Raw genomic sequence first — 45559 nt, forward strand, 5'->3', positions numbered from 1 at the left:
AACGACCGCTTGGTCAAACGATATCAACCACAGGCAACGGGGGGTTGACTGGCAGATGAAGGTCGATGATGCTCGCTGTAAGCTAGCCTCCGTTTACCCTAAAATTAAGCTTTGACACTGCACTAGGCTACCATGAAATCTATTACGCAAGAGGTCTAATGCCCCAAAAGGTCTATCTGGCCTCGGATTAGCTTTGCATTGGGCTTGCCCATAGGACCTATACGCCTCCTCTCCGCCAACAAGGTTAGTGGGACAGTCACAAGTTTTCCAACTATGCCGACGATGGCAGCCCGAGGCAAGACAGGCTGACCCAGACGAGCCATGTAATCGCAACCGTCCATTCGCCCCAGACCCATCAACATTTCGCCCAAGCAACACAGACCTTGGCAAACCCGAGGCTACAGCAACTGATGCTGAACTAAGCTTTGCCTCGGCTCGTCTTTATAAAGCATTCACCGGTCAAGCCCATGGACGCCAATGGATAAGCAACCTGAGCCCAGAAAACCCACCCACCAGATGGTTCAATCTTTTTTGAAACTTCAAAATAGTAGCTGATATTGAGTCTTCAAGCCTGGGAAAATTTAGAGTGCCTATTAAAAATCCTCTGGAAACTAGTTTTTGCCCCATACAGGGGTATCAACAGAGCAAATAACGTTTAGTAAGTTAGGGGTTATCCGTAGTTTAAACATATTCATGAAATTTTATAAAGCATTGCCGTATCTATCTTGTGAATATATTTAAGTAGCGATGAATAGAGCAGTTAAACACCGAAAAAATGAACCTCGAATTTTAATTGTCTCCGTCCGAGGATTCCGCCTTCACGTAGCTAATTGTGGTATTTACGAATTCGAAGACCTGATCTGCGATTTAGAAAGCGCCAAACTCTACGCCCCTACCCAGGAGTTCGACCTAGCTAGAAAAATATACCGCCTTGCCAAATATGCGACTGGTTCCGACACTATCGCTAGCGCTCTTGCACCGTTCCCAACAGAAGTCGTACTAGAAAACGAATACGACTTGCTGTTCGTCGTTTGCGATAATCCTTGGCAACTACATAGGCTGGGAGCCATCAAAAACTGGCAAGATAAATGCCGACATAAGGCTTGCTATGTTATGGAAACATGGAAGCTAAATTTTAATGACTGGCGTTTAGCCTACGAACCATTTAAGAATTTTGATCATATTTTTGCTGGCACAATCCACTGTGTTGAACCATACTCAAACGTGACAGGATTGCCTTGCAGTTACCTGGCCCCAGGGGTTGATACCCTTAAGTTTTGTCCCTATCCAAACCCACCCCAGAGAATGATTGACGTTTGTGCTATTGGGCGTCGTCCTGCAGAAACTCATCAGTCACTGTTTCAATATTCTCAGCAAAACAATAACTTTTTCTATTATTACGACACGTTTAACAATCCTGGAAAGTTGGAGATTGGCAATCCTCGAGAGCATCGTGCTAAGTTAATCGACGTCTTACAGCGAAGCCGCTACAATATTGCCGCCCATGCCAGGTTTGACGCCACAAGTGAAACAGGTGGGCAGCAAGAGATTGGGTTTCGTTATTTTGAAGGTGTGGCTGCGGGCACGGTATTGGTCGGCATGCCCCCCATGGGTGATGTGTTTCCCCATTATTTTGATTGGGAAGATCCGATCATTAAGGTGAATCTGTTTGAGCAAGATGTGCTTGAGGTCATTCAAGCACTCAATGCACAACCTGAGACGGTTGAACGTATGAGGCGTCGGAATGTGGCGAATTCTTTGCGCAAGCATGATTGGGTCTATCGCTGGCGAGATATTTTAGCCACATTTAATTTAGCACCCAGCCCAGCCGTGATTGAACGGGAGAACCATTTACAGCAGCTGGCTTGCAGGATTGAATCGATTGATATGCCTGTAGCCTGTTAGGAGCAGACGTCACTCACGCCCCCTCACGTCTGGTGTATGGTGGGCATCTGTGGTTTAAGTATGGGTTTATCGCTAGATGGGCGGAGAGGTAATGGATGGTAAACACAGTCACATTTAGCAACGGCGATCAGATGCCCATGTTGGGCTTTGGCACATGGAAATCGGCCCCTGGGGGACTGAAGTATAAGCTTAAGCTTGCGATCGCAACCGGATATCGCCGGTTGGGATTAGGCCCATGGAAAGGTGCCCCTGGGGATGTGTATAGTACGGTGAAGGATGCGATCGCAGCTGGATATCGCCACATTGACTGTGCCCATGTCTATGGCAACGAAGCTAATATTGGTCGTGCCTTGGCTGACTGCTTCAAAGCAGGTATCGTGACCCGAGATCAGATGTGGATTACCTCCAAGCTGTGGAGCGATTGCCATGAGCCAAAGGAGGTGCAACCCGCTGTAGAGAACACCCTCGCCAATCTGCAGCTAGATTATCTAGACCTATACCTGATGCATTGGCCCGTTGCCATCCAAAAGGGAAGTACCTTCCCCGTGACGCCAGAGACCCTGATCTCCCTCAAGGACTTACCCCTTTTAGACACCTGGCGAGCAATGGAATCCCTTGTGGATAAAGGACTGTGTCGCCACATCGGGGTGTCTAATTTTAGCATTGCCAAATTACAAAATCTGTTGGACAATGCCCAACGACCGCCAGAAATGAACCAGATTGAGCTACATCCTTACCTGCAGCAACCATCGATGTTAGATTTCTGCCACAAAAACAATATTCACCTAACGGCCTACTCTCCCCTAGGCTCCGCCGATCGCCCTGCAAGCCTCAAAACAGCAAACGAGCCGATTTTATTAGAAGAGCCCACCATTGCAGCCATTGCCAAAAGCCATGGGGTGACCCCAGCCCAAGTCCTCCTGAGCTGGGCCATGCAGCGGGGCACTGTGGCCATTCCAAAGTCCTTCAACCCGGAACGAATTCGTCAAAATTTAGCCTCTGCCGAGGTGGTGCTGACTGCCAAGGATATGCAAACCATTACAGCGCTCGACTTAAATCGCCGCTATGTGGATGGGGCATTTTGGCAAGTGCCAGGGGGGCCCTATACAGTAGAAAATATTTGGGATCTGTGATGCTGGGATAGGGCCGTCTTGATTAAATCAGGATGGCCTTTCGACAATAAAATGCTTCTGCATATTTATCAGGTGCATTAGATTCAATTCCACGCAGTCTTAAAATTGACGAAAACGTTTCCTCGTCAAACCATTGCTTATTGGACTGGGTTTGAAAGTGTTGCATTAGATATGCAACCTTTCGCTGATAGAGCGATTCATCCAGATGCACAAAAAAATTGGGATTCCCCAAGTCCCCATCATATTTGGGAATCTCATACTCTAAAATCATATGATTACGAAATGCATTCCAAGTCAATTCAGAGATTAGCCGATGATCTTGATGGAGATCATTTCGATAGTGCGTCAGGATTAGGTCAGGAGAAAAGTCTTTACTGAGTTGATCAAAAAACTCTTTGATTTCTATGCCAATATATGGGAAAAAACGCTCTCTAAATTGTTGAATGATAATAGTCTTTTTATGTGCCTTCTCCAGAAAGCTGTTTGCACTGGCTAAAGCTTCCTTTTCTCTATGTCCATCTGCCGAAAAAACCACCCAACAAACCTCAGCATCTTGAAACTGTTCCATCATTTTCAAGATGGTGCCACCACAACCGATTTCAATGTCATCACTATGGGCACCGAGACAAAGGATACGGCGAAATGAATTGCAATCTTGATGGTCACGGATTAGTTTTAGCATAACGAGTTTTGAAGATAACAGAATAGATGATTCGATGGTGGTTTATTTTATAGCAATCATTGTCACTATCCCAGAGAAACCGTTGGCTGAGCAAATTCGTATGCCCCCGTAGCCATGGGCAAGCCCATCTTCAACGGAGTTGCCAACACACCTAGCCAGCATCCCCTATTCCCTACGGGAAGGCGACTCTGCTCGGGGGATGCTTATGCCATCAGCTAAATGCATTTAGCTGATGGCTATAAAATGACTGTTGTTATCTGATTTTTCTCAAATTTCTCAAGATGCTAGAGCATTGGGCACGTTTTGAGAACTGAGTTTTTTTTGCATCTCAGGCTTTAGACTGTTTCCTGATATTTCTGGATGAGATTCCCATATCGCCCAAGGGGTATTTCCCTTGGCATACATTTCGTCAAATAGCATCTTCTCTTTCAAAGTATCCATACATGCCCAAAAGCCAGGATTTTTGTAGGCGACGAGTTGTTTCTGCTGAATCAATCGTTGGAATGGCTCAAGCACTAGTTCTTCACCAGGATGGATGTAATCAAATATTTCTTTCCTAAGAGCAAAGAAGCCCCCATTGATCCATAGATCTGAATGTCCTACAGACTGAATATTTTCTACAACTCCATCTTCATTGTTTACAGCAACAACATGGAATGATTGTGAGGGTTGCACTGCCATGAAGCTAGCAATTTTGTCTTGTTGATGGAAATAATCAAGATATGCATTCAGATCAAGATCGCTGAGGCCATCTGAATAATTTGCTAAAAAGATATCCTCTCCGTCTAAATAAGGCTGAACTGCGACAAGCCGTTCTCCAATATTCCGGTTTCGACCAGTTTCAACGAAGGTGATTTTCCAGTCTTCCATGTCAGTGGTATGTAGCTCAACATCCTTACCACCTTTAGATAGCGTAAAGTTGTTTGACAAACACTCGTCATAGTTAAGAAAATAATTCTTGATATAGTCGCCTTTATAACCCAGACACAGAATGAATTCCTTGTGTCCAAAGTGAGCGTAATACCGCATCAGATGCCAAATAATTGGACGATAGCCAATTTCGACCATTGGCTTGGGAATAGTTTCAGAATATTCTCTTAATCGGGTGCCTAAACCACCACAGAATAGGACAACTTTCATTTTTTTGCTCCTTATGCTTTTCTACATTTATCGTTTTGCATTAATCCAAAATCCAGGAAGAACCTAAATAAGTGGTAGAAACTTAGGTTTTATCTGAACCTCACTCGAGCTTACGTACTGACTGAACTCAAACAAACCTTTAACAAGCCACTATTTGCAAGGGCAAAGGCAGCATTTTTAATAGTCGAAAAATTCAAGTTAGAACGTTCAGCAATATCGAGCAATGTGTGTCCTCCATCGGACAGATTTAACACCCACAACATGGCCATGCGATCCTCAGGCGTTGTTTGTTTACCTCCCATTGTGCTGTAAAGGCCACGCTTACCGAGTTGTGGCTCACATTTGGGATTAGTATTCAAATATGTGTGGTTATTTTCTAAAACATCGATCACAGTCAGGTACGTTTCGAAGGAGTTGACTAAGGCAGATGCTTGCACAAAGTCTAAATTGTCAGCAGAGGTATGATATTCAGGATAGGTGCCAAACGGAGTTCTCGTGAGGCTGCCAACAGGTAAATTGAATCCAGGTGAGCAAAATTGTCGTTCATCATACCCGTACGGTGAGAAATCAGAAATTGTATATTCCTGGGGCAAATTTTTCAGGACATGGCTCACTACCCGATCAATTTCCGCAGTACCACGACGACTTTTTTTGTAGGTTAAATGGCCTGAGTCACCAACATTAGAAACAGTCAAGCCATGCTTAATGGATGAAACGCGATGCTCATTGAGACTCAACCAAGTAATAGAACCAATGGTGCCTGGAATAAAGATAAAACGATATGAGTAGCGTAAAGGCTTTTGACTCAGGTATTTTGCCAGAAAGGTTACGAGGGCTATGCCTGAAAGGTTATCGTTACAGAGCGAGGGGTGGCAGCTATGGCAACACAGTAAAACTTCATCGGTTGTTTCCCCTGGCAAAAGCAATTCACCATAGGTGAGAGAACCTGGCTCTAAGGAAGAGTCAATATAGACTTCATATTCACCTTCTGGAAGCGATTTTAGGATTCGATCTGGCAGACAAAACCCCCAAGTTTCCTTATAGTAAGATGTGCGGTAGGGAATCCAATCAGGTTGATCTGGCATTGAAAAAAGATGTTCTTTTAGCTGAGCAAGAGGCATCTTTTTATGAATTGGAATGCTGTAATTTAGAATGTGCAAATTTGACTCTTGAAAATCAATAATTTTCTTGCCTGTTTCATCCTTGATATAAGCATCACGAATATTCCATTCTTTAGGCACTGTCCAATCAAAAACAGATGTATCTGTAGGAACCTCATGAATCTCTAGAGGGATATGTTTCTGGATAATCTGTAGTGTTTTTCGTACGCCATTGCCAGTTATGCTACGGCAAATTGGATATAGCTCACCTATCAGACTGTACATCTCCAGCCCTAAGCAACTCATATCCATTGATTTCGTATCAAGATCCACAGTCATAATCATGATTCTGGAATACTCTAAGTGTGTTTTATTACAGACCGTATTCAGAAAATATCCAAGGCTAAAAAATCAGCAGGGATGAAGTCCTCATATTCTTGATCTCGTCTTGACATCAAACTAACTGGCTCAGGCCAATCAATATTGAAAATAGTCTCATTCCAACGAATTCCTCGGGCATGTTCTGGGGCATAAGACTCTGATATTTGATAGAAAATCTCGGTGTTATCCTCTAAAGTCTGAAAGCCATGGGCAAAGCCTTTTGGCACATATAAAGTTTTTTGATTGTCAGGCGTTAATTCGGCAAAAGTCCACTGAAGATAAGTTTCAGATGAAGGGCGCAAATCGATGATGACATCATATATTGCGCCCCTCGTACATCTGACCAGTTTTGTTTCGGCAAAGGGAGGCAGCTGGAGATGCATGCCTCGCAAAGTACCCCGCTTAATATTGAAGGAAATACTGCATTGAAATACGTTCGGATCTAATCCATTTATTGAAAACTCTTCCTTACACCAAGTCCTTGCAAAGAAGCCACGCTCATCCTCTAACCTTTCTGGTTCTATGATGTACGCATCTTTTAAGTGGGTAGGAATAAATTTCATTTCTAAGGATAGATTGTTACTTCTGGAATCGGTACGACAAATTTTCCGCCCCATTCACGGATCACAGCCATTTGCTCGATGATTTCGTCCTTAACATTCCAGGGCAAAATCAACACATAATCCGGCTTTGTCTCTGTGATTTTATCGGGATGATAAACGGGAATATGGGTGCCTGGCAGGAATTTCCCATGCTTATAGGGATTTTTATCAACCGTATAGTCAAGGAAATCCGTGCGGATGCCGCAATAATTGAGGAGCGTATTTCCCTTGCCAGGTGCGCCATAGCCAACAATGGTTTTGCCTGCTTGCTTGGTCTTAATTAAAAAGTCTAGAAGCTTACGCTTTGTTTCTCGCACCTGTTCATCAAAATGGGTGTAACGTTCCAGGGATGTAAACCCAGCTGCAGCTTCTCGCTGTCTGAGGTCAATGACGCGATCGCCCACGGGCTTGGACCCATCCTCGGTGTGCCGCGCATAGATGCGTAACGAGCCCCCATGGGTGGGCAATTCCTCCACATCAAAGAGGGTCATGCCATGGGCGGCAAAGATGGTTTCTAGAGTGCTCAGGCTGTGATAGAAAAAATGCTCGTGATAAATGGTATCAAACTGATTCGATTCCATTAGGCGCATCACATGTTGAATCTCTCCGGTGAACACACCCTGGGGCTTCATCAAGATTTTGATGCCCGCAATAAAATCATTGAGATTCGGGACATGGGCTATAACATTATTGGCGGCAATGAGATCGGCAGATTTACCCTGCTGCACCAGTTTCTTCGCACAGTCTTCCCCAAAGAATTCATTCAGGGTGGGAATACCGTTTTCAACGGCTACCTTAGCGATGTTCGTGGCGGGTTCAACGCCTAGAACCGGAATCTTCTTTTCTACAAAATACTGGAGGAGATACCCGTCGTTACTGGCCAGCTCAACAACGTGACTAGTTTCGTTTAGGTTAAACCGCTCAACCACTTGGTCCGCATAGGCTTTACACTGGGTCAGCCAAGTGTCACTGAAGGAGGAAAAATAAGCATATTCAGTAAAAATATCTTCTGGGCTAACGTAGGCCTCTAGCTGTACCAGAAAACAATTGCTGCACACCCGGACGTGGAGGGGATAGAACGGCTCCATTTGGTTGACTTTGTCAGCACTGAGGATGCTTTCACACAGGGGCGACATGCCCAAATCTACTAGAGTATGGGTTAGGGGCGTTCCGCAAAAGAGGCACTGGGGACCGTGCTCAGAAGACGCTTTGGTTATTTCTTTAGGGGCAGTTTGCTGGCTCATATTTGTTTGATTTCCAAGTGGTAGCGCTAATAAAAGAGTTTAAAGGCCTTACATCAATTGAGTAATGGCCGCTTCCGTGACCTGTCGCATATTCGCTCCAGATTGATAGGACTTAGTCCATGTGATGATTTGTTCCAATCCCTGGTCTAGGGAAATTTTCGGGCTCCAGTCTAACTTCAGCCGTGCTTTGGCACAATCTAAGCTGAGGGAATGGGCCTCATGGGGATGGTAGGCTTGGTCCTGTTCCCAGGTTGCACCGTTTTCCCAGAGAGATAACAGTTTATCGACTAACCAACCAACAGGCTTAACATCCGACCCATAGGGGCCAAAGTTCCAAGCCTCAGCGAAGGCAGGGCCTTGGTTATAAAGCTTCTCTGCCAATATTAGGTAGCCATTTAGGGCATCTAATACATGTTGCCAAGGGCGGGTGGCATAGGGATTACGAATTTGGACTGGACGCTGTTCTAATAGGGATTGAACAATATCTGCCACGAGTCCGTTTTGGGTCCAATCACCGCCGGCGATCACATTTCCGGCCCGGGCGGTTGCGATCGCAACGCCATGCTCCGCATAATGACTCGCATTAAAGAACGAATTTCGGTACGACTCCGTCACCAGCTCAGCGCAAGCTTTGCTATTGCTATAGGGGTCATAGCCACCCAACGGATCCACTTCCCGATAGCCCCATACCCATTCTTTATTTTCGTAGCATTTGTCCGAGGTAATATTTACCACGGCCTTAACCCCACCAACTTGTCGAATGGCCTCCAGCAGATGAACCGTGCCCATGACATTGGTCTGGTACGTCGATACGGGATCTGTATAGGATGTATGCACGACAGACTGAGCTGCCATATGAATCACAATTTCTGGCTGAAAGTCAGCAACAACCTGGTGTAATGTTGCACCTTCGCAGATATCACCAATGATGGACGTCATGCCACTTGCGACATGGGCGATCTCAAATAAACTCGGGTTTGTAGGTGGTTGCAGTGCATAGCCGAGGAGATCAGCACCAACGAGTTGCAGCCACAGCGACAGCCAACTTCCCTTAAACCCTGTATGACCTGTAAGTAATACACGCTTTCCTATCCAAAAATCAGGATCCATTGCACCTCTGAGAATGGCTTATTTCCATTAAGTTCTAAGTTCTATTTTTTAAGCAGTAGTGGGGATTTATACGTAGAGACGGCGACGTTTGGATTTTAGTTTCTACCGGCTAAAAATAGTTACACAAATAGTTCCAACTTTTGTAAAACCGCATCAGGTTGTCGGCAGGTGACTCACTTCACTCAAGCGTTTTGTAGAGACTCGACCCTTGGCGCAACACATCGCTCTTCCCCGCAACATATTTCAGGCTGCGGAGAAGGGCGATCCCATTCTCTTTTTCAACTTTTTTAAATCCTCTGATATGCCCCAAACAGGAGGCTTAAATACTCACTTATCCCTTGGCCAATCGCTCACACACAAACTCTTCCATTTCTTCGTAGAGAAACTGAAGTTTGAGACCCGACTCAATATCGGTGGCTTGACCGCTCAGCTCCATCAGTTCCCCCACCCGATTAGCAATCACTTCACTGGAATCGTAGAGGGTGTCAGGCGCGACGCCCCCCCGTCGACCGGCTTCTAGAAAGGTGGCTTCCAGGTCTTCCCGCAAGTAGGCCGGATTGATAATCCCGTTGGGAAAGCTGATCGCCAGGTACGCACGGCATTCTAGCTCCATGCGATCAACGCTGTTACCCAGCAGGATGGAGTAACCTTCCTGATTGACGGTGGTTCCCACCTCGGGGGTATTTTCGGCAGGAATCACCTGGGCCATAGTTGGAGCCACGGTTGGAGCCACGGAGAAAGCTATAGTGCCAAGGGCGGAGAGCAAAAGCAGTTTCATAGGTCAACGGGGGTTTAGGGAAGCATGCCGGATGAGAACCTAACCAGATACTATATCTTTACACTGATGTAACCACGGGTTTTTCCGGGTTTTTAGCTTGTTTTTAGCTTGCCTTAATGGTACCAGCGTTGTTTATGCAGATTACTCCGCCCCAAAGTCCCAACACTCCGATTCATCCCATTTTTGATCGCCCCTGGTATCGCAGGTTTGAAGCCTGGTTAGGGGAGTCATCCCCCTTGGGCAATGTGCCCATTTTTCCGGCGGACACCTTTCCCTGGGCAGCTAACCTGGAAAAAAATTGGGAGGTAATTCGTCAGGAGCTGGATCAGGTGTTGGCGGATGTCAATGCCCTGCCTAGCTTTCAGGACATTATGCCGCGCCAGAATCGGATTAGCCCAGATCACAAGTGGAAAACCTATTATTTTTGTACCTTTGGTTTTAAGGCGACCAAAAACTGTGAGCAATGTCCCCAAACTTGGGCACTGCTGAAAGATATTCCCGGTTTAAAGGTGGCCTTTTTTTCTATTTTGGCACCGGGTAAACATATCCCCGAACATCGAGGCAAACACAAGGGGCTGATCCGCTATCACCTGGGGCTGCGGGTGCCTGAACCCAAGGAGGCCTGCCGGATTCGGGTGGATCACAGCATTGTCCATTGGGAAGAGGGCAAAAGCCTGATTTTTGATGACACTTACTACCACGAGGTGTGGAATGACGCCGACGGCTATCGGGTGGTGCTGTTTTTGGACATTGAACGTCCGTTTAACGCGCCCCTATCTTGGTTGAACGCCGCTGTTTCCCAACTCCTGGCCCTGTCGCCCCAGGTCAAACAGGCGAAGGAAAACTACGAAAATTTTGGCCGGTAGGGGCATTGTATGCCGGTAGGGCGATGTCCTGACCCTACCACCAGCGTACGGCCAGCATGGAGAGTTCAGGCAAGTCGTCTTCAGCGGGCCATGCCATCGGCTTGTAGGTGCCAAAGACGTGGTCCCACCAGTCTACGGCGAGGCCAAAGTTGTGGTGCCACATGCCGTACTTGTGGTGTACATAGTGGACGGGCATTTTCATCCAGAAGCACTTGCGAGGGTTTTCGTGCTGCAGTTGGTGAGCGTAGGCGGAAAACCCAGAGTACACTAGCGCACCGAGGGCCCAGCCCAGGCCGATGGTGAGGGAAAAAATAAAGGGGATGGCCATTGCGATCGCACTGCCCAAAACATAATCCCGAAACTCCCACACCACCCCCTGGCCCTCATTGCGCCGATGGTGATCGCGATGACGCTGACCGACCTTGGGGGAGACATGCATGAGCCGGTGGAGCCAGTACTCAACAAAACTAGCAAACACAAAGGCAGCGACAAAGCTAAGGGCAAACACGAGTGGCTGGGGCATGGGTAACTCCATTAAGGATGCAGGCGAGGGGAAATGCGAGCCCATCAGGGCACGGCTCCATCCTATTATTGTGAAATATTTTACGAACACAAGACAAATTGTAAAGTATCCCTTTGCGTCCTTAGTCCGTAGCCCAGCTTCCCTGACCTATTCCCTAACCTGTGACCCCATCCCTATCCCTATTTTCCATGGCTGCCCAGTGGCAGCAGCGGGCATTTACTCGCCAGTTACCCCAGGTCCAAACCATTCAGGCCAAATTTCTCCAAAAATTACTCAAGGAACAGCAAGGAACGGCCCTGGGCCAGGCCCTCCAGCTCCATCAGGTGAGTACCCTAGAGGAGTTTCGCCAACGGGTGCCCCGCTGGGACTACGATGGCTATGCTCCCTACTTTGAGCGGGCGGCGGCGGGGGAAAGGAATGTGGTATCGCCGCTGCCGGTGCAGGTGTTTAACATGAGCAGTGGCTCCACCGGTAGCCGCAAACTGGTGCCCATTACCCAGCGGGTGAAGCAAACCCGCGCCTATGCCAACCAGGTAGCCATGGGCTATGCCTTTGAACAGGCTCAGGGCCTGGGCCAATCCGTCGGTCAGTTACTGCTCACCACCTGGATTACGCCCCTGGGCCAGACCAATGGCCAGATTACCTATGGTCACGTCAGTGGCAATCAGCTCCGCACCACCCCATCGTTTGTCTTTAACCGGCTGTTTGTCCAACCCTATGACGCCCTGTTAGTGAGCGATACCGCTGCACGTAACTATGTTTGCCTATTGTTTGGCCTGGGGCAGGAGCGCTTGGCTTACGTGGCGGCCAATTTTCCCCTGATTATGCTGCAGCTATGCACCTATCTGGAACGGTTTGGACCAAACCTAGTGGATGATCTGGGCCGGGGGACGATTTCCCAGGACATTGACCTGGCCCCAGACCTACGGCAACGCCTGGAGGCACGGCTTTCCCCCCAACCCCAACGGGCTAAACAGCTGCACCAACTATTGGACCACCAGGGTCGTCTGCTGCCCCGCCATGTGTGGCCCCATTTAGCTTTTTTGATCACGGCTCGGGGGGGACCGTCCGATTTTTACCTGGAGCGGTTTGCCGAATACTTTGGTAACACCCCTGTGTTTGGGGGAACCTATTCGGCCTCAGAAGCGGTATTTGGTAGTTGCTGCCAACTGGATCAAGACGGGGCCATTTTGGCGCTGAAGACCAATTTCTTTGAGTTTATTGCCCCCGACCAGTGGGAACGGGACCATCCCACCACGTTGCTGCCCCACCAGTTAGAAATCGGTGAATATTATCGCGTCTTGGTGACTAACTATTCCGGTTTCTGCCGCTACGACATTGGCGATGTGTTGCAGGTAATCGACATGCGCCAGGGGGTGCCGGTGGTAGTCTTTCGCTATCGCCAGGGGGGCACCCTCTCGGCCATTACAGAGAAGACGACGGAATACCACGTATCCCAGGTGATGGCAGCCCTACAGGGAGACTCGTTCGACTTAGCCATTGAGGATTTTTGTGTCACCCTGTCGGAGTCCCTGGTGGAGCCCTATTACATTCTCAATGTTGAACTGACGGATACGGCACGGTTATCTGACCCTAAAGCCTTTTTGCAAGCCTTTGACCACAAAATGCAACAGGCCAATGAGTCCTATGGGTTGAAGCGTCAGAAAAATGACATTACGGCTCCCCAGCTGAATGTTTTAGCCCCCGGCAGCTTTAAGCAGCTGCGACAACAGCGGTTAAAGCCCGGTGCCTTGGATGATGCCCAGGTGAAACTGGCCCACATTAGTTGCGATCGCACCCTGCTCCAGGATATTCACATCACCCATCAGTTTCGCTAGTATCCGTCCTCGGAGGTTGCCTCCCATCACCCTTGTCATCAAGCTATATGGGGACTATATGGGGACCAGAGGGTTAGAATGGTTACCTCTGGATAGGATAAGCCAACATGGGCAGTGCAGTAGAGTTTATCGATGAATTTGACGTCATCGTCATTGGGGCAGGGCATGCGGGCTGTGAAGCGGCCTTAGCTGCGGCCCGGCTGGGGGCTCGGACGCTGCTGCTCACCCTGAACCTGGATCGCATTGCCTGGCAGCCCTGTAATCCGGCGGTAGGGGGGCCAGCCAAATCCCAGGTCACCCATGAAGTGGATGCCCTCGGCGGCGAGATTGGCAAAATGGCCGATCGCACCTATTTGCAAAAGCGGGTGCTGAATAATTCTCGGGGTCCTGCCGTGTGGGCCTTGCGGGCCCAGACCGACAAGCGGGAATATGCCGCCATCATGAAAACCATCGTAGAAAACCAGGAGAATCTGGTGTTGCGCGAGGGCATGGCAACAGATTTAATCTTGGGCGAAAACGACGATGTAGTAGGGGTGAAAACCTACTTTGGCGTTGCATTTCGCTGTAAGTCAGTGATTCTCACCACGGGCACTTTTCTGGGTGGGGTGATCTGGGTGGGGGACAAGTCCATGGCCGCTGGCCGGGCCGGTGAATTTGCGGCGGTGGGGCTAACGGAAACCTTGAATAAGTTTGGCTTTGAAACCGGGCGGTTAAAAACGGGCACCCCGGCCCGCGTGGACCGCCGCTCGATCAATTTTGATGTGCTGGAGAAGCAGCCCAGCGACCCAGACCCCAACTGGTTTAGCTTTGACCCAGAGGTATGGGTGGAGCGGGAGACCATGGACTGTCATCTCACCCGCACCACGGCAGAAACCCATCGCATTATCCAGGAGAATCTTCATATGTCGCCGATCTACGGTGGCTGGGTAGATTCTAAGGGACCGCGCTACTGTCCTAGCATCGAAGACAAGATTGTTCGCTTTGCGGATAAAGAGAGTCACCAAATCTTTTTAGAGCCCGAAGGCCGCACCATTCCCGAGATTTATGTGCAGGGGTTTTCCACCGGTCTGCCGGAGAGCATTCAACTGGCCATGCTGCGCAGTTTGCCGGGGCTGGAAAACTGCGCCATGCTGCGTCCGGCCTATGCGGTGGAGTATGACTACTTACCCGCCACCCAATGCTTCCCCACCCTAATGACAAAGAAAATTGAGGGGTTGTTCTGTGCTGGACAAATTAACGGCACCACGGGCTATGAAGAAGCGGCGGCCCAGGGTTTGGTGGCGGGGCTGAATGCGGTGCGCCATACCCTGGGGGAGGAGATGGTGATCTTCCCTCGGGAGGGTAGCTACATTGGGACGCTGATTGATGACCTTTGTACTAAGGATTTGCGGGAGCCCTATCGCCTGCTCACGTCCCGGTCGGAGTATCGGCTGATTTTACGTTCAGATAATGCGGACCAGCGGCTCACCCCCTTAGGTCGGGAAATTGGCCTGATCGATGATCGACGTTGGGAGTTATATACCCGCAAGCAGGCAAATATTGCGGCGGAGAAGGAGCGGCTGCACAGCACCCGAGTGAAGGCCCATGACCCCATGGGGCAGCAGATTGTGGCGGATACGGGACAGAAGATTAAGGATGCGATCTCACTGGCCGAGCTGCTTCGCCGTCCCCAGTTCCACTACGGTCAGTTAGAGCACTATGGCCTGGGCAACCCAGACCTGATGCGGGCTGAAAAGGAAGGGGCTGAAATTGACATTAAATACTCGGGCTACATTCAGCGACAGAAAAAACAGATCGAGCAGGTGGCCAAGCAAACCAATCGCAAGTTACCCCAAAACCTGAACTACATGGCCATTGATACCCTATCCATGGAGGCTCGGGAAAAGCTAACCTCCGTACAACCCTTGACGGTGGGACAGGCCACCCGCATCGGTGGGGTGAATCCGGCGGATATTAATGCACTGCTGGTGCATTTAGAAATTAAAGACCGTCAAAGAGAGGCCGTGGCCCCATAGGACTGGGGGGGCCCATCATCACAAAAGCCACGGGCGAGGGGCTTCCCGTGGCTTTTGTGGTGACGAACAGACTATTTAACCTATCTTTTCCAGTAGGTTTGCTTGATCCAACGGCGCATTTCGTCCGCTGAGTCGGTGTGCAGCATTTGACCGGCCTGGGGATTGTAGGCATACCAGCTGGTTTGCCCTTTGGCATTGACCGTTTGCTGAATATGCACCTTAGTCCAATCACTGAGGGTTTCAGCAAACCCCATCCACAAGGACTGTAGCCAATTGTCTACAGACTGCGTCGTGGTGAGGCTGGTGAGTTGCTCGTATTCCCGCTCCAGGGCGGTGACTAACTGCTGATTTTGGCTAGCTTTAGCCACTTCTAATCGGCGGGTTAGTAAAGTTAATAAATTGGCTTGATGGGTGGATTTAACCTGCTGAGGGTCAACTGTTGTAAAAGTCATTGCGATGCGCCTCCTATGGAATTACGACCTTACACCTTATCTTATTCCAAATGGGAAGGAAATTAAAATTTCAGTATATTTCAATACAAAACCAGGATTACTTGACATAAAAAAATATCCCGATGGGGTTGGTTGACCCACCGGGATACGGTCTGCTGTAGTTTGGATCGGAGTTAGTTGTCTAGACCCCTAGTGAGGGACTAGCCAGCTAGAGCCTTTCAGCGGCATGGCCTAACATCCACGGACGGGTACCGCTGCGGGCACTTTGATTGACCGGCTTAGCGGGCTCACCTTTGCGTTGGACTAGGCGGGGTTCTGGGGTGCCTATCTTTTGCATGAGGCTGCCTGACCCTAGGCTGATATTGGGGGCCGTGAAGATGCGGGATGCGATCGCATCACAATCAGGACAGGCCCTGGGCATGCTGGTCTCCGACATCTTGTGCCATACCTCAAACGGCCCACAGTCATCACATTTATAGTCATACAGTGGCATTGGCTCCGCTCCTATGTGGGTAAAATCGGCCGATCAAAGATCGCCGTCGGCAAGGCCAACGTACAACAGGCATTGGGAATATCCACAATGCCACTGACACGACCCTCCACGGGGGCACAGCTCAGCAGCAAATAGGCCTGTTCCCCGGTATAACCAAACTTCTTCAGATACTCAATGGCATTTAAGCAAGCCTGGCGATAGGCAATGTGCACATCCATGTAATACTGCTTGCCCGAAAACTCATCCACCGAGATGCCTTCGAAGACCAAGTATTCTGAATAGTTGGGTTCCACAGGACCGGGCTTAAAGATCGGGTTGACCATGGCATATTTGTCCATGCCGCCCTTAATGATGTCCACATGGATGTCGATAAATCCCGACATCTCAATGGCCCCACAGAAGGAAATCTCACCATCTCCCTGGGAGAAGTGAATATCCCCCATGGATAGCTTTGCGCCCTCCACATAGACCGGGAAGTAAATACGAGTACCGCGAGAAAGGTTTTTAATGTCGCAGTTACCGCCATGCTCCCGAGGGGGTACAGTACGGGCCGCTTCCGCTGCGACGCGTTCGTACTCCGAGGCGGGCAACTGTCCCAAAATGGCATTGGTGGGGTTAGGTAATGCCGCTAGCACGGGCTGATCGCCCGATAGGCCCGCACCATAGGTGCGCAGGTCGGGGGCAGTGGCCACCAACTCGGCTTCCCGCTTATTCCACTTGGCCAATAGCTCATGGGATGGCGCACAGCCAATCAGACCCGGGTGGGTGATGCCAGCAAACTTAACGCCAGGGATATGGCGAGACGACGTGTAAATCCCCTGGAAATCCCAAATCGCTTTGGCGGGCTCAGGGTAGTGATCGGTGAGAAAACCACCGCCATTTTTCTTGTCAAAAATGCCGGTGAAGCCCCACTCATCTCCCTGGAGCGCCCCAATGTCCACCAGATCGACCACCAGAATGTCACCCGGTTCCGCTCCATTCACCCAGATTGGGCCGCTGAGCACGTGGACTACGGTGAGATCAACGTCACGAATATCGTCGGGACTATCGTTGTTCTTGATTTGGCCGTCAGTCCAATCCTTACATTCAATCCGAAAAACATCCCCTGGATTCACGGAGGCAACGGCAGGAATATCAGGGTGCCACCGATTGTGACCGGGCAGTTCCTGCTCCGACATCGGCTTCGTAAGATCAACTTTAAAGAGAGTCTTAGGCATGGCGTCTACTCTTCTAACAACTAAGTTTGCTTGTAGATCAAATATGTGAATGGGACCCTAGAGAACCGCAGTCTCGGTCAGGCGTTCTCTTAAGAATGAACATTCAGACAACCTAGACGATATCTTCAGAGATTTTCCATCAATAAATGGCCTCTGATTGCCTTTGATGGGAAAAGATTAGCTTAAAGCCTGATCTAGAAGAGATCGTTTTTCCTAGGGAATTTACCCGATATGACAGTAACTTTTATTACTTGATGGAGAATGTCGCCATTGCTACAAAATCAGCTTTTATTTATACAATTAACTGTTGAAAATCTTGGCGGAAAACAATCCATTTCCTATTAACTGGCAGGCTGGATTGTTTTTTGCGTAACCCGTGATTATCAAGGGGATTTTGATGTTAGTAAATGGACAAAACATCGAAATTTAATCCCATTAAATAATGTTAAATTCACTAATTGAATCCCATAAAAAAGCAGAGATTCATTCATCTGAATCTCTGCTTTTTTATGGGAGATAGCTAACGAATTAACGGTCCGTTCTGGCTGTGGGGTTTATACCGCCAAATAACGGTGCAGCAGTTCGTCAGTAAGCAGGTCAGTGGTCCCCCGCTCAACAATGGCACCCTTCTCCATGATGAAGAATTTCTGGGCTAACTTACGGGCAAATTCAATTTTTTGCTCGACAACAACGACAGTAATGCCCTTTTCTTTGTTGATTCGGCGCAGAGTATCTTCAATCTCTTGAACGATCGAGGGCTGAATCCCTTCCGTGGGCTCGTCTAGCAGCATAATTTTAGGGTTGCACATGAGGCCTCTTGCGATCGCAAGCTGCTGCTGCTGTCCACCACTCAATAAACCACCCTGACGTTGCAAATGCTCATTGAGCATCGGAAAGAAGTCAAAAATCTCGCTAGGAATCTTATTCCCCTTCTTCCCACTAGCACTAAAGCCCATCTTCAAATTATCCAAGACAGACAGATAGGGAATAATCTCCCGACCTTGGGGAATATAGGCAATGCCCTGGCGCGCACGCTGATAGGTGGGGGTTTTGGTAATATCCTTGCCCCCAAAGGAAATGGTCCCACTGTTGGGGGTATTCAAACCAATGATGCTACGCAACAAAGTGGTCTTACCCACCCCATTACGCCCCAACAGGCACACAATGTCCCCTTCATTCACAGTCATGCTGATATCAAATAGAACAGGCGTTTGGCCATAGCCAGCTACCACCCGATCCATCTCAAGCAAAGACTTGGTTGCAGTTGTCGATCCATTCATCTCAAGCAGCGGCATTGATTGTTTCACGACCTAAATAAACCTCTATCACTTTGGGATTGCTCTGCACTTCTTGCACCGATCCTTCCGCCAAAACACTGCCCTGATGCAACACTACGATGCGTTCGGCAATCTGTTTGACGAATTCCATGTCATGCTCAATTACCACCACAGAGTGGGTCTTGGCGATACTTTGAATGATTTCACCAGTCATGTAGGTTTCATCCGTCGTCATCCCCGCCGTCGGCTCATCCAACAATACGATGGACGGATCCTGGGCCAGAACCATGGAAATCTCAACCCATTGCTTTTGACCATGGGATAAGGACGAAACTTGATCAAAGGCTTGGTCGATCAAGCCCGTACGCTCTAGTACGTCATAGATTTTGCCTTTCTTGGCCGGCGTCAACTTGGAAGTGATGGACGCTAAAATCCCATGGGCCCCCTTCAATGCCAACAAGATGTTGTCAAAGACCGTCAACTCGTTATAGACATTAGGGTTCTGAAACTTACGACCAATCCCCAGGCGAGCGACCTCATGGGGGCTCTTATTGGTGATCTCCTTGCCATGGTAATAAATATGGCCGGAAAACACTGGAGACTTACTCACGATGGCATCCAGAAGCGTGCTTTTGCCAGCTCCATTCGGACCAATGATGGTCACAATCTCACCGTCATAGACATCCAAGTTAACGCCGCTCAGGGCCTTAAAACCTGAAAAAACAACATTTAAATCCTTTACGGACAAGACCGCTTCCATTTAATCAAGCCTCTTCAGCGTTCTGGTAATCATAATCTATCACTTACAGCCTGACTCAGACTGTAATCAAATTGACGCAACCCTTGACCGGCAAAATGTAATTTACTCCCCAAGGGCTAGTTTTTGACCGTAGTAGCAACCGGTGCTATGGGTGTTGGCTTAGATAAGTTAGCCAAGCTAAACTTCTTGGGCAATAGGCTCATCAGACCATTGGGAATAAACAAGACCACAATCAGCAACAAAATACCAATCATCAGCTGCCAGTCCTGGGTAACCTTCTCCGCATAGTTTTGCGCCTGTCCTAGGAGCATCGCCGCCAGCAATGGGCCAATTAACGTGCCCCGACCGCCAATGGCCACCCAAATCACTACCTGGGTACCAAAGGCCACTGCCAAGTAGACAGGGGAAATAAATCTGTTCAGGGGAACGAATAGCCCCCCAGCCACACCCGCCATAGCCGCGGAAAGGGTCCAGATGAAAATTTTATATTGAGCAACGTCGTAGCCTAGAAATGAAATACGATTTTCGTTCTCATTAATCGAGCGCAGAATCAGGCCAAAGTTCGACTGGGTCAGCCACCAGCTCAGGACCAACACAAAAGCGGTGTAGGCCAAAATGATGAAATAAAGCCCCATGGCAGGAATTTCTATCCCAAACAAGGCCAGTTTGCTGACATCCGTAATGCCATTGGTGCCACCGGTATAGGCCTGCTGACTGATGAAAAAGGTGGTCAACGCCGAGGAAAGAGCCAGTGTAATGATGGTGATGTAAACACCACTGACCTTAGATCGAAAAATGAAATAGCCCACGATGTAGGCAAACAGCGCTGGCACGCCAATCATGGCAAGGAAGGCGATTGGAAAATATTTCAGGGGAGCAATAAACCAGGGCAAAACCTCTAGGCCATTCCACACCATAAAGTCAGGCAGCTCACCGCCGTAGTTGTTGTTCGCTGCGGAGAGGTTGAGCTTCAAATAATAGGCTGAAGCATAGCCCCCCAGGGTAAAGAAAATGCCATGGGCAAAGCTTAAAATACCCGTAAATCCCCAGACTAAATCCAAGGAAATAGCCAGAGTCCCAAACAGTAAAAGCTTCGACACCAGAGCGAGTTGAAACTCCCCCATAACGAAGGGAAGGATGATAAATATCAGCAATCCAATACCGCTAATAGCAGCCAGTTTCGTTGGAAACGTTGACTGCTTGTAACCCATCACTACATTTGCCATATCCAACTCCTAACGATGATCTAGACCGCGATGTTAAAGAAATAATACTGATCCCCAAAAAGGGTTTCTGTATGCCCTAAGTCCGTTTTTGAACGGTAAATAATCCTTCGGGGCGATATCGAATCAACACAATCACCGCAGCCAGCACCAAAACCCGAGCGGTTGGGTCATTGATAATAAACGCGATAATGGCATTGGATTCACCAATTAAAAATGAACCTGCCAAAATACCGATTAGTTTGTCCACACCTCCGGTCACTACTACCATCCAGGCATCGACTAAGTAGTCTTGCCCCATGGGAGGTGCAACGGTTTTGAGCGCAGAAATAACAGCTCCAGCAATTCCCGCCAAACCACAACCGTAGGCAAATGTGCCCATGTCCACTAGCTTAGTGTTAACGCCTAGACACTGCGCCATACTACGATTTTGGGTGACGGCCCTAATCTGACGACCCCAAGACGTCCCGTAGAAGAGGTACATTGTTAGGCCTAACAGTGCTAATGCAATCCCGATAATGAACAGACGATAGTAAGAAATAGCAATTAGGGGGGAGCCAGCAGCATCCGTCAGAAAAGTAATGTTACCTGACAAATAAGAAGGAGACTTTACATACTTCAGCTGAGCGGTAAATATCAGTTTGACGACGCCCTGAAGCACAATACTCAATCCCCAAGTTGCCAAGAGCGTTTCTAAGGGACGACCATATAAGCGACGAATAATGGTCAGCTCAACAATCGCTCCAATAATTGCCGTACCTAGAAAGGCAAAGGGAATCGTGAGCAGCAAATCCATCTTGAAGAGGTCTTGCATTAAGAAAGTGATGTAAGCCCCCAGCATAATAAATTCACCATGGGCCAGGTTGATGATCCGCATCACCCCAAAGGTGATGGATAGGCCTAACCCTGTCAGAAGTAGAATGCCTACAATCCCAATCCCATTCAAGGCCTGATTGAGAATAGTGGAAAGCTGAACCCCTCCTTCTGCGGCCTCTTCTTGGGCTAGCAGATAGAGGGGCGATAACATTGAAGACAAGGCAAAGTCCAGCATGGTACTCAGGAATATGGCTTACAAAATCTTGAACTGGATAGACGTCCTAATAATTATTTAGGTCAAATGTCCTAAATAATTTAGGAAAATAGAAATATCGGCGTTACTGATGCTCGGGAGGGTTTAATCTAAAAAATCCTGGCATGACGCCTTCTATAATCAAATAGATTAAGCCACCTAAATCAGCAGCGGCGAAACATCTACAACAATCAGTCGGCAGACCTCCAGAGGAAACTCTGCCAACAGATTGAAGAATTAAACTAGATCTGATTAAAAATCAGTCTTAGAGGAACTGAGGAACTAGATCCTTACCCGTTTCCTTGGTCGGATCGCTGCGATCGTCAGGAGTTGGGTGTACACACTCACGGCCTTTGTAGAGGGCCTGACTCCAAGGAATAGGCTTAACGGCTGAATCAGTGGAAAACACAATTTCGGCCTGGCCGTCTTCCTTCCACTTACCAATCCGAGAATAGAGATAGGTGTGGTAGTTGTCCGGGTCTATTTTCACCTTGCCCTGGGGAGCGTTAAACTCTTGTCCCCTGGTGGCTTCCCGCAGCGTTGCTGTAGTGATTTCGTCGCCTGCTTCTAGGATCTTCTTCATCGCCTGGGCCATAAAGAAGGTTTGCAAGTAGGCGGCTTCCATTACACCGTTAGTCACACGGTCGTCACCAAACATCGCCTTAAACTGCTCAACAAACGCCTTGTTTTCAGGCGTTTCAACAGTTTGGAAGTAGTTGAAACTGGTGAAGTGTCCGGCTGAATATTCAGGACCCATGGCCTGAATCTCTTCCTCTGTGGTGGGGTACGCCATGATGGGAATATCTTCAGCGTTGATGCCCGCATCTTTGTACTGACGATAGAATGCTGGAATACTGTCACCCACCAGGTTACTGAGGACAAAATCAGGCTTGGCGGCCTTGATTTTGTTAATGATAGTAATAAATTCGGTGGTTCCTAGGGCTGCATATTCGTCACCCACAGCGCTACCGCCTGCTTTCTCTAGCTCAGCGATCGCAATCCGGTTACTTTCCTTGGGATAGATGTAGTCAGATCCGATAAAGAAACCCTTGGGGCCAAAGTTTTCGTAGCAATAGGGAATGGAATCCGTAATCTGCTGGTTAGGTGCAGCACCTGTGTAGAAGACGTTGGAGCTACACTCGTTTCCTTCGTAATAAACCGGGTAGTAAAGGATGGAATCCTTCTCTTCAAAAACCGGGAGTACGGATTTACGACTAGCCGAGGTATAACAACCCAGGACACAAACAACCTTATCTTCGGCAATCAGACGCTTCGACATTTGGTTGTAAAGGTCCCAGTTGGAGTCAGGGTTGACCACAATCTTCTCAATGGTTTTACCAGCAATACCGGCACCGTTGGCTTCCCAGGGGCCTGTACCCGTATTGATTTGCTCCAGGGCCAAGAAGGTGGCATCCTGCAAAGACTTTTCAACAATCGCGATGGTGCCCGTAGTGGAGTACATAACCCCCACTTTGATCACGTCCCCACCACCAGCTACTGAGGCGTCGCCACCACCAGCATCGGTAGCAGTGTCGCCACCGCCACCGCCACAAGCTGCTAAAACGCTTGTAGTGGCGGCTAGGGAGCCGTATTGAATAAATTTGCGTCGACTGAGATTGCTTGAACTGCGGGAATTTGTCATAAAAGTTGCCTAACCTCACACATCATAAGAAACGAGCTACAAACCTTGGTTAAACCCTGGGGTCGAACCCTGGGCCTAGGCCAAGAAAACAGCTTAGCGATTTACCCTAGCATGCTATTTGCACTCAGAAGCCTATGGGCTCATTGCCCATCGAGAACACGTATCGCTACACTCACTCATGGTGTTACCAGTGGAGCATCCTACCTACAGCTAGGCAGAACCACTGGATACCCATGAACTTTATATACTAATACAGCTGATTTTTGTCGCCGATGATACAAAAAGGGGATCCCAGGGCTTGGTCTGATGCATTCTTTATGAGCTCTGAATTTTCGTAAATTCAAAGGATGGGAAATGTTAAGGACTTCGTTATCTTGCGATGGGTCTTTAAAAATTAACTATCTTTTAATTTAAGTTCTGTATTGGTTTTTACCAGCCTTTCCTGGCTTGTGAGTCAAGGTTCTGTTGTATCTAAATTTACATTCCCATTAAAAATGAAGTTGTAAATTTATTATCGCTACCTGTTGAGTTGTTGATCAGCGGTTAACTATTTCATTTCGACGATGGCAATAACGTTGTTTTTTAATGTTATGCCTTATTTTCTAATAATTTTCAGTGATTTCCAGCCTCAGTTAAGGGTCTCAATAGCAGCGTAAAAGTTTTAGGAGTCAGAACATGTCTGTTCACGGCGATATTTCTTCGAGTAACGATTCTGTTGGAGTGGCAGTTGTCAACTATAAGATGCCTCGACTGCATACAAAGGATGAGGTGCTTGAAAACTGTCAAAAAATCTCGGACATGATTGACGGGATGAAGGTCGGTTTGCCGGGAATGGATTTGGTTATTTTTCCTGAGTATTCCACCCATGGCATCATGTATGACCCTGGCGAGATGATGGAAAACGCGTCTATCATTCCGGGGTCCGAGACCGATATTTTTGCTGCAGCCTGCATTCGCAACAAGGTGTGGGGTGTCTTTTCCTTAACAGGAGAACGCCATGAAGAGCACCCGAAGAAGGTGCCCTATAACACCTTGATTTTGATGAACGATCAGGGCGAGATTGTTCAAAAATACCGCAAGATTATGCCCTGGACTCCCATTGAGGGCTGGTATCCAGGGAACTGCACCTATGTTTCTGAAGGGCCTAAGGGACTGAAGATTAGTCTGATTATTTGTGACGATGGTAATTACCCTGAAATCTGGCGCGACTGTGTGATGAAGGGGGCTGAGCTAGTGATTCGTTGCCAGGGATATATGTATCCATCGAAGGATCAACAGGTGATTGTATCTAAGGCCATGGCCTGGATGAACAATACCTATGTGGCGGTGGCCAATGCCGCTGGGTTTGATGGGGTTTATAGCTACTTTGGTCATTCTGCCATTATTGGTTTTGATGGTCGGACGTTGGGTGAATGTGGCGAAGAGGAGAATGGCATTCAGTATGCAGCCCTTTCCAAGTTTGCTATCCGAGATTTTCGTGCACATTCCCAGTCCCAAAACCACATCTATAAGCTCTTGCATCGAGGCTATACCGGCATGATTAACTCCGGTGATGGAGATGAGGGTCTGCAGGAATGTCCCTATGAGTTTTACCGCGAGTGGGTGCTGGATCCTCAGAAGACTAAGGAGAAAGTTGAGGCCCTAACGCGCTCTACGGCAGGTACAGCTGAATGTCCCATCGAGGGGATTCCGAATCAAAAGACGGTTGCCTCAGTGCCGATGCCTTCGGTTAAGAAGTCGGAGCCGGTGGTGGTGACTCAGCCGGTGTCCTAGGCCAGTTTGCCAAAACTTTGCCGAAAACATCTAGGTCGATAGAGACAATCTTGGATTGATCCCATGGGTTGTAATTCCAAGGGTTGGCCTGCTGGGCCAACCCTTGGTAGTTTCCTGTGGGTAGGATGCAACGTTTTAACTGATAACCCCATGTATCTGACGCCCAAAGAGTCTGAGCGATTAACCTTATTTACCGCTGCTGAAATTGCCCGTCGCCGCAAGGACCGGGGGATTCAGCTGAATGTGCCAGAAGCGATCGCATTTATCAGCGACTACATCGTGGAAGGTGCCCGAGAAGATAAAACCGTGGCCCAACTGATGGCGGAGGGGGCCACCCTACTGACGACGGCAGATGTGCTGCCCGGTGTACCTGAATTAATTCCACTGATCCAGGTGGAAGGCCATTTTAATGACGGCACTAAACTGGTCAGCGTCCACAATCCCATTCGGCCCCAGGAGGCTTGACCATGGCCAGTGCTGCTAGTGACAACCCCCTAGCTCCGGGGGCTGTGCTCTGTGAGCCGGGTTCCCTAGAACTGAATGCTGGACGGGTGGCTAAAACCCTAGATGTGGCTAATGTGGGCGACCGGCCCATTCAGGTGGGGTCCCACTATCACTTTTTTGAAGTCAACCGCATGCTCCAGTTTGACCGGGCTGAGACCCTGGGGTTTCGCTTAGATATTCCAGCGGGGACGGCGGTGCGGTTTGAACCGGGGGATACCAAAAGCGTTACCCTGGTGGCCCTGGCGGGCGATCGCATCGTGCAAGGGTTAAATGATTTGGTCAATGGGGCCTTGGACGATCCACAGGTTGTGGCCGATGCCCTGGCCAAGGTCAAGGCCCAAGGGTTTAGTTCTAGTGCAGATAGTTAAGTCAGATAGTTAGGACATTCCCAGCAAAGAAGATACCGGTGATCCAGGCCGCCAAATCCCCTTTCTTGAATGCCCCTTGGGCTATTTCTGGGGTTTTTGACGCTATTCCCCCAATGCAGGGAGTCTCCATGATGCCTCGTTGGAACAATAGACCTATATCGATCGAAGGGGGCCTTTCAGGGGGCCTTCAATCGATATAGCTTTCGATATAGCTTTTTCGAGAAAACACCTTAATTACACCCACCCAGAGGAAATCGGAAATCCATGGAAATTAGCCGCGAGCGCTACGCCGAGCTGTTTGGTCCCACCACGGGGGACCGGGTGCGCCTAGGGGATACCTCCCTAGTGATCGAAGTGGAGCGGGACACAACGGTGTACGGCGATGAGTGTGTCTTTGGCGGCGGTAAAACCCTGCGGGATGGGCTGGGCATGGCCCCTGGCATCACCGCTGCGGATGGGGCGTTGGACCTGGTGATTACCAATGTTTTGCTGATGGACCCGGTGCAGGGCATTGTCAAAACTGACATTGGCATTAAGGACGGCAAAATCGTTGGCATCGGTAAAGCTGGCAATCCAGGCATTATGGAGGGCGTCACCCCCAACCTGGTAATCAGCGCCAATACCGACGTGCGGGCGGGGGAAGGATTGATCGCCACCCCCGGCGGTTTAGATGGCCATGTGCATTTTGACAGTGCCGGTCTCTGTGCCGAAGCCCTCTCCAGCGGGTTGACCACCATGTTAGGGGGCGGACTGGGGCCAGTGACCGTGGGGATTTGCACCAGCGGAGCCCACAACATGAGCATTATGCTCAAGGCCTCGGAGGCGTTTCCCATCAACTTTGGGTTCTTGGGGAAAGGCAGTTCTAGCCTGCCCGAGAGTTTAGTGGAGCAGGTGGCCAATGGGGCCATGGGTCTAAAAATCCATGAGGACTGGGGGGCGATGCCCTCGGTGATTGATACCTGTTTAAATGTGGCCGATCAGTATGACTTCCAGGTGAAGATCCACACCGACACATTGAATGAGTCGGGCTATGTGGAAGATACGTTAGCCGCCATTAAGGGAAGAACAATTCACACTTACCACACGGAAGGGGCCGGTGGGGGCCATGCCCCGGACATCATTAAAGTGGCGTCTTTCCAGCACTGTCTCACTTCCTCCACCAATCCCACCAATCCCTACACCATCAATACCTTTGATGAGCATTTGGACATGGTGATGGTGTGCCACCACCTCAACCCCAGGGTGCCAGAGGATGTGGCCTTTGCCGAGTCTCGGATTCGGGCTGAAACTATTGCCGCCGAGGACATTTTGCACGACATGGGGGCGATTAGCATGTTGGGCTCCGACAGCCAAGGCATGGGGCGGATTGGGGAAGTGATTTGTCGCACCTGGCAACTGGCATCGAAGATGAAGGATCAGCGGGGGACGTTGCCGGAGGATAATGAACGCAACGACAACCATCGGGTGCTGAGATATCTGGCGAAATACACCATTAATGTGGCTCGCACCTGCGGCATTGCCGACTACGTGGGTTCCATTGAGCCGGGCAAGATGGCCGACATTGTACTGTGGCGACCGGGATTCTTTGGCATTAAGCCAGAACTGGTGATTAAGTCTGGGTTTATTGCCTGGTCTCCCATGGGGGAATCCAATGCTTCCTTGATGACCTGTGAGCCGATTTTGTATCGGCCCCAGTGGAGTAGTTTTGGCAGTGCTCCGGCGGCCACCTCTGCCTGTTTTGTGACTCAATTGGCGTTGGAGAGAGGTTTGCCGGAGCGGTTGGGGTTGAATAAGGAACTGTTGCCGGTGAAGAACACGCGACAGTTGACTAAGGCGGATATGTTGCACAACGATGTCTGTCCTGAGATTGAGGTGGATCCTGATACCTTCCAGGTGAGGGTGAATGGGGATCTGGCTACCTGTGAGCCGGTGGATAAGGTGCCCTTGGGACGGTTATATATTTTTCGGTAGAAGGGGTGGTGAGTCTATGGCAGCAGCGCGGGTAGGGATTGGGGGACCAGTGGGGAGTGGTAAGACCGCTTTGTTGGAATGTTTGGTGCCTCGGCTGATGGCCAGGGGGATTGAGGTGGCGGTGGTGACGAATGATTTACTCACCCAGGAAGATGCTGAGCGGTTGCGAAAAAAAGACTTTCTGCCAGCTGAGCGGATCATTGGGGTGGAGACTGGTAGCTGTCCCCACACGGCCATTCGGGAAGATCCCACCATGAATCTGTTGGCCATCCAGGATCTAGAGATAAAGTGGCCTCAGTTGGAGCTGATTTTTGTGGAGAGTGGTGGGGACAATTTGGCTTCCACCTTTAGCTATGACCTGATTGACAGCTACATTTTTGTGATTGATGTAGGGGCTGGGGACGATATTCCCCGCAAAAATGGTCCTGGGTTTATGCAGGCGGACTTGGTGGTGATTAATAAAATCGACATTGCTCCCTATGTGGGAGCTGATTTAGCCACGATTCGGCGGGATACCCAACAGCGACGGACAGGGCCAGTGGTCTATACCAATTGCAAAACGGAAGTGGGCCTAGACCAGGTAGAACAATTTATATTAGAAACCGTATTGTTTCGCACCCCTACCCGATCCGGTGTGGCCGTGGGAGGTGACCGATGACCATTACCACGTTGCCCCAGCCAGAACAGGCGGACCCAACGGTCCTAAAGGTAAATCGATCGCCGTCTGGGATGGAGACAAAACAGCACCTATCCCTGCGGGTGAGCTGTGGAGGGGGAGACCGGGGGGCCTCTTTTATTGCTCACCAGTACGCTACCTATCCCTTTCGCCTGTCGGGCAATTTACGTCTGGATCCGACGGACCCCCACCGGGTCTATGCTTACATCATGAATGCTGGCCCTGGCATATTAGCCGGCGATGATCTGCGGTTGGCTTTACAGGTGGGGGAAGGGGCCAGTATTTACCTAACCGATCAATCGGCGACGAAGGTGCACAGTCGTCCCCAAGGTGGTCCCAAAGCAAATCAAACCTGGACCATGGCAGTGGGGGCTAACGCCTATGTGGAATATGTGCCAGAGCCGGTGATTTTATTTGCGGCGGCGGACTTCACCCAAGGGATGAATATTACTTTGCACCCCCAGGGGCGACTGGTGCTGGGGGAAATCATCGTGCCGGGGCGGCTGGCTCGGGGAGAGTTTTATGAGTTTGAGCGGTTTCAAAGTCGGTTACGGGTGGAAACTCCCGACGGACTGCTGTGCTTTGCGGATAATCAGCTGTTGTGGGGCCAGTCGGCGGGCCAGTCGAATCGCTTTAGACACAGTCCCTTTTTGGCAGAGTTGCCGATCATGGGAAATTTTGTGGTGGTGGTGCCTGGGGTGGTGTTGACCCAGCTGACCCAGGTGTTACAAACCTATGAGCTGTCTCCAGGGCTGCGGGTGGGGCATTCGACGTTGCCGGGTTGTAATGGGATTTTGGTGCGTGCGATCGCAACCCAAGTCAGCCTAATCAAACAGTACCAACACCACCTGCTCAACTGCGTGCGTCAGCTCACGGGCCAACCCCCATTACCCGATATTCCCAAATGATGACTCCCGCCACCACCCACCTAGCCCAAACCTATCTGGGCAATCAATTGCAAGACCCACAGCTGGCCCAGCGATTAGAGACGGCTGCCTATCTAGAAGTGGAACTGGCCCCCAGCGACCGAGTCAAGGGACGGATTTTTACCCAAACCATGACGGGGAAACCTGGGGGAGAAACCGTGGGCATTATCAAAGATCGCCATTGGTCTTTGGCTGAGGGGGATGTCTTTCAAACCACGGCGGGACAGCTGTTGTTGATTCATCTCCAGCCCCAGCCCGTGATGGTGTTGCGCGTCACCCAGGCCACCCCCGATCAGGCCCTAACCCTGATCCACCTAGGTCATACCCTGGGCAACCACCACTGGCCCATCCTAGTGGAATCCGACAAAATTTATATTCAGCTGGCGGGCGACCAAACCGTGATTGAAAGCACGTTACAGGCATTTAAAATTCCAGGATTAGAGATTTCTTACGAGTTGCGATCGCCCACCCAATACCTAAACTTTTCGGCCCATCACCACCCATGACCCCATCCTCTACCTGGTCCCAACGTCTGGCCCTGATGCAATTGGCGGACTCCTTCTTCCCGTCTGGATCTTTCACATTTTCCCACGGGCTAGAAACTCTCATCCAGTCGAGACAAGTGAATACGGCAGAAGAGTTTCAGGACTTTTTAGAACTGTTGCTGCACCAAAAAGTAGGCCCCACGGATCTGGTGGCTCTGGGCCATGCCTATCGGGCCAGTGTCCACCAAGACCTAGCCAGCCTTTACCAAATTGACCAGCGGCTCTTTGCCCATACCCTGGTGGAAGATACCCGACAGGCCCAACAAAAGAGTGGACGTGCCCTGTTAATGGTGGCCCGTACCACCTGGCCCCACCCCCAGCTAGAGGCGATTGCCAAAGATATTGGTCAACAGCAATGCCACGGCCTACATCCGATTATCTTTGCGGCAGTGGGTCAGGTGGTTAATCTTTCCCAGGATGATACGGCCCTAGCGTTTCTCCATGGGTTTATGACTGGGTTATGCGGTGCGGCGATCCGTCTGGGGCTGTTTGGGCATTTGCAGGCCCAGCAGGTACTGACGGCCATAGCTCCAACGGTGACGACGGTTCTCCGTGAGGCGAATGTGCTCTCTTTGGAGGAGATGTGGGCCTGCGCTCCGGCCCTGGAGATTGCTCAGATGGGGCATCGGCAGTTGAATTCGCGGCAGTTTACTAACTGATGGCAACACCGAAAGTTGAACCTTACTGCGTTTTCTTTTGGCATGCACTCTGTTCTCAACAACAGGTCTATGAGAGATAAGCTACCCAATAATTATGCTTTGACGCACTACTAGTTTGTTCCAACGTGAGTTCGACAAATTTCAATTGTTGTAAACTCTTGCAGAACAGGGCTTGTAGCATTCAAAGCGAGGTTTGATTTCCGTCGAACTCAGGTTGATACAAGCACCTCAAAGCCCTGCCCCATAAGCGCTCTGCCATCTCAAGCTAAAAGCTCTTTGGGGGATGACTTCATAGACTGAAAGCCTTGAGCTACCGTGCTGGAGAAATCTGGCTTCCACGAAAAATCAAGGATTTGACATAGATGTGCCAGGCAACCAGATCTTATACATCGACAAACTTACAGGTTACTAACATAACCGATAACTGAAGGCGGCATAACGATGGAGTTCAGCGGCGGCGAGTAACTTTGGCACCCTACCAACCATTTTCATTCCGCCGCTGCAACGATTTGTTGGGCGGCTCCAAACTACATTTTCTATTCTCCACAATTCACTTATCGTCTGAGATTAGGTCTCATTGGGTATCCATTCGGAAGGAATCAGCGCATTTCCGTTTCGCCAACGCTCCACGACAGCCTCTTGGTACCAATCTTCTGAAATATCGGCATGCTCAGTAATGATGATTTGAAAGTCAGGATGAAGTTCATTTACAACATCCCGTACAAGTTCAAACATTCGGACAACCGCTGCTCGATCTTCGTCCTCAAGATCTATCAACGAACTTTCAATATTTTGCTCCGCCGGATAATATACTTGCGATGGTTGATCCAAGAACAGAAAATGTGGAACTGGTCTCGACTTCTGTACAAACCACGAATGCAAAGCAAGATGTGCGATAAGATGGCAGCCTACCCAATTGGCTCCACTCCCCATACCATCCATGCGAATCGGGCCATTATTCGTGTCTGCCACTACTTGCAAATATCTGAGGTCTAAGCGAAATGGATTTCCCCGATGTTCTAGCTCAAGTCGTTCCGCCCATTCGGTCAAGTCCCTGGAGATAAAAGAAAGGATTGAGTCTAAACGCTCCTGAATATTTTCGTCACTGAGATCTGCCTCTAATTGCTCGATCTCACGTTGGAGTTCCGAGATCTCAGCTCGCAACTCGGAGTTATCTGCAACTTGCGGTAGGGTTTCGAGAAATAGGCTGATACGCCCAAGAACATAAGCTCGACGAGCAGCACTATCTCGTAATCGAACCAGTCGATCATCTGCGCGTCGCAACGCATCAAGTGCTGTTCGATTTTCTTGCAAAAGTCTTTTCGTTCCGTTGATTCTTTGCTCTTGTTCAAGTATTAACGCTTCTAATCCTGGTGTGTGTCTAGTAACTTGTCCAAGCTGCTCAGACACACGCTGTATCTCCAGTTCCAAAGTTTCGGACGAAGGGAGATTGATAGTAGGTTGATCGCACAATGGGCAGCATGGTTCTTCTGAATTAGCAAAGAGGCGCAAACTAGTTAAGCGGGAGACTTGCTCACGTGTTTCTCGAACAAAACCATTTTCATCAGACAGCAGTGTCCGCATAGCTTCTAGCTCATCTTGATGACGAGTAAGTTGATCTCGCAAAGATGCGTGTTCATTATTGAGCCTCACGAGTTCTGCTTGCTCAGGGTTTTCTTCGTAGCGAATAAGTTGCTCCTCTGGTGAGACATTTACTGCTGCACGTAGTGCTGCAACAGCAGCATCCCAGGACTCTGGAGCTTCATCTTGAGCCAAGAGTCCGGCATCCCGTCCTTCTGTAAGCAAAGATGCCGCATCATTAATGCCACCACTTGCTACTGCTTCGAGTCTAGCTAATGTACGTTCTCGCTCTCGTAACTGACGGCGCAGTTCTCTCAGTCTTGCTTTACCTGCAACGAAGTTATCGTCTACTGCACCTAGAAAATAGGGCAAGGTATCTTTGATAGCCTGAGTGACGAAAGAACCAGCTTGGGGATCACCTTGTCCGTGAAATAAAAATCCTCGCTGGCTAACCTCATTTTGATCTTGAAATGCAAAAGCAAGTGCATGTCGTAGTGTTGTTGTTAAGGCAGGTCGAGTTTGCCCCTCAGAGGGTTCGTGAATACTGAGATCAATACCAACAATACTCTTCAATCGTTCAACAATGCTATCGATATTAGTTGTGACAGAAAGCTCATCTGCGGTAGGAATATTTAATGTTGAACCCACGGCATAATAGGCTCCCGAGCTACTTGTTCGATCAGCATCTGGCGCACGTCGGGCGATAAAATGCTCTGCCGATCCGTCAGTAATCCGTAATGCATACCAACTTACACTATTCCGAATAGCTCCTGCTGGAATTGCACAAGATGAGCTGCCAAGACAATAGTCAACTATGCTAATCAAAGCGGATTTCCCGGTCTTAGAGTCTCCAGTGATTATGTTCACTTCCCCAGGACGCAACGATAGCAAGCGACGATCGCCCTGAAACGAATATAGGATGATATCAAGAATCTGAATACTCAAGGCATTACCCCAAAAAGAGTCATAACAGTTGTGTAATCACCAGAGGATGCAAACCACTTACCTACAAACTTTGCTTTTTTCATGCAATGTTGAACCTCGTCAGAAGACTCTCTCAAAAAACGGCTCATTGAGCGTGGCCTTGGTTCAGCCACAATTTGAGATGAGGATATGTTAAGCATCTGACCATTGGCTCCGAACAGCACGCCTTCTTTTATAAGGGGTACTAGCGCTGTTGCTCGTTCCGCAAAGCGAACATGGACTTGTGGATTCTCTCCAAGCCATGCAGCCAGAGATGTGCGGATAGCCCTAGGTAGGCTCTCCCGCGTGGATTTATGCAAAACTATCGGCATAGCAACGAACGTTAGTGGATAAGGAATTCCCTGTTCATCAATACTGCCATATCCTTCAGCGCAAGACCAAATAAGTGCTGCAAGGAATGCTGGATTAAGAAGTCGAGCTTGCTCAATGGGTCTATCCGACCACGATGAAATGGTCATGAGATCCCCTGCGGTTCAAGAACTTGCTGTAGACGGTTCATAAACTCGGGATGCCATCCGACCTTAAGCCCATCAGCCAAAATGTGAAATGACCCCCGTGTTATACATCGTTCTCGAACTTGGGAGCGAATTGGATAGTTACTATCTTCCATCCAGTTATAAATTCTTTGAGCTACCTCTCTCTTTACCTGCTCAGTTGCATCATCGCCTATTTCATCTGCAACACGAGCAAATTGAAGTTCCCACTCTTCCCGTAAGCGTCGCTCGTACTTGTCAAGATCACCTATTAAAATTAGATCTTCTCTTACCCACCGAGATCGTTGCTGGAATGCACGGTAATAGTCTCGAATTGCAAAGAGAATACGTTGTTCTCCAATACCAGTAAGTCTCACCTGCTGAACAAATACTGAATTGTCATAAAAAGTAGAGTCAACCTCCGCACCCAGGATATCCTCATCCACAGGAAGGGCTTCATCTTTGAATTGCTCCCGAAGGTCATCAACTGAACTTTCAATCTCGTTACTGAGAATTGGCGGTGTATCTGGAGTGCTCAGTTGTCCAAGCACCCGTTTGTACCACCAACCCTCAAGTCTCGTAAGGAAGGATTCAAGGTGGTTACGTCGTACCACGAGGCGAGCCTCAACACGTAAGGCTTCACTAATATCACTAATATTTGGGGCGTTGGGAAGTATCGTAATGGAACTAACTAAAGCTATTTGAGCATCGGGCGAGAGACCTCGGAATAGTCTATAAGCTGGCTCATTTGTTTGGTTTGTAGATGTAGTCGCTGTTGCCTGTAACTTCTTAAGAGCCTCAGTTTCGTTGCGATTTTCAAGCATAAGGTAGCTGGCTGAGGCTTCTCTACCAATACTACTCGTGGTAATTAGGTATAGCCGAGCATCTTCGGGAATGCTGCCATTTGCACGTCCCTCCATCCAGACACGAAAACTTTTCCAGAGATCAGAGCTTGCATCAGTCAGATTCGCTGCGTGATTGCAATGGTGCTTTAGTTGCAATAGCTCAGGAGCAGAACCGTCTTGCTCAAAGACAACGTCATCAAGTGTCTCAAGGTAAACCGCAAAAACTTCATCTTTTGCGAGCCGTTTAAGAGATGACAAAAGAGCTGAACGCACCTGGTATAAATATCCAAGTGCAGAGTCGGTGGCAGAGAAGTTTGAATTTGCAGTCACTAGCCCCCCCCCCCTTGTCTAGAGGTACGTATGGGTATAGCAAACACTCCTATAATTCTCTAGACATCCCATTGCTTACCTCTACTACGCAAATTATTATAGTGCTGTTTGGTATTGCCACACAAGGGAAAATGGGTTGTATCCCTCTCATGCCTCGGGTAAGTGCTGCGCCGTCCAACTTCTTTTTATACGGATTTTTTCCTCAGATCCACCCAGAAACAGGTGGATCGCAAGAAAGTTTCCTCAGATCCACCTGATTTGGGAGAATCGCAGGAAAGTTTCTTGATAATAAGCTGTTCGAGGGGGATCTGAGGAAACTTTCCGCATATCTTCATGAGTGTCAACAGATAGGTTCCAAACTAACGCCCCCATCGATAACTGGTAGTCCTAAAAAGGTAAGGATGGTTGTAATCCTATTTCTGAAAGGGTTTTGACCAATGAAGCTGGCTTCTGAGTGCCGAAGTATCCTGGTTATTCACAGGATTTCAACCCACAATCCACGAGAGAATAGGCATTCCAGCCCCCAGTGAGTACTTATACTTAGCACCTTCGAGAAGGATGTAAATCTTGATATTCCTTGCTGCATCTAAGATTCAGCCATCCTTACCTATGGGGCACTACCCATGATGCTATTCGGCTGAAATATTATTCCTATCGAATGGAAGAAACTGCTGTACTACTTCAGGAACTTACAACCGTAGCTAAGCCAAGGCAAAAACGCGACCTATCCCAAAAAATTGCTGCACTGCTCCAAGAAGTTGAAACTGTAGCCAAGCCAGGGCATGAGTTCAGCCAACTTGAGCGGGTGCTCATAGCATTAATCATCCTGGTCCTGAATGGAGCGCAGCTCTACACCTAGGTTTTCCAGCTGCTCAGACAACTCAATCAGAACCTGAGTTCGACGGAAATCAAACCTCGAAAGCCCTACTGGATAAAAAATTCGAAGATCCAGGCTGCATAAAGCATTGTCAACAATGGGTTTTATTGAGAAAATCGAGTCATATTCTCAACAGTGAGCTTTACTGATTCAGAGTTTTCTGTGCTTTGAATGCTACAAGCCCTGTTCTGCAAAAGTTACAGCAATTGAAATTTGTCGAACTCACGTTTGCTCCAGCATTAAACTCGCTAAGATGGCCTCAGGGATTTTAAAATCTTTGCTATGGGAGCGGGATAGGTTGTGATGGGTAGCTCCGTGGTGTTAACAGGTGAGGGCAAGTGACCATGCTGTGTGTCGAGTCTCTATTGCAAATACCAGAGTTTCAGTCTTTGCCGCGTAAACGGTTGGATTGGATTTGCGATCGCGCCGAATACATCCAACTACCGGCCGGTAAAATCCTCATAAAAGAAGGCGATCTGCCCAGAGGATTCTTTATCCAGCTCAGCGGTCAAATCACCGTCAGCCGTCAGAGCAATGGAACCGATATGCCCATTGGCCGCCACACCAGCCCATCATTTTTTGGCGAGATTCAAGTGCTCACCGAAGACTTAGTGCCGGTGACCCTGACAGCAGACACAGATGTCGATCTCTACCGTCTGCAATGCGTAGATTTTTTAGACGTGCTCCACAGCTGCCGAGAATTTGAACGAGATATTTTTCGCACCGTAGGTCAACGACTACGGGGATTGGAGTCCTTTATCCAGAGCCGGGAAAAAATGGCCGCCCTGGGCACCCTATCGGCGGGGTTGGCCCATGAACTGAATAACCCTGCGGCAGCGCTGGTGAGATCCCTAAAAGACTTGCAACCTGCCATGCTGGAACTACAGCGCATGAACCTGGTATATGGCCAGCGCCAAGTGGATGATGACCATACCCAGGAGTGGTTAGAACTACGCGATCGCGGTTTTGAAGCCATTGCTCACCCCGACAATGACCCACTGGCCCAGGGCGATCGGGAAGATGCCCTGACGGACTGGCTAGAAGAGTATGGTGTGGAAGATGCCTGGAAGATAGCAGGACCGTTGGCGGCTGGCAAAATGGAACCGGCTAAGTTGGACGAAATGACGGGTCGCTGGCGGGATGACTCCACCGAGCTGCGGGATATGGGCCTCCGCTGGTTGGCTTTGTCCTTTGAGGTAATGGGCATGCTCCACAGTGGTTTGGATGGTGCCAATCGCATCTCCACCCTGGTGCAATCCATGAAGTCCTATTCCTATATGGACCGGGCCGCCCAGCAACAGATCAATATCCATGACGGGATTGAAGACACGCTGCGGTTATTTGCCTTTAAGTTTAAACATGGCATTACAGTGGAACGCCATTACAATCAAAACCTGCCAAAGATTATGGCCTTTGGCAGTGAACTGAACCAGGTGTGGACCAACCTGATCGACAATGCTGTAGATGCGCTGAATGAGCATTTTGTTGGAGACTCCCCCAAAATTATTATTCGTACCTGCGAAAAGAACGGCTATCTTCGGGTGGAGGTGGAAGACAATGGCCCAGGCATTCCAGCGGAAATAAAGGGTCGATTAACAGAGCCCTTTTTTACCACCAAGCCCATGGGGCAGGGTACTGGCCTAGGACTCGATGTGGTGCAGCGCATTGTTGAAAAACGCCATGGGGGGAGTCTTTTCTATGAGTCGGTACCTGGGCGTACCTCTTTCACTGTGCTACTGCCCCTGTAGAAGACGATAGTTTAGTTATGCTTTCATGACACCCCAGACGATCCAGACCAGGTTTGTGGACATTGCCCAAGGGTTGAGTGGGGAGTTGGCGGTTGCGATCGCAAACTCCCCACCCCTCCAACTGATCCCCCGCCAAGATTCCCCATTCCCAGAACGTCTATGCCGGGCCGTCGCCGGACAACAACTCTCAGTTAAAGCCGCCGCATCGATTTGGGCACGGGTAGTGGAAAGTGCCGCCGAACAACCCCTGGTGGACTACTTGGCCACGGTTTCTCCCGATACATTACGGAGCTGTGGTTTATCGGGAGCGAAAGCAAAAGCCATGGGGGCAATTGCCATGGCAACCCGAGCCAATCAGCTCAATGAAAGTCTGTTGTGTGAACTGGATCACGATGATCGCACCCGTTGCCTGACGGAGATTTGGGGGGTGGGCCAATGGACCGCCGATATGATGGGGATCTTTTACTTTGGGGATCCAGACATATGGCCTGATGGAGACACCACCGCGCGAAAAAATCTTGAACGATTAACCAGCCGTCGTCGCAAAACCGTACGCACCGCTGCTCGGTTTGCTCCCTATCGATCCTATCTGGCATTGTACATGTGGCACCAGGCCGATACGCCCACTGTTTGATGCACCTAGTCTAATGAGACTATTGGGGGAAACCTGCGGCATTGAAACAATGCCATAAAAAACGAGTGGTTCAGTGAACCACTCGCATTACAAGACTAACCAGATTTGAATTTAGTTAGCGATCGCAACGTTAGAAAGAACTGCGGCTACGGCCGCCACCGCCACCGCGACTGCCGCCGGCAGACTCAGTACGGGGCTTAGCTTCATTTACTTTCATATTACGACCCATCCATTCAGCGCCGTCCAGCGCTTCAATGGCTTTTGCTTCATCATCTTTGGCAGCCATCTCGACGAACGCAAATCCGCGAGGACGACCGGTTTCACGATCCGTTGGCAAACTAACGCGACTAACGCGACCATACTCAGCAAAGACAGCTTCTACGTCTTCGCTTGTGACATCGTAGGACAAATTGCCCACATAAATAGACATGAGGAAATCCCCTTTTAATCAAAACAACGTAGCGAGTTAAACGGAGATATTCCTGTACTGAAATCGAAATCCCAACAAAGCTAATTACTCTACCGAAAACTTACCGGTTATGACTTTAACACCTCATCGTAAGGTTTGGGAACCCTAAAGCACTAATTTTTTAAGTAAGTCTTAAGTAAAGTTGATGGCCAGCTAGGGGCTGATGGGGCTGAGGGTAACCCACTGGCCTGAAGGCCGGGTAGGAGCTGTAGGCTGCTGTTCCTTAGTTTTCTACGCATCAGCGACAAGGTCACAATAGTAATAATTGATACATTGCTTTAATTGCAATTCCAAACTCTTTGGAGACCATAAATCAAGGAGACTTATTGCTTGAATCTTCTCAATACGTTTGCAATCAAAGCTTCCAGGGAAGACTGAAGCTGCCCGTTTTTTTATACCTCTATCCGTATTGGTCACATCTCCTCCGTGATACTACGCTCAAATATAAGTAGTTAATGATACTTAGCTATTCAATATTTGCGTAGTTATCCCAATGGGGTAGCAAAGTTTGGCGGATGGAGAGGACCCGGCAGTTTCTTGATCCAAAGCAATGTTATGGACTATAAAAAACAGTTTTTCCTCGGTTTGCTAGCAGCATTGTTATTAGGGGTGTTTAGCTTCGGGGCCCAGGCCCATGACCCCCACGATGTGGTGCAGCAAGTAGAGTTGTCGCCTAACTACAGCCAGGATCAAACCATGTATCTGCTGGTACGGGGTAATTTTCTCAAGTCCATGGATGGTGGGGCCACCTGGCAACGACAGGTCCAGGGGTTAGATCATCAAACCCCGTTGACGGCCTTTGCCATTGCGCCCACAGCCCCTGACCATCTATATCTCAGTACTGAAGGAGACGGGCTTTATGAGTCCGACAATAGGGGCAAAGCCTGGCATCAGAGCCCAGGGCTGCCGGAACGGATCCTGGGCAAGGTGGCCGTATCTCCTACGCACGCTGATCAGGTATTTGTGGCGGGTCACGATGGCAATCTGTACCGCAGGGATAGCGGTGGATGGGCTTTAGCCTTGTCAACAGATGTACCCATCAGTGCGATCGCAACCACCTCCACGCACATTGTTATCGGTGACCACCAGGGCCAGCTCTACAGCTCCACCGATCAGGGCCAAACCTGGTCAGCTCTGAGCAGCTTAGACAGTGCCATCACCAGCATCAGCTTTCCCCAGGACACCGACCCAAATAGCTTCTGGATTGGCACAGCAAACCATGGCATCCTAAGAACTCTGGACGGGGGTAAAACCCTGACTGCGATTAACCAAGGGCTATCTGAAACCACTATTCAGGAGATCGTTAGCACCGTCCACAACAACCAGGTCACCCTCTATGCCTCCACCGACCAGGACGGTGTATTTTACTCAGATAATGGCGGCGACACCTGGCAACCGGTAGCCAATGGCCTGACCACCACACCCCAGGCAGACAAAATGGGCTACCCTCACTTTACTGACCTAGCCATGTCTCCTAGTTTTGCCCAGGATGGTACGGTGCTGGCTAGTGGGTTTAATGGCCTATTTAAGACCACGGATCAGGGAGACTCTTGGACTCAGCTCGACACATTACCGGGGGATATTGTGATGGCCCTGGCCCTGTCACCCGATTATGGTACTGATAACACCCTGGTGGCGGTCACCTATGTGGGAGAAGCCTACCTGAGTGAAGATGGTGGTGACAGCTGGAACCCTATGGCTAAAGGCCTGGAGCTACCTTACTTTACCGATCGGTTGCAACCCATCGAGCGCAATGACGATCCGCGCCGATTTCAGTCTCTAGCATTTTCGCCCAACTATGGTAAAGACCGCACCCTATTTGCCACCATCTTGAACAATGGCGTCCTCCGATACTCTCCAACAATGGGTTGGAAGCTACAACAGTTTGAAGGATGGGAGCGGGCCCTGGCCATCGCCCCCTCCCCTAACTTTAGCCAGGACAAAACCCTATTCCTCGGCACCCAAGAAGGCCGCATTTATCGCTCTAGGAACGGTGGCAAGACCTTTGCAAAGGTCAGTGAAATCCCTCGTCAGCTTGGCAATGAGTCTCCGTTTATGGTGGTTTCTCCTAACTATGCTCAGGATCAGACCGTTTTTATGACTGGCGCGGCTGGGGTATACAAAACCACTGATGCGGGACTGTCCTGGCAGGCCATGACCGCTGAAGCCCAGGTCAAAGACCGACTCAAGTTGAAGCTGGCGATTTCCCCCAATTATGGTGAAGATCAAACCCTGTGGCTGGGGACGAGCGACGGCCTGCTAGAGACCCACGATGGTGGGCAGACGTGGAATGGTGTGATTAGCGCCTATGGTGACCACCCCTATATTGAAGCAGTAGCGGTGTCCCCCAACTATGTTCAGGACCAAACACTGATCACCAGTGTGCGCGGTAAGGGATTGTTTAAGAGTACGGATGGTGGTCAGACGTTTGCCACCGTCGGTGATGCTGCCTTGCCCCTGGCGATTGTTGACAACTTTGAGTACGGGGCCATGCCCCTGGTGTTTTCGCCTAACTATGCACAGGACCAAACACTCTTTGGGTTTGGTGCCGTTAGGGGCGAAATCTTTAAATCGACTGATGGGGCTGAAACCTGGCAGACAATATCCTTACCTGATGCAGAGATCTTTGCCGCCTATAACCAGCATCAATATTCTCTCCTTAGCCAGATCCTGTTTTTCTTCCACGTGTATCAGATCCAGCTATTAAAGATCGCTCTGGCCTGTGGGGCTGGATTGATTTGCTATGCCCTGTTGAGCGGGGCATCTCGGGTTTTGCAGACCCTGTGGCTGCGACAACCCATCCGCATGGGGGCTGCGACGGTTGTGACTGGAGTTGCGATCGCAGTCCTGCTGGTTTAATGGTCTGGGGCTAGAAATTGAGGACCAATACTGGGTATCAAGTTAAGCCGGAAAATCCTGGCTAGGTGGGGAATCAGGGGCCAGAAGCCAGTGAGGTCCTGATTCCTGGCTCCTGACTCCTGAATACTATCCTTGAGAAAACGTCCCGCTTTGAGTTGGTACCCCGAATACTGACTTCGTATCCCTAAAAACCAAGAGAACACCGTGCCTGGGATCGGGCCGACTAGGCACGGTGGCAAGACTAAGCCTGACTCAGCAATTGTTGCGATTCAGACCGTCCGGAACGGATGAGTTGTTGGGTGTGAACAAACCCTAAGACCGTAGTCAGGGTGCCCAACAGACTTAAGGCTAGGACTAGTTGCGCCGGCATACCTAAAACATAGATAGGGCTAAAAGCTAGGGCGCGCCAAAAGATTTCCATCACCATTGCCAGACCTGGAAAGACTAAACAGCTGATGCTGCCCACTGCCCCAAGCCAGATCCAGTTTTTCTGGCGGGGAAGCATCAGTAAGGTTTGGCTGACCAGGGTAGAAAACAGAATCGACCCAATGAACATTAAGATACAGCAGACAAAGGTTAACACATTCAGCCTGGTGGGGAGAAAGTCGCCGTAGTAGCCCAAGAACGTCACTCCTATGAGACTGCTTAGGAGCAACAGGTTGAGTGCGATCGCAACTACCGGAGAGCTAGTATCCCCAATCACCAAATCTTGCCACAGTGAGAGTCGCTCATGGCGAGGCTTAGCATGGCGAAATCGGGACCAGTCTTTTAAGGTTTGGCGAGCCGGAGACAGCGCCACCATCAGAAAGATACAGTAAACCAGGCTGAGTAAAACAGTCAAGGCGAGATGTACAGGCACATTATCCTCTTGGAGCCGCGTGCCGGTCAGACCCACCATCAAGGTTGCAAAGATCAACGTGAGCAGATAGCTAAAGCGTCGTTTGAGTAATGTGGTATCAGAGTTGTTAAAGCGTCTTTCCAACCCATGGCCCAGCAGGGCATACCAGCCAGCAGCATGAGCCAGAGCCAAAATCACATACTCTGGGGAATTAATCCGAAAATCTCCCAGAGCTAGATTGATGTTTGGCGTTACAGTCGCTTGAGCAAAATTAAAGTAGACAAGACTTGAGAAGGGTGAAAATAAAGTGGCCCACAAAAGCACATTAACATCCGTGTTGCGGGCAAACTCTTCGGAGTTGATATAGAAAAACATAACCCAGTTAAATCCGATCACACCCGCCGCCAGTAGCCAGGGCTGTAACCCCAAGACCATCGGATTAGAGACCGATAGGCTGAGCAATAGTGCCGCTAAGTAAAAGATCAGAGTTTGGCTGAGCAAGGTCAGATCGAACCCTAGCAGCTGCGTTATGGTATAGCCCGCCTTGAAGCCAATGGCCCAGTGTAGGGGGAACAGCAAACCAACGGCCAGATATAAACAAACCGGTACCCCCAAAAGTTTACCGCTCAAAATAGTAAAGGCCGATTTGGGGCTGAGTTGCAAAAAGTTCAGCGTTCCCCGACGTTGTTCATCTGCTAGATTGTTGGCCAGCATAAACACTCCCCCACCCATGAGGGGAAAAACAATCAGGACGCTGAAACAGGTGTAGATGTGGCTGTACCATTTGGGCCAGTCTATTTGATACGACTGTTTGTCTGCGGTGACGGTGCAGCTTGCATTAGACCAGCTTGTGCCGACTACACAATAGGAATTGTAGTGGAGAGAAACCGCTACGCGGGGCAACGTTACTGTGTAGTACCCACGCTCAGTGTTGTAGAATTCTAGGCCAATGGTTGTGTTAATGAGTTTTTGCACCCGGGGTATTGTCAGTGAATCGTGAGGGTATTGGACCATTCGATCGTGGATCGTTGCAGCCAGGTCCGATACGTTATATTGCCAGTCAGGTCCTGTCAGCTGGTGGCCACTGGGTGTGATCAACTGGCCATCAATTTTAATTAAACGATCGCCCTGTTGAATGGTGTTGAGCGCATTGAGACCTAGGTTTTTATCTCCTCTGACAGGCTCTGTCTCATAAATATGGGCGACAACAATGCCTGATGTGAGCACCCTATCCCGGTTAGCCATATCCAGGGAAATCAAATCTTCCATAGGTTTGGGGCTGAGCTGCGTCTCACCTCGCCATTCAATCATAGGATATGTGGATAGCGACATATCGTTTAACATCACAGGTCCTGGTAGCCCGGACCAAAAGCCAACCATGACAACTATCTGACAGAGGAGAGATAGGGCGATGGCGGTGATCACCGGAAATCGTTTCAGGCGACCCTTGAGTTCTCGCAGCAGTTGGGGGTTGATATCACCCAAGCGATCTACGTGGGGGTGAAGCAGGGTGGTCAAAAGGTTGGTACCAAGCATAGTGATCTCCGGAAAGGCGGTTGGAATGGATGCAAAGGACGGGGTGCCAGGGAAATGGGGATGATTGCTTAGGTGGATTGAATATGGCCGATCTTAAAGAAGATCTCTTCTAAGCTTTCTTGTGCACAATGAAATTCATAGAGCGGAATCTTGGCCTCCACCAGTGCCCGCAGCAGGTCTGCAGCTTCATCCGGGTTACCAGAAAACTGAATTTTGACCTGGCCCGCTTGGGGTTTGGTCTCTAACTCCAGAATGGCAGCGTTAAACTGCCGCACCTCTGTCTGCAAGTCTTGGAGATTGCCACGGGTGCCAATCACAATATGTTGTCGACTTAATCGCTTGTATAGGGTTTCTAGGGGAGCACTTTCCACCAGACAGCCAAACTCTAAAATGCCGATGTCGGTGCAAAGCTCAGCTAAGTCACTGAGTACATGGGACGAAATTATAATAGTTATCCCCAGACTGTGCAGGTTACGCATCACCTGACGAAATTCTTGACGAGCAACAGGATCAAGGCCAGAAACCGGCTCATCTAGCAATAGAATAGAAGGGGTGTGAATAATGCTACGGGCTAGTCCCAGTCGCTGTTTCATACCGCGCGATAGGCTGGTAATAACGCTATTTCTCTTATGGCCCAGATTTACCAGATCCAAAACCTGGTGAATGCTGCGGATGCGTTCTTGACCTTTGAGGCCGTAAAGCCGAGCAAAATAATCTAAATAGTCCCAGACGTTTAAATCTTCGTAGAGTGGAAAATCATCGGGTAGGTAGCCGATTTGTTGCTTGAGATGAAACTGGGGCCGATCGTAGTGTAATTTTTCCCCATGGAAAAAAACGTCGCCGATGGTCGGCGATTCTGCCATAGCCAGCAACCGGATTAGGGTGGTTTTTCCGGCTCCGTTTGGTCCAATCAGACCATATACGGCCCCAGATTTGATCTCTAAGTCCACATCCCGTAGGGCCGTATGGCGATCAAACCGTTTGGTTAAATGTTGAGTCCGGATGGCTAGCTCTATACTTGCTGGGTTAGCACTGACTGGATTAGCTGGAGTCAATGTCTGTGTCATAGGAATCAAACCTACAAATGACTTATAAAGATTTTCATCTGGATACACGGTCTTGATGCAACTGACACACTTAATCTAGCAATAGCCTACAGAGGCGGTCATCTCCGTTTCGGAAAAAGATACAGATTTGCTTAGGGCAGCATCAAAGTTAAAAGATGCACCAAAGCCAACTATGGCTAACAAAGCTGTATGGGGAATATCCTAGCTAGCGAGATTAAATCGCTGTAGCTTGGCATCCAGCAGTTTGGGTAATGTTTTTTGCAGGGCGGATTTGCTGGTAAATTCCAGTTTGTGCTGGGCGGCGATGTCAAAGGGGAATGGGTGCATCTCACTTTTGCGATGAGTATTATTACTCATTTTGCTAAGAAAGTGAGGATACCGTCGAAAATTGCCCATTCAAATAGGCACAACGGTGTCGTAACACTTGAGGTATATTCTTCGCCTCC

38 protein-coding genes and 1 pseudogene are annotated in these 45559 nt (G+C 49.3%); 16 read left to right on the forward strand and 23 right to left on the reverse strand.

All coding sequences use genetic code 11. The annotated features are described in order from the left end of the window. The first annotated feature begins 747 nt into the window (after positions 1-747). Positions 748-1905 (forward strand): glycosyltransferase, encoded by a 1158-nt coding sequence (locus VB741_RS08470; protein WP_323364728.1) that lies wholly within the window; start codon positions 748-750, stop codon positions 1903-1905. A 95-nt stretch (positions 1906-2000) separates the two neighbouring features. Next, on the forward strand, positions 2001-3038 hold the full coding sequence (locus VB741_RS08475) for an aldo/keto reductase (RefSeq protein WP_323364729.1): 1038 nt from the start codon (positions 2001-2003) through the stop codon (positions 3036-3038). 22 nt (positions 3039-3060) lie between these two features. Here the strand turns inward: VB741_RS08475 and VB741_RS08480 are convergent, their stop codons facing one another. From VB741_RS08480 to VB741_RS08510, 7 genes are all read right to left on the reverse strand, one after another. Further along, positions 3061-3720, reverse strand: a complete 660-nt coding sequence (locus tag VB741_RS08480; RefSeq protein WP_323364730.1) for a PIG-L deacetylase family protein — start codon at positions 3718-3720, stop codon at positions 3061-3063. A 276-nt stretch (positions 3721-3996) separates the two neighbouring features. Then, positions 3997-4860 (reverse strand): glucose-1-phosphate cytidylyltransferase, encoded by an 864-nt coding sequence (locus VB741_RS08485; RefSeq protein ID WP_323364731.1) that lies wholly within the window; start codon positions 4858-4860, stop codon positions 3997-3999. Between the two features lie 110 nt (positions 4861-4970). Next, complete coding sequence (locus VB741_RS08490) at positions 4971-6299, reverse strand: DUF4910 domain-containing protein (RefSeq protein WP_323364732.1); 1329 nt, start codon at positions 6297-6299, stop codon at positions 4971-4973. Between the two features lie 47 nt (positions 6300-6346). Then, positions 6347-6904 (reverse strand): dTDP-4-dehydrorhamnose 3,5-epimerase, encoded by a 558-nt coding sequence (gene rfbC / locus VB741_RS08495; protein ID WP_323364733.1) that lies wholly within the window; start codon positions 6902-6904, stop codon positions 6347-6349. A gap of 2 nt (positions 6905-6906) precedes the next feature. Beyond that, on the reverse strand, positions 6907-8187 hold the full coding sequence (locus VB741_RS08500) for a class I SAM-dependent methyltransferase (RefSeq protein WP_323364734.1): 1281 nt from the start codon (positions 8185-8187) through the stop codon (positions 6907-6909). Positions 8188-8235: 48 nt separating this feature from the next. Further along, positions 8236-9297 (reverse strand): CDP-glucose 4,6-dehydratase, encoded by a 1062-nt coding sequence (rfbG, locus tag VB741_RS08505; RefSeq protein WP_323364735.1) that lies wholly within the window; start codon positions 9295-9297, stop codon positions 8236-8238. A gap of 331 nt (positions 9298-9628) precedes the next feature. Beyond that, the gene (locus tag VB741_RS08510) at positions 9629-10075 is read right to left on the reverse strand and encodes a hypothetical protein (RefSeq protein WP_323364736.1); all 447 of its coding nucleotides are present in this window, start codon (positions 10073-10075) and stop codon (positions 9629-9631) included. Between the two features lie 134 nt (positions 10076-10209). Here VB741_RS08510 and VB741_RS08515 point away from each other — a divergent pair, with 134 nt between their 5' ends. Beyond that, complete coding sequence (locus tag VB741_RS08515) at positions 10210-10941, forward strand: aspartyl/asparaginyl beta-hydroxylase domain-containing protein (protein ID WP_323364737.1); 732 nt, start codon at positions 10210-10212, stop codon at positions 10939-10941. 34 nt (positions 10942-10975) lie between these two features. Here the strand turns inward: VB741_RS08515 and VB741_RS08520 are convergent, their stop codons facing one another. Further along, entirely contained in the window at positions 10976-11464 is a 489-nt protein-coding gene (locus tag VB741_RS08520; RefSeq protein WP_323364738.1) for a sterol desaturase family protein, read from the reverse strand. A 161-nt stretch (positions 11465-11625) separates the two neighbouring features. On the opposite strand from VB741_RS08520, the gene VB741_RS08525 reads away from it, so the two are divergent. Both VB741_RS08525 and mnmG read left to right on the forward strand, forming a co-directional pair. Beyond that, positions 11626-13302, forward strand: coding sequence for a GH3 auxin-responsive promoter family protein (locus tag VB741_RS08525; RefSeq protein ID WP_323364739.1), 1677 nt, complete (start codon positions 11626-11628; stop codon positions 13300-13302). Positions 13303-13409: 107 nt separating this feature from the next. Then, the gene (mnmG, locus tag VB741_RS08530) at positions 13410-15317 is read left to right on the forward strand and encodes a tRNA uridine-5-carboxymethylaminomethyl(34) synthesis enzyme MnmG (protein ID WP_323364740.1); all 1908 of its coding nucleotides are present in this window, start codon (positions 13410-13412) and stop codon (positions 15315-15317) included. Positions 15318-15397: 80 nt separating this feature from the next. On the opposite strand, the gene VB741_RS08535 is transcribed toward mnmG, so the two are convergent. The 8 genes from VB741_RS08535 to VB741_RS08570 all read right to left on the reverse strand — a co-directional run bounded on the left by VB741_RS08535 (position 15398) and on the right by VB741_RS08570 (position 23450). Next, positions 15398-15769, reverse strand: a complete 372-nt coding sequence (locus VB741_RS08535; RefSeq protein ID WP_323364741.1) for a hypothetical protein — start codon at positions 15767-15769, stop codon at positions 15398-15400. 208 nt (positions 15770-15977) lie between these two features. Continuing rightward, on the reverse strand, positions 15978-16262 hold the full coding sequence (locus tag VB741_RS08540) for an FmdB family zinc ribbon protein (protein WP_323364742.1): 285 nt from the start codon (positions 16260-16262) through the stop codon (positions 15978-15980). An 11-nt stretch (positions 16263-16273) separates the two neighbouring features. Then, positions 16274-17479, reverse strand: a complete 1206-nt coding sequence (fmdA, locus tag VB741_RS08545; RefSeq protein WP_323364743.1) for a formamidase — start codon at positions 17477-17479, stop codon at positions 16274-16276. 554 nt (positions 17480-18033) lie between these two features. Then, complete coding sequence (urtE, locus tag VB741_RS08550) at positions 18034-18759, reverse strand: urea ABC transporter ATP-binding subunit UrtE (RefSeq protein ID WP_323364744.1); 726 nt, start codon at positions 18757-18759, stop codon at positions 18034-18036. 1 nt (position 18760) lies between these two features. Next, positions 18761-19516 (reverse strand): urea ABC transporter ATP-binding protein UrtD, encoded by a 756-nt coding sequence (gene urtD / locus VB741_RS08555; RefSeq protein WP_323364745.1) that lies wholly within the window; start codon positions 19514-19516, stop codon positions 18761-18763. 116 nt (positions 19517-19632) lie between these two features. Next, entirely contained in the window at positions 19633-20742 is a 1110-nt protein-coding gene (urtC, locus tag VB741_RS08560; protein WP_323364746.1) for an urea ABC transporter permease subunit UrtC, read from the reverse strand. 76 nt (positions 20743-20818) lie between these two features. Next, positions 20819-21790, reverse strand: coding sequence for an urea ABC transporter permease subunit UrtB (urtB, locus tag VB741_RS08565; protein WP_323364747.1), 972 nt, complete (start codon positions 21788-21790; stop codon positions 20819-20821). 283 nt (positions 21791-22073) lie between these two features. Further along, entirely contained in the window at positions 22074-23450 is a 1377-nt protein-coding gene (locus VB741_RS08570) for an ABC transporter substrate-binding protein (protein WP_323364748.1), read from the reverse strand. A gap of 675 nt (positions 23451-24125) precedes the next feature. Here VB741_RS08570 and VB741_RS08575 point away from each other — a divergent pair. The 7 genes and pseudogenes from VB741_RS08575 to VB741_RS08610 all read left to right on the forward strand — a co-directional run bounded on the left by VB741_RS08575 (position 24126) and on the right by VB741_RS08610 (position 30872). Then, positions 24126-25223 (forward strand): aliphatic amidase, encoded by a 1098-nt coding sequence (locus VB741_RS08575; RefSeq protein ID WP_323364749.1) that lies wholly within the window; start codon positions 24126-24128, stop codon positions 25221-25223. Positions 25224-25373: 150 nt separating this feature from the next. After that, positions 25374-26095 (forward strand): annotated as a pseudogene (locus VB741_RS26280) (urease subunit beta). Between the two features lie 264 nt (positions 26096-26359). After that, the gene (gene ureC / locus VB741_RS08590) at positions 26360-28066 is read left to right on the forward strand and encodes an urease subunit alpha (protein WP_323364752.1); all 1707 of its coding nucleotides are present in this window, start codon (positions 26360-26362) and stop codon (positions 28064-28066) included. 16 nt (positions 28067-28082) lie between these two features. Then, the gene (gene ureG, locus VB741_RS08595; RefSeq protein ID WP_323364753.1) at positions 28083-28724 is read left to right on the forward strand and encodes an urease accessory protein UreG; all 642 of its coding nucleotides are present in this window, start codon (positions 28083-28085) and stop codon (positions 28722-28724) included. Next, positions 28721-29650 carry an urease accessory protein UreD gene (locus VB741_RS08600; protein WP_323364754.1) on the forward strand — a complete coding sequence of 310 codons (930 nt, stop codon included), beginning with the start codon at positions 28721-28723 and terminating at the stop codon, positions 29648-29650. Before ureG ends, VB741_RS08600 begins: the two co-directional genes overlap by 4 nt. Then, positions 29647-30174, forward strand: a complete 528-nt coding sequence (locus VB741_RS08605; protein ID WP_323364755.1) for a hypothetical protein — start codon at positions 29647-29649, stop codon at positions 30172-30174. The genes VB741_RS08600 and VB741_RS08605 overlap by 4 nt, the downstream gene beginning before the upstream one ends. Continuing rightward, complete coding sequence (locus VB741_RS08610; RefSeq protein WP_323364756.1) at positions 30171-30872, forward strand: urease accessory protein UreF; 702 nt, start codon at positions 30171-30173, stop codon at positions 30870-30872. The genes VB741_RS08605 and VB741_RS08610 overlap by 4 nt, the downstream gene beginning before the upstream one ends. A gap of 567 nt (positions 30873-31439) precedes the next feature. Here VB741_RS08610 and VB741_RS08615 read toward each other — a convergent pair. From VB741_RS08615 to VB741_RS08625, 3 genes are read right to left on the reverse strand one after another with little or no spacing between them, the layout of a single operon-like run. Further along, positions 31440-33398, reverse strand: coding sequence for a DUF3732 domain-containing protein (locus VB741_RS08615; protein WP_323364757.1), 1959 nt, complete (start codon positions 33396-33398; stop codon positions 31440-31442). Next, positions 33395-33895, reverse strand: coding sequence for a three component ABC system middle component (locus tag VB741_RS08620; RefSeq protein WP_323364758.1), 501 nt, complete (start codon positions 33893-33895; stop codon positions 33395-33397). The genes VB741_RS08615 and VB741_RS08620 overlap by 4 nt, the downstream gene beginning before the upstream one ends. After that, the gene (locus VB741_RS08625; protein WP_323364759.1) at positions 33892-35085 is read right to left on the reverse strand and encodes an ABC-three component system protein; all 1194 of its coding nucleotides are present in this window, start codon (positions 35083-35085) and stop codon (positions 33892-33894) included. The genes VB741_RS08620 and VB741_RS08625 overlap by 4 nt, the downstream gene beginning before the upstream one ends. Before the next feature lie 658 nt (positions 35086-35743). Between VB741_RS08625 and VB741_RS08630 the strand changes: the two genes are divergently transcribed. From VB741_RS08630 to VB741_RS08640, 3 genes are all read left to right on the forward strand, one after another. Beyond that, complete coding sequence (locus VB741_RS08630) at positions 35744-35944, forward strand: hypothetical protein (protein ID WP_323364760.1); 201 nt, start codon at positions 35744-35746, stop codon at positions 35942-35944. Positions 35945-36306: 362 nt separating this feature from the next. Then, positions 36307-37710, forward strand: a complete 1404-nt coding sequence (locus tag VB741_RS08635) for a sensor histidine kinase (RefSeq protein WP_323364761.1) — start codon at positions 36307-36309, stop codon at positions 37708-37710. A gap of 25 nt (positions 37711-37735) precedes the next feature. Then, positions 37736-38344, forward strand: a complete 609-nt coding sequence (locus VB741_RS08640; RefSeq protein ID WP_323364762.1) for a DNA-3-methyladenine glycosylase family protein — start codon at positions 37736-37738, stop codon at positions 38342-38344. A gap of 130 nt (positions 38345-38474) precedes the next feature. On the opposite strand, the gene VB741_RS08645 is transcribed toward VB741_RS08640, so the two are convergent. Next, positions 38475-38774 (reverse strand): RNA recognition motif domain-containing protein, encoded by a 300-nt coding sequence (locus VB741_RS08645; protein ID WP_323364763.1) that lies wholly within the window; start codon positions 38772-38774, stop codon positions 38475-38477. A 594-nt stretch (positions 38775-39368) separates the two neighbouring features. Between VB741_RS08645 and VB741_RS08650 the strand changes: the two genes are divergently transcribed. Next, a complete protein-coding gene (locus VB741_RS08650; RefSeq protein WP_323364764.1) occupies positions 39369-41672 on the forward strand; it encodes a VPS10 domain-containing protein in 2304 nt (767 codons plus the stop codon). A 241-nt stretch (positions 41673-41913) separates the two neighbouring features. On the opposite strand, the gene VB741_RS08655 is transcribed toward VB741_RS08650, so the two are convergent. From VB741_RS08655 to VB741_RS08665, 3 genes are all read right to left on the reverse strand, one after another. Then, positions 41914-44046, reverse strand: a complete 2133-nt coding sequence (locus tag VB741_RS08655) for a hypothetical protein (protein WP_323364765.1) — start codon at positions 44044-44046, stop codon at positions 41914-41916. A gap of 68 nt (positions 44047-44114) precedes the next feature. Beyond that, positions 44115-45113 carry an ABC transporter ATP-binding protein gene (locus tag VB741_RS08660; protein WP_323364766.1) on the reverse strand — a complete coding sequence of 333 codons (999 nt, stop codon included), beginning with the start codon at positions 45111-45113 and terminating at the stop codon, positions 44115-44117. Between the two features lie 201 nt (positions 45114-45314). Next, complete coding sequence (locus VB741_RS08665; protein ID WP_323364767.1) at positions 45315-45470, reverse strand: hypothetical protein; 156 nt, start codon at positions 45468-45470, stop codon at positions 45315-45317. Between the last annotated feature and the right edge of the window lie 89 nt (positions 45471-45559).

It is taken from the genome of Leptothoe sp. PORK10 BA2 (assembly GCF_034932105.1).
Lineage (GTDB): Bacteria > Cyanobacteriota > Cyanobacteriia > Phormidesmidales > Phormidesmidaceae > Leptothoe.

What these genes read in the sequence shown, in the direction of transcription:
- rfbG (WP_323364735.1), bottom strand. Translation starts at nt 9,297, where the DNA reads ATGGATCCTGATTTTTGGATAGGAAAGCGTGTATTACTTACAGGTCAT.
- ureC (WP_323364752.1), top strand. Translation starts at nt 26,360, where the DNA reads ATGGAAATTAGCCGCGAGCGCTACGCCGAGCTGTTTGGTCCCACCACG.
- urtD (WP_323364745.1), bottom strand. Translation starts at nt 19,516, where the DNA reads ATGGAAGCGGTCTTGTCCGTAAAGGATTTAAATGTTGTTTTTTCAGGT.
- urtC (WP_323364746.1), bottom strand. Translation starts at nt 20,742, where the DNA reads ATGGCAAATGTAGTGATGGGTTACAAGCAGTCAACGTTTCCAACGAAA.
- VB741_RS08575 (WP_323364749.1), top strand. Translation starts at nt 24,126, where the DNA reads ATGTCTGTTCACGGCGATATTTCTTCGAGTAACGATTCTGTTGGAGTG.
- VB741_RS08635 (WP_323364761.1), top strand. Translation starts at nt 36,307, where the DNA reads ATGCTGTGTGTCGAGTCTCTATTGCAAATACCAGAGTTTCAGTCTTTG.
- VB741_RS08605 (WP_323364755.1), top strand. Translation starts at nt 29,647, where the DNA reads ATGATGACTCCCGCCACCACCCACCTAGCCCAAACCTATCTGGGCAAT.
- urtE (WP_323364744.1), bottom strand. Translation starts at nt 18,759, where the DNA reads ATGAATGGATCGACAACTGCAACCAAGTCTTTGCTTGAGATGGATCGG.
- urtB (WP_323364747.1), bottom strand. Translation starts at nt 21,790, where the DNA reads ATGCTGGACTTTGCCTTGTCTTCAATGTTATCGCCCCTCTATCTGCTA.
- VB741_RS08490 (WP_323364732.1), bottom strand. Translation starts at nt 6,299, where the DNA reads ATGACTGTGGATCTTGATACGAAATCAATGGATATGAGTTGCTTAGGG.
- VB741_RS08640 (WP_323364762.1), top strand. Translation starts at nt 37,736, where the DNA reads ATGACACCCCAGACGATCCAGACCAGGTTTGTGGACATTGCCCAAGGG.
- VB741_RS08610 (WP_323364756.1), top strand. Translation starts at nt 30,171, where the DNA reads ATGACCCCATCCTCTACCTGGTCCCAACGTCTGGCCCTGATGCAATTG.
- VB741_RS08535 (WP_323364741.1), bottom strand. Translation starts at nt 15,769, where the DNA reads ATGACTTTTACAACAGTTGACCCTCAGCAGGTTAAATCCACCCATCAA.
- VB741_RS08500 (WP_323364734.1), bottom strand. Translation starts at nt 8,187, where the DNA reads ATGAGCCAGCAAACTGCCCCTAAAGAAATAACCAAAGCGTCTTCTGAG.
- mnmG (WP_323364740.1), top strand. Translation starts at nt 13,410, where the DNA reads ATGGGCAGTGCAGTAGAGTTTATCGATGAATTTGACGTCATCGTCATT.
- ureG (WP_323364753.1), top strand. Translation starts at nt 28,083, where the DNA reads ATGGCAGCAGCGCGGGTAGGGATTGGGGGACCAGTGGGGAGTGGTAAG.
- rfbC (WP_323364733.1), bottom strand. Translation starts at nt 6,904, where the DNA reads ATGAAATTTATTCCTACCCACTTAAAAGATGCGTACATCATAGAACCA.
- VB741_RS08645 (WP_323364763.1), bottom strand. Translation starts at nt 38,774, where the DNA reads ATGTCTATTTATGTGGGCAATTTGTCCTACGATGTCACAAGCGAAGAC.
- VB741_RS08515 (WP_323364737.1), top strand. Translation starts at nt 10,210, where the DNA reads ATGCAGATTACTCCGCCCCAAAGTCCCAACACTCCGATTCATCCCATT.
- VB741_RS08630 (WP_323364760.1), top strand. Translation starts at nt 35,744, where the DNA reads ATGGAAGAAACTGCTGTACTACTTCAGGAACTTACAACCGTAGCTAAG.
- VB741_RS08475 (WP_323364729.1), top strand. Translation starts at nt 2,001, where the DNA reads ATGGTAAACACAGTCACATTTAGCAACGGCGATCAGATGCCCATGTTG.
- VB741_RS08540 (WP_323364742.1), bottom strand. Translation starts at nt 16,262, where the DNA reads ATGCCACTGTATGACTATAAATGTGATGACTGTGGGCCGTTTGAGGTA.
- VB741_RS08650 (WP_323364764.1), top strand. Translation starts at nt 39,369, where the DNA reads ATGGACTATAAAAAACAGTTTTTCCTCGGTTTGCTAGCAGCATTGTTA.
- VB741_RS08470 (WP_323364728.1), top strand. Translation starts at nt 748, where the DNA reads ATGAATAGAGCAGTTAAACACCGAAAAAATGAACCTCGAATTTTAATT.
- VB741_RS08660 (WP_323364766.1), bottom strand. Translation starts at nt 45,113, where the DNA reads ATGACACAGACATTGACTCCAGCTAATCCAGTCAGTGCTAACCCAGCA.
- VB741_RS08480 (WP_323364730.1), bottom strand. Translation starts at nt 3,720, where the DNA reads ATGCTAAAACTAATCCGTGACCATCAAGATTGCAATTCATTTCGCCGT.
- VB741_RS08520 (WP_323364738.1), bottom strand. Translation starts at nt 11,464, where the DNA reads ATGCCCCAGCCACTCGTGTTTGCCCTTAGCTTTGTCGCTGCCTTTGTG.
- VB741_RS08655 (WP_323364765.1), bottom strand. Translation starts at nt 44,046, where the DNA reads ATGCTTGGTACCAACCTTTTGACCACCCTGCTTCACCCCCACGTAGAT.
- VB741_RS08600 (WP_323364754.1), top strand. Translation starts at nt 28,721, where the DNA reads ATGACCATTACCACGTTGCCCCAGCCAGAACAGGCGGACCCAACGGTC.
- VB741_RS08570 (WP_323364748.1), bottom strand. Translation starts at nt 23,450, where the DNA reads ATGACAAATTCCCGCAGTTCAAGCAATCTCAGTCGACGCAAATTTATT.
- fmdA (WP_323364743.1), bottom strand. Translation starts at nt 17,479, where the DNA reads ATGCCTAAGACTCTCTTTAAAGTTGATCTTACGAAGCCGATGTCGGAG.
- VB741_RS08485 (WP_323364731.1), bottom strand. Translation starts at nt 4,860, where the DNA reads ATGAAAGTTGTCCTATTCTGTGGTGGTTTAGGCACCCGATTAAGAGAA.
- VB741_RS08665 (WP_323364767.1), bottom strand. Translation starts at nt 45,470, where the DNA reads ATGAGTAATAATACTCATCGCAAAAGTGAGATGCACCCATTCCCCTTT.
- VB741_RS08620 (WP_323364758.1), bottom strand. Translation starts at nt 33,895, where the DNA reads ATGACCATTTCATCGTGGTCGGATAGACCCATTGAGCAAGCTCGACTT.
- VB741_RS08510 (WP_323364736.1), bottom strand. Translation starts at nt 10,075, where the DNA reads ATGAAACTGCTTTTGCTCTCCGCCCTTGGCACTATAGCTTTCTCCGTG.